Annotated in this window: 43 protein-coding genes (1 of these 43 running past the window's edge); 22 read left to right on the forward strand and 21 right to left on the reverse strand. The window is 51.5% G+C overall.

The window, feature by feature from the left end; translation table 11 throughout:
• The first annotated feature begins 318 nt into the window (after positions 1 to 318).
• Positions 319 to 2,055 carry a S8 family serine peptidase gene (locus C7B82_RS33475; RefSeq protein WP_106254310.1) on the forward strand — a complete coding sequence of 579 codons (1,737 nt, stop codon included), beginning with the start codon at positions 319 to 321 and terminating at the stop codon, positions 2,053 to 2,055.
• A 7-nt stretch (positions 2,056 to 2,062) separates the two neighbouring features.
• Here the strand turns inward: C7B82_RS33475 and C7B82_RS00245 are convergent, their stop codons facing one another.
• The 10 genes from C7B82_RS00245 to rfbF all read right to left on the reverse strand — a co-directional run bounded on the left by C7B82_RS00245 (position 2,063) and on the right by rfbF (position 18,369).
• A complete protein-coding gene (locus C7B82_RS00245) occupies positions 2,063 to 2,950 on the reverse strand; it encodes an SDR family oxidoreductase (protein ID WP_106254311.1) in 888 nt (295 codons plus the stop codon).
• A gap of 188 nt (positions 2,951 to 3,138) precedes the next feature.
• A complete protein-coding gene (xth, locus tag C7B82_RS00250; protein WP_106254312.1) occupies positions 3,139 to 3,969 on the reverse strand; it encodes an exodeoxyribonuclease III in 831 nt (276 codons plus the stop codon).
• Between the two features lie 65 nt (positions 3,970 to 4,034).
• Entirely contained in the window at positions 4,035 to 6,935 is a 2,901-nt protein-coding gene (locus tag C7B82_RS00255; RefSeq protein WP_106254313.1) for a PAS domain S-box protein, read from the reverse strand.
• A 215-nt stretch (positions 6,936 to 7,150) separates the two neighbouring features.
• The gene (locus C7B82_RS00260; protein ID WP_219903850.1) at positions 7,151 to 12,010 is read right to left on the reverse strand and encodes a CHAT domain-containing protein; all 4,860 of its coding nucleotides are present in this window, start codon (positions 12,008 to 12,010) and stop codon (positions 7,151 to 7,153) included.
• Positions 12,011 to 12,312: 302 nt separating this feature from the next.
• Complete coding sequence (locus C7B82_RS00265; protein WP_106254314.1) at positions 12,313 to 13,623, reverse strand: NAD(P)H-dependent oxidoreductase; 1,311 nt, start codon at positions 13,621 to 13,623, stop codon at positions 12,313 to 12,315.
• A 50-nt stretch (positions 13,624 to 13,673) separates the two neighbouring features.
• A complete protein-coding gene (locus C7B82_RS00270; protein WP_106254315.1) occupies positions 13,674 to 14,633 on the reverse strand; it encodes a glycosyltransferase family 2 protein in 960 nt (319 codons plus the stop codon).
• 86 nt (positions 14,634 to 14,719) lie between these two features.
• Entirely contained in the window at positions 14,720 to 15,268 is a 549-nt protein-coding gene (rfbC, locus tag C7B82_RS00275; protein ID WP_106254316.1) for a dTDP-4-dehydrorhamnose 3,5-epimerase, read from the reverse strand.
• The gene (locus C7B82_RS00280) at positions 15,268 to 16,296 is read right to left on the reverse strand and encodes an NAD-dependent epimerase/dehydratase family protein (protein WP_106254317.1); all 1,029 of its coding nucleotides are present in this window, start codon (positions 16,294 to 16,296) and stop codon (positions 15,268 to 15,270) included. Before C7B82_RS00280 ends, rfbC begins: the two co-directional genes overlap by 1 nt.
• A gap of 21 nt (positions 16,297 to 16,317) precedes the next feature.
• Positions 16,318 to 17,532, reverse strand: coding sequence for an L-2-hydroxyglutarate oxidase (lhgO, locus tag C7B82_RS00285; RefSeq protein WP_106254318.1), 1,215 nt, complete (start codon positions 17,530 to 17,532; stop codon positions 16,318 to 16,320).
• A 63-nt stretch (positions 17,533 to 17,595) separates the two neighbouring features.
• Entirely contained in the window at positions 17,596 to 18,369 is a 774-nt protein-coding gene (rfbF, locus tag C7B82_RS00290) for a glucose-1-phosphate cytidylyltransferase (RefSeq protein ID WP_106254319.1), read from the reverse strand.
• 448 nt (positions 18,370 to 18,817) lie between these two features.
• On the opposite strand from rfbF, the gene C7B82_RS00295 reads away from it, so the two are divergent.
• The gene (locus C7B82_RS00295; protein WP_106254320.1) at positions 18,818 to 20,158 is read left to right on the forward strand and encodes a TrkH family potassium uptake protein; all 1,341 of its coding nucleotides are present in this window, start codon (positions 18,818 to 18,820) and stop codon (positions 20,156 to 20,158) included.
• Between the two features lie 80 nt (positions 20,159 to 20,238).
• A complete protein-coding gene (locus C7B82_RS00300) occupies positions 20,239 to 20,937 on the forward strand; it encodes a potassium channel family protein (RefSeq protein ID WP_106254321.1) in 699 nt (232 codons plus the stop codon).
• A gap of 90 nt (positions 20,938 to 21,027) precedes the next feature.
• On the opposite strand, the gene C7B82_RS00305 is transcribed toward C7B82_RS00300, so the two are convergent.
• Positions 21,028 to 22,527 carry a glutamine synthetase family protein gene (locus tag C7B82_RS00305; RefSeq protein WP_245939660.1) on the reverse strand — a complete coding sequence of 500 codons (1,500 nt, stop codon included), beginning with the start codon at positions 22,525 to 22,527 and terminating at the stop codon, positions 21,028 to 21,030.
• A gap of 125 nt (positions 22,528 to 22,652) precedes the next feature.
• Complete coding sequence (locus tag C7B82_RS00310) at positions 22,653 to 23,363, reverse strand: substrate-binding periplasmic protein (protein WP_245939661.1); 711 nt, start codon at positions 23,361 to 23,363, stop codon at positions 22,653 to 22,655.
• A 335-nt stretch (positions 23,364 to 23,698) separates the two neighbouring features.
• Between C7B82_RS00310 and C7B82_RS00315 the strand changes: the two genes are divergently transcribed.
• Complete coding sequence (locus C7B82_RS00315) at positions 23,699 to 24,604, forward strand: phytanoyl-CoA dioxygenase family protein (protein ID WP_106254324.1); 906 nt, start codon at positions 23,699 to 23,701, stop codon at positions 24,602 to 24,604.
• Between the two features lie 53 nt (positions 24,605 to 24,657).
• Here C7B82_RS00315 and C7B82_RS00320 read toward each other — a convergent pair whose 3' ends face one another.
• Positions 24,658 to 25,077 carry a hypothetical protein gene (locus tag C7B82_RS00320; RefSeq protein ID WP_106254325.1) on the reverse strand — a complete coding sequence of 140 codons (420 nt, stop codon included), beginning with the start codon at positions 25,075 to 25,077 and terminating at the stop codon, positions 24,658 to 24,660.
• A gap of 12 nt (positions 25,078 to 25,089) precedes the next feature.
• Complete coding sequence (locus C7B82_RS00325; RefSeq protein ID WP_106254326.1) at positions 25,090 to 26,499, reverse strand: ammonium transporter; 1,410 nt, start codon at positions 26,497 to 26,499, stop codon at positions 25,090 to 25,092.
• Positions 26,500 to 26,604: 105 nt separating this feature from the next.
• On the opposite strand from C7B82_RS00325, the gene C7B82_RS34070 reads away from it, so the two are divergent.
• From C7B82_RS34070 to C7B82_RS31215, 12 genes are all read left to right on the forward strand, one after another.
• The gene (locus tag C7B82_RS34070) at positions 26,605 to 26,736 is read left to right on the forward strand and encodes a hypothetical protein (RefSeq protein ID WP_281258895.1); all 132 of its coding nucleotides are present in this window, start codon (positions 26,605 to 26,607) and stop codon (positions 26,734 to 26,736) included.
• A 363-nt stretch (positions 26,737 to 27,099) separates the two neighbouring features.
• Positions 27,100 to 28,533: an acyl-CoA dehydrogenase family protein gene (locus C7B82_RS00330; RefSeq protein ID WP_106254327.1), complete on the forward strand. Its 1,434-nt coding sequence runs from the start codon at positions 27,100 to 27,102 to the stop codon at positions 28,531 to 28,533.
• A gap of 48 nt (positions 28,534 to 28,581) precedes the next feature.
• On the forward strand, positions 28,582 to 30,084 hold the full coding sequence (locus C7B82_RS00335; protein WP_106254328.1) for an APC family permease: 1,503 nt from the start codon (positions 28,582 to 28,584) through the stop codon (positions 30,082 to 30,084).
• Positions 30,085 to 30,171: 87 nt separating this feature from the next.
• The gene (locus C7B82_RS00340) at positions 30,172 to 30,936 is read left to right on the forward strand and encodes a creatininase family protein (protein WP_106254329.1); all 765 of its coding nucleotides are present in this window, start codon (positions 30,172 to 30,174) and stop codon (positions 30,934 to 30,936) included.
• Between the two features lie 340 nt (positions 30,937 to 31,276).
• Positions 31,277 to 32,635, forward strand: coding sequence for a type III glutamate--ammonia ligase (glnT, locus tag C7B82_RS00345; protein WP_106254330.1), 1,359 nt, complete (start codon positions 31,277 to 31,279; stop codon positions 32,633 to 32,635).
• Between the two features lie 71 nt (positions 32,636 to 32,706).
• Entirely contained in the window at positions 32,707 to 34,068 is a 1,362-nt protein-coding gene (gene glnT / locus C7B82_RS00350) for a type III glutamate--ammonia ligase (protein WP_106254331.1), read from the forward strand.
• A 97-nt stretch (positions 34,069 to 34,165) separates the two neighbouring features.
• On the forward strand, positions 34,166 to 34,969 hold the full coding sequence (locus tag C7B82_RS00355; protein ID WP_106254332.1) for an MOSC domain-containing protein: 804 nt from the start codon (positions 34,166 to 34,168) through the stop codon (positions 34,967 to 34,969).
• A gap of 97 nt (positions 34,970 to 35,066) precedes the next feature.
• Complete coding sequence (locus C7B82_RS00360) at positions 35,067 to 36,920, forward strand: DUF1989 domain-containing protein (protein ID WP_106254333.1); 1,854 nt, start codon at positions 35,067 to 35,069, stop codon at positions 36,918 to 36,920.
• The gene (locus C7B82_RS00365) at positions 36,917 to 37,486 is read left to right on the forward strand and encodes a hypothetical protein (RefSeq protein WP_146141007.1); all 570 of its coding nucleotides are present in this window, start codon (positions 36,917 to 36,919) and stop codon (positions 37,484 to 37,486) included. The genes C7B82_RS00360 and C7B82_RS00365 overlap by 4 nt, the downstream gene beginning before the upstream one ends.
• Before the next feature lie 42 nt (positions 37,487 to 37,528).
• Entirely contained in the window at positions 37,529 to 37,690 is a 162-nt protein-coding gene (locus C7B82_RS31795) for a hypothetical protein (RefSeq protein WP_181357281.1), read from the forward strand.
• A 9-nt stretch (positions 37,691 to 37,699) separates the two neighbouring features.
• Entirely contained in the window at positions 37,700 to 40,492 is a 2,793-nt protein-coding gene (locus C7B82_RS00370) for a COR domain-containing protein (protein ID WP_106254335.1), read from the forward strand.
• A 50-nt stretch (positions 40,493 to 40,542) separates the two neighbouring features.
• On the forward strand, positions 40,543 to 40,737 hold the full coding sequence (locus tag C7B82_RS31215) for a hypothetical protein (protein WP_146141008.1): 195 nt from the start codon (positions 40,543 to 40,545) through the stop codon (positions 40,735 to 40,737).
• Positions 40,738 to 40,816: 79 nt separating this feature from the next.
• On the opposite strand, the gene C7B82_RS00375 is transcribed toward C7B82_RS31215, so the two are convergent.
• Both C7B82_RS00375 and C7B82_RS00380 read right to left on the reverse strand, forming a co-directional pair.
• Positions 40,817 to 42,136: an MFS transporter gene (locus C7B82_RS00375; protein WP_106254336.1), complete on the reverse strand. Its 1,320-nt coding sequence runs from the start codon at positions 42,134 to 42,136 to the stop codon at positions 40,817 to 40,819.
• A gap of 188 nt (positions 42,137 to 42,324) precedes the next feature.
• Complete coding sequence (locus C7B82_RS00380) at positions 42,325 to 42,903, reverse strand: hypothetical protein (RefSeq protein WP_106254337.1); 579 nt, start codon at positions 42,901 to 42,903, stop codon at positions 42,325 to 42,327.
• A gap of 209 nt (positions 42,904 to 43,112) precedes the next feature.
• Here C7B82_RS00380 and C7B82_RS00385 point away from each other — a divergent pair, with 209 nt between their 5' ends.
• Positions 43,113 to 44,318, forward strand: coding sequence for a ferrochelatase (locus C7B82_RS00385; RefSeq protein ID WP_245939662.1), 1,206 nt, complete (start codon positions 43,113 to 43,115; stop codon positions 44,316 to 44,318).
• Positions 44,319 to 44,379: 61 nt separating this feature from the next.
• Here the strand turns inward: C7B82_RS00385 and C7B82_RS00390 are convergent, their stop codons facing one another.
• Positions 44,380 to 44,925, reverse strand: coding sequence for an NADPH-dependent FMN reductase (locus C7B82_RS00390; RefSeq protein WP_106254338.1), 546 nt, complete (start codon positions 44,923 to 44,925; stop codon positions 44,380 to 44,382).
• Between the two features lie 385 nt (positions 44,926 to 45,310).
• On the opposite strand from C7B82_RS00390, the gene ftsH reads away from it, so the two are divergent.
• The 5 genes from ftsH to C7B82_RS00415 all read left to right on the forward strand — a co-directional run bounded on the left by ftsH (position 45,311) and on the right by C7B82_RS00415 (position 52,761).
• A complete protein-coding gene (gene ftsH, locus C7B82_RS00395; protein WP_106254339.1) occupies positions 45,311 to 47,218 on the forward strand; it encodes an ATP-dependent zinc metalloprotease FtsH in 1,908 nt (635 codons plus the stop codon).
• Between the two features lie 397 nt (positions 47,219 to 47,615).
• Complete coding sequence (locus C7B82_RS00400; RefSeq protein ID WP_106254340.1) at positions 47,616 to 48,239, forward strand: DUF3859 domain-containing protein; 624 nt, start codon at positions 47,616 to 47,618, stop codon at positions 48,237 to 48,239.
• A 21-nt stretch (positions 48,240 to 48,260) separates the two neighbouring features.
• Positions 48,261 to 50,078 (forward strand): asparagine synthetase B family protein, encoded by a 1,818-nt coding sequence (locus C7B82_RS00405; RefSeq protein WP_106254341.1) that lies wholly within the window; start codon positions 48,261 to 48,263, stop codon positions 50,076 to 50,078.
• Positions 50,072 to 51,460 (forward strand): diaminopimelate decarboxylase family protein, encoded by a 1,389-nt coding sequence (locus C7B82_RS00410; RefSeq protein WP_106254342.1) that lies wholly within the window; start codon positions 50,072 to 50,074, stop codon positions 51,458 to 51,460. The genes C7B82_RS00405 and C7B82_RS00410 overlap by 7 nt, the downstream gene beginning before the upstream one ends.
• Before the next feature lie 101 nt (positions 51,461 to 51,561).
• On the forward strand, positions 51,562 to 52,761 hold the full coding sequence (locus C7B82_RS00415; RefSeq protein WP_219903852.1) for a toprim domain-containing protein: 1,200 nt from the start codon (positions 51,562 to 51,564) through the stop codon (positions 52,759 to 52,761).
• A 62-nt stretch (positions 52,762 to 52,823) separates the two neighbouring features.
• Here C7B82_RS00415 and C7B82_RS00420 read toward each other — a convergent pair whose 3' ends face one another.
• The 4 genes from C7B82_RS00420 to C7B82_RS00435 all read right to left on the reverse strand — a co-directional run.
• Positions 52,824 to 53,399, reverse strand: a complete 576-nt coding sequence (locus tag C7B82_RS00420; protein ID WP_106254344.1) for a Uma2 family endonuclease — start codon at positions 53,397 to 53,399, stop codon at positions 52,824 to 52,826.
• Complete coding sequence (gene mnmG / locus C7B82_RS00425; RefSeq protein ID WP_281258896.1) at positions 53,396 to 55,345, reverse strand: tRNA uridine-5-carboxymethylaminomethyl(34) synthesis enzyme MnmG; 1,950 nt, start codon at positions 55,343 to 55,345, stop codon at positions 53,396 to 53,398. The genes C7B82_RS00420 and mnmG overlap by 4 nt, the downstream gene beginning before the upstream one ends.
• Before the next feature lie 341 nt (positions 55,346 to 55,686).
• On the reverse strand, positions 55,687 to 56,793 hold the full coding sequence (locus C7B82_RS00430; RefSeq protein WP_106254345.1) for a glycosyltransferase family protein: 1,107 nt from the start codon (positions 56,791 to 56,793) through the stop codon (positions 55,687 to 55,689).
• A gap of 21 nt (positions 56,794 to 56,814) precedes the next feature.
• Positions 56,815 to 57,671 carry the 3' portion of a glycosyltransferase family 2 protein gene (locus C7B82_RS00435; protein WP_106254346.1) on the reverse strand. Its footprint extends 178 nt past the window's final position, so only the last 857 of its 1,035 coding nucleotides appear in the window; the start codon falls outside the window, past its right edge — the gene reads right to left on this strand; the stop codon is at positions 56,815 to 56,817.

Here is a 57,671-nt window from a genome sequence, read left to right on the forward strand (position 1 = left end):
AAAAGGCTGAAAACTACCTCGCCATGCTGACTCTAGCCTCTATCATGATGTGGCTATAGTTTTAAAACAGACCCTAGCATTTGCTTGGATTGGTTTGTTTGCTTTGCTTGAGTCGGTTGCTCTACCTGATAAAATTGAAGACTGCCTACGCTGACCCGATCGCGACCAGCTATACGTCCGACGAGAGTATCGGCAGAACTTCGATGCTCATCGTAAGTGGCGTTTTCAAAATGCCCATACTGATCGAGCTGAGTCCATACTGATCGAACTGAGTTGCTTTCCCTGTCTCTGCACTTTTCAAGTGAGACTGTTTTGGTTATGTTGTCTGATGACTTCGAGACGATACGCTCTTTAGCCAGTGGTTTAGCATTTGATCCGATCGCCACTACAGGCATCATGCCAACCAATGCTTTTGACGACCCGCTTCGCAATCAAGCGACTGCTTTTAGCCGTTCAGGTCAGGGGTACCGAGCTCCTACTAACGACGCTGAGCCCTTTGTTGCCTATGCGTTGACAGCAGCACAGCATGGCTTAGGCGAGAGCCCCGATCGACCACTAGCAGCAACTGATAGCCATTCGCGCGGCTCTGATGAGAGCAATACAGGCTCTGGATGGATGCCTTTGGTACACGCAGCGCTTGAGCGCCGATCGTTGGCTGTAGGCACATATGATGTGCAGGTTGAGGACAACGAAAGCGGTATCAGCTCTACATTGAGCGTTTTACCCACTGCTGTGTCTACGATCGCAACGGGACATACACCCACAGACGCTTTTTCTCTGGGCGTAGTGAGTAGCCCTCAAACGACCAGTGGTTTTGTGGGCAGCATTACGGCTGACAACTATTACCGCTTGACGCTGAGCGCCACCAGCAGTCTTAACGTGGCGTTAAGTAACTTGACTGCGGATGCTGATCTACAGCTCATTCAAGATACCAATCAAAGTGGCATCGTCGATCCTGGCGAAGTGGTTGGCAGTTCATCGAACCCTGGTAGCCAGTCGGAGTCGATCGTAATCGGGCTGGCAGCAGGAACGTACTTTATCAACGTCCACCAGTACAGCGGCGACACCAACTACACCCTGCAAACCCAGGCAACACCCATACCCATACCCGTAGGCTATGACACCTCTTATGGCTATGGGTTAGTGGATGTTGGTCAAGCCATCACAATTCTTACTGGGCAGAACATACCGTCCCCGTCGCTCCCCAGCACCAATGCCTGGGATCTGGACTTAGTGGATGCACCTGCCGTGTGGGCAAAAGGCTATACCGGGCAGGGAATCGTTGTGGCAGTGGTAGATACGGGCGTCGATACGAACCACTCCGACCTCATCGATAATCTTTGGACGAATGCTGGCGAAATTCCTGGCAATGGCATTGATGACGACAAAAATGGCTTTGTAGATGACGTGCACGGCTGGGATTTTGTCGATCGCGACAATATGCCAACCGATAGCAATGGGCACGGTACACATGTTGCCGGAACGATCGCCGCCGAGCAGAATAGCTTCGGTATCACTGGTGTTGCTTACAACGCTAAGATCATGCCTGTTCGTGTGCTAAGAGACAGCGGTGGCAGTGACAAAGATGTGGCGGCTGGCATTCGCTATGCTGTAGACAATCAAGCCAGAATCATTAATCTAAGTCTGGGTGGTAGTGCCTCAAGCGTGATCGCCAGTGCGGTGCAATACGCGAATCAAAAAGGTGCTTTAGTAGTGATGGCAGCCGGAAACGATGGCGGTAACCAACCAACGGCCCCAGCAAACCTGGCGAACCAATGGGGGATTGCGGTGGGTGCGATCGATCGCAATCAAAAGCTCGCAGCCTTCTCCGATCGCGCGGGTGCTGTACCGCTCAACTATGTCGTTGCGCCAGGAGTCAATATTCTTTCCACAGCGCCTAACAACACTTACCAGAGCTTAAGCGGTACATCCATGGCAACGCCCCATGTTTCTGGTGTCGCCGCCTTAGTACTCAGTGCCAATCCCACCCTGAACCCAGCTCAACTCACGAACTTACTCATCGCCAATGCGAGCGTACAAGGTTTGACTGTTTGACCCCTGTCTAGATGCCTAAATAGCGACGTAAGAATGCTTCTAGCGTTTCTAGTTTGAAGTTAAACGTAGACTCTAAACGCTCGGTTTCGGTTGGGGTAGTGAAAAACTCGTTGGCTAGCAGCGTCCTTAGCGTACCTAAACTTGAGCGAAGCTTGGGGTTGAACAGCCCGATCGCGCTGCGTAGCCCATCCACCGCCAACAAAGGAGGGTTGAGCAGAAACGGTTCACGATTAAAGATACGGCTGAAAAGACGAGGAATATCTTCACGCTTGAGAATGTCTGGGCCACCGACCGCGAAAATTTGGTTGCGTGCACCGTCTGTAGAGACAGACTCGATCGCGATACGTGCTAAATCATCGGTACTGACGATCGAGGTACGGCTCAGCGGATCGCCAATCAGCACATACAAACCTGTTTTCCTGAATTGTTCTGCCAGCGGTAAAAGGTTTGAGGCAAAGCCAGAGGGACGCAGAATGGTGTAGTTCAAACCACTCGCCTGCAGATATTTCTCCACTTCTCGTTTTGCTTTAAAGACAGGCGCATCTTCATAGCCACGATCGGTTCCCAGCACCGAAATAAAAACAAAATGCTGTACGCCATTGGCTTTTGACTGATCAATGAGTTCGATATTTGCCTTGTAGTCAATTGTTTCAGCGTCGCCATCCGACGATTCGCCAGAACCGTGTGCGCTGATCACATATTGGACTCCCTGGCAGGCTTTAGAAAGATCGCGCTCTCGGCGCAAATCGCCAATAAAGATTTCGGCACCACGATTTTCTAGTTCAGCATAGCGGGATGTTAAGCGCACCAGCGATCGGACAGGTGTTTCGCGCTCCCGCAACAGTCGCACCACCCGACGACCGAGATCTCCAGTGGCTCCAGTGACTAAGAACATGATCGGTTTTTGGTTGTTAGTGGTTGGTTGTTAGTTGGAATGATTGATGGGATCGCTTTCATGCTGCCTTTATGGATGGTAGCGATGCTGACGTGAATCAGCCTACGACCATACCAGCGGTAGAAAGCCTCTACCCTCCAAACGCTAACCACTCATGTTTAACAACTAAGCTCTTCTTTTGCAACTAGCTACAGTTCGACCCATACAGGAGCATGGTCACTGGGTTGTTCAAGCTTGCGGGGTGCGGCATCGATCGCACAGGCGATCGCTCTTGTATACAAATCGGGTGTGAGATAAATGTGGTCAATGCGCCAGCCCAAATTGCGCCGAAAGGCAGCCGCACGATAGTCCCACCAGCTAAAGTGCTCCCCTGCGGGCGTAAACTTCCGAAACGCATCTGCAAGCCCAAACTCCAGAACTGACCGCAGTGCCTGTCGCTCTAGCTCGGTTGCCATGACCATCTTTTCGCGGCCCGTTGGGTCGTGGATGTCGATGTCTTCGAGTGCGATGTTGAAGTCGCCACAGACCAGAAGGGAGTGGGGAGTGGGGAGTGGGGAGTGGGAAGTGGAATCGGCTGCTGGCTCCTGACTGCTGGCTCCTAATGCCTGCAAGTAGTTTCGTAAAGCTTCGAGCCAGCGCAGTTTGTACAGATATTTTTCACTACCGACAGAGGAACCGTTGGGTACATAAAGGTTAAGAATGCGAACACCATCCAGCACGCCAGTAATCACACGCTTCTGTTCATCTAGATCGATCGCCTGGTCTCCTAACAATGGTGCAAAACCTGTGCTGACTTCGCTTAAAGGTTCGCGACTGAGGAGCGCCACCCCGTTGTAGCTCTTTTGTCCAGAAATGTAGGCGTGGTAGCCCAGCTCGGTAAACGGTTGCTGCGGAAAGCTCTCATCCATCACTTTCGTTTCTTGCAAGCACAGTACGTCTACTGGATTTTCTTGCAGCCAGTTAACCACGTGGTTAAGGCGTGTGCGGACTGAGTTAACGTTCCAGGTAGCAACTTTCATGGATGGGTCAAGGCCAGTAATGAGTCAACGCGATCGCGATCGGCTTCATGAGAATACAGCAATCTTTAACGCAATACACTCGGAAAATGCAGCACAAAGCTGGTGCAACCATTGCCACTTTCAACCCAGACCTCACCGTCTAAGCGTTCCACCAGTTTTTTCACCAGCGCTAACCCCAGACCCGTACCCCCATGCTTCCAGGGATCGTGATGGGGGACGCGGTAGAACTTGTCAAAAATGTGATCGCACTCGGTCGCAGAAATTTCAATGCCAGAGTTGATTACTGAAAGCTTGATCAGGGCGACACGATCGCCAGTGACTTGATCATCTGTTACTAAAGGCTGTCTGGGTAATTCTGATTCAGCCGACGCCACCGTGCAGGCAAGCACTGTAATTGTTTCGCCGCCAGGAGTATATTTGCAGGCGTTCTGTAAAAGCTCGCTGAGAATGCGCTCCAGGTAGGAAAAGTCAGTTGTAACAGGGGGTACATCGGAAGAGACCGCGATCGACAACCGTTGTTGCTGGGTTTGTGTCCTTTGCAGGAATGGTTCCGCTAAGTGAGGCAGCCAGATTTGCAGCGGTAGGGTGGACAGAAAGAGCGGATCTCTGCCCGAATCGAGCCGAGACAGATCGAGCAAGTCATTGATCAACTTAATTTCGCGTTCGCCTTCGTCCTTCAGGATTTGAAAGTAGCGGCTAACCTTTTGAGCAGAGTCGCTAGAAAGATACGTGGCTGCATCAGGCTCTTCGCCCGCTTCGCGATCGAGATCTGTAAACAGGGTGACTTCGAGCATCTGGGTGGCCATTTTGATGCTCGACATCGGCGTTCGCAGCTCATGCGAAACCGTACTAAGAAAATCATCTTTAAGCTGATTGAGCCGCTCTAGCTCAATGACTTGTGCTTGGGCGGCCTGATACAGACGCGCCTGCCGAAGGGCGATCGCACACTGATTGGCCACTTGCTGCACCAGACGAATTTCCATTTCACTGAAGATGGCCTCTCGGCCGCGAAAAAGCCACAAATCGCCGATCATTTCTGGCTGACCATCGCCCTGTTCAGCGTCAGCAGCGACAAAGATCGGGCAAGCCAGGATGGTGTATTTCGTTTGAATCGTCCGGACTTCGCTGGTGAAGGTAGACAGTGGGCAAAATTGGAGATGCTTCCCCTGAAACATTTGATTGTAGATGCCTGTTTCGCTTGTGATCGACAGCTTGCGTCCTAGCTCAGAGGGCAAGTCATGGCAAAGATGCTCATGGGTAAGAGTAAGGATTTGCTGATCGCGGTCATAGAGCCCACCCCTACAACCATTTAGCTTGAGCCCGATCGCAAGTTCGCGTACGGCTGTTTGGAAAATTTGGTTTTCATCTAAACTATCGCGCACACTGTCAGTAATGCGTTTGAGCAGCGCTTCATACGCTAGGGCTTGCTGTAGTTGACCAATAGTTTCCTGAACTTGACCTTCTAAAACCCCATTGAGCTGTTGCACTTGATGGAACAGCTCTGATTGCTGGATGGCGATCGCCAGGTGGGTTGTCAGTTGTGTGAGGAGGTTCACTTCCCACGACTGCCACGCTCGTAGTGCCTCACAGTGATGCACAATGAGTAAACCCCAGGTGGCGTCACCGACGATAATGGGTAGCCTCAAAAAGGCTTTGACCTGATGCTGCTCTAGCAGATTGATGTAATAGTCTGGCAATGCCACACCGTAAATATCATCGACTGCTGTCCATTCGTTGGGGTCAAACTGCCTGAACGCATCGCTCAAAAAACGCGAATCGCGGATCACTTCACCCTGAAGCGCTCGCCATGGGTCGCCGACCGATTCAACCGTAATGAGACCCGTTTGGTCAGGCCGAAACCGATAGATTAAGGCACGATCGGCTTCCAATAAGAGCCGCACTTCCTGCACGGTTGTGTTGAGAATGTCATCTAGGCGCAGTGATTGACGAATGCGTTGCGCGATCGCGCTGACTAAGCGATCGCGTTCTGCCTGTTGTTTGAGAGCGTCTTCTGCCCGTTTGCGTTCACGTAGTGCCGCCTGCTGGGCACTGGTGTCGATGATAAGGGCGTAGTAGCCTTGAATCTGCTGGTGAGCATCAATGTCTGGTACAAGCACGCCGCTAATGTAGCGACGCCCACCTAACCGATAGGGCAATTCCATCTCGTAGGTAGCGGTTTCGCCAGCAAGCGCACGCTCAACATGCTCTCGAACTAACTGGTAAGCCGCTTCACCAATAATCTCGGACAGATGTTTGCCATACATCTCTGCTGCTGGCATCCCAAACCAGGTTTCGTAGGTCTTGTTAGCAAACTGAAAGCACTGGTCGCGATTGATGTAGCCAATGCAGACAGGCAACGCATCTGTAATGAGTTTCAGGCGGGCTTCACTCCGTCGCAGCGCGGCTTCAGTCTGCTTCAGTTCAGTGATATCCAGTACAACGCCGTCTAGACAGAGCCCGTCGCCGTTTTCATTGTAGACACCGTGACCCTGTTCACAGACCCAAATGACCTGACCGTCGGCTCGAATGTTGCGATACTCCACCACAAAGGGCTGTTTCGCCCGGATGGCAGTGCGGATGACACGGTCGACCCGCTGCAGATCGTCGGGATGACAAATTTTGTTGAAGCTTTGTGCTTTGTTATTGATGAAGTCGGCCGCAGGATACCCTGTGAGTTTGGCGATCGCATCGCTGATGAACGCGATCGTCCAATCATCGTCAAAGGCAGCGCGGTAAACGGCACCCGGAACGTTGTTGATGAGTGCTTTAAACTGCTCTTCGCGCTGGCGTAGTGTTGCTTCCGTCTCTCGATGCGCCTGAAGCTCTGCTCGAAGCCGTTCATTCTCTTGCTGTAGCTCAGCTAGACTCGGCGTCGGCTCTGCCAGTGCTTCATCAAATGACTGCAATGGTGCCGTAGTCGTCTTAGCTTCTAATTTTCGCAGTTGTCGGGCATGCCGTTTTGTCATTCGATGGCTCTCCGATTGAGCAGAAATTTCCCGCAATTAATTTGCTCTTGTTGAGACGGGCTCTTGCTTAATTGTTTAAGCGTGAAGCAAGCCGAACAAATGGAAGGAACAGTCACGCCTTGACGCTAAAAAGCAAGCGCACCATCAATTCATACTGTAGAGGGATCACCACACAGTGTAGCGAATGTAGCCGACTACAGCGAATCGCGCTAGCGTCACCACGGGCTACCGATGAGCGTAAACGCAGCCCAGTAGTAGGGATGGGACAACCGATGATTGCCGGTACGCTCTGCGAGGACGATCGGTAGCTGAATGCCGCCACCGCGAGAGCCACGCAGTTGCCCATCTGTGATTTGAACGTCTCCTTTCAGCATGGCGATTTGGGCTTGCCGGAGTGCCTCAGCTTTAATGGGTGCCGTCCGCAGCTGGCGGTAAAACTCGGTCATCAGTCCCAATGTACCTTCATCGCTGACATACCACAGGCTTGCCAAAGCAGACTTAACCCCTGCCTGAACGGCAAAGCCAGCAAAGCCTAGTTCGGCTTCATCACTGCCCAACGCGGTGCGGCAAGCACTTAACACTAAAAGCTCGACAGGCGGACTGTTCCAGCCCAATTGACGGAGCTGACTGAGCTGGAGCTTGGTCTGCCAGAGCTGGATGTAAGAGTTGCTTAAGGCTCCAGGCTGAAACTCGCTGTGGGTAGCCAGATGGATAATTTGAAAGGGTTCCTGCTGGCGCTCCGCTTTCATATTTTCTAGAGTAAATGCTTGGTTAAGAAGCGCAGTGCCAGACCACAACTCTTTAGTAATCACCGACAGTTCTGTTGGGACGGCGGGTAATGGCGGCTGGTCAGTAAAGGTAGAGGCACCCATCGCCAAAACTTTCGCGTTTTTGAGGCTCACGTAGCGCGTATCGGTCAGGCTCAAGCTAGGCATCAACCCAGTGCTGTACTTTTCGACGAGAAAGCGCTGACCGTCGTGCAGTGCGCCCATTGGCAAAAAGCGCAGCCCAGTGTCGGCAATATAAGCCAGGTTGCCAATGCCTTTTGTCTGTAGCTCTTGTTCGATCGGGGCAACAAGCCAGCGATAAAGCTGTTGGGACGGAGCTAAATAACTGGTAGTGCGGTTCTTGCGCGGATCGGTGATTTCATTCAGAAATTGGTGGACGACTTGCAGCACTCGTCCGCGCGTGGCACCGGGAACCAGGCGACGAATCGGCTTGCCATCCGCAGTGACTACAACCAGTTCGAGTTGGTCGTTGCCATTTGCCAACGGTTCTTTTTGCAGTTGGGCGCTGCGTAGAATAGCGCTGTCACGTCGTGCTGCTGCCGTCTCTGCAACCTCGATCGACCCTGGCAAGGCTGACGTAAGGCTTTTAGCGGCTGCCACAGTCTGGTCTGGCTGTTTTGAGCGCGCAACACGAGAGCGTGCCCGATTCGCAGGCAACCCAGTTGCCACATTCGGCGGCACAAAGAAGGCATAGACTAAGGCTGGCTTGACGCCAGAGACATCCCCAATCTGGCTCAGAACGCTCACGGCATCTTGAGCCGTCTTGGGCGTTTCGTCTGGCAGATCGAGATAGGCTTCAAACGCCCCGATCGCCTCTTGTTCCAACGCCGCTTCAGTGGTGGCAGGATCATCAAAGCCAGCCGCTATTGCTTCGGGTACTTCGGGTGGTGGCGGCGTTTCTGGTGCGTCGATCAGGATGTTAGTCGGATCATCCGTGGGCAGTTTTGGGCGATCGGGCTCTTTAGGCGGTAGCGTGGTCACAATTTGAATGGTGCCCTGACTGGCGCTTTGGGAGAATGATTGCGTTGGTGCAAGGCTGTTGGGTGACGCAGCCGAGCCTGCCACGATCGCGCCAGCCGTACCATTCCTTCTCGCATCACCAACGACGAAGGGCACATTCAAGGCTCCACCACCATGCCGGATAGTCACTGAGCCACCGGCGGCGGCGGTAATGGTCGCGGAGGGATTGGTGAGCGTGAAGCCAAGACCCCGCACAAAGCGTCCCGCTGTTATATCAACTGACCCACCGACGCCGCCCGCTTGAGAGGCGCTGCTATCGATCGACGTAAACGTGATGTCTGCGTTATTACTTGACGCCTGCAGCGTTACATCACCACCGTCGGCCAGAGCGTTTGTCACCAGATTGCCTGCGGTAATTGAGCCTGCAGTACTGCTGAGGGCGATCGTACCGCCACTGCCACCTTGCCGACCGAGGGCCGTACCAGCATTCGCGGTGATGTCACCCACTGTTAAATTGCCTTGTGCCGACAGCGTTACGTTACCAGCATTCTGTGCGCCCACTGTAGTAATGCTGTTCACAGTTAGATTGCCACCAGCTGCAACGTTTACAGCGCCGCCAGCGTAGCCAAATCCCATCCCGCCATCAAAACTTGTTGTGTCGATCGTGGCTACCGACAGGTTAGCGGATGCCGCTAGCGTGACTGTCCCAGCGTTAGCAGAGGGAGTCGCGGTTCTGAGGGTTCCCAGGCTGAGGTTTGCCCCAGAAAACGACAGATTTGTGGTACTGCCGCCCGTTAGGCTGGTGGTGATGGTATCACCTGGATTCATCGAGATGGAACCCACCCCGCTGCGATCGGCATCTGCCCGCAACGTCAGTGATGTCGACCGTGGATTAAGAGTAAGTGTGCCGGTAGCCAGCGATTGAATCACAATGTCGTTAGTCGCCTCTAACAGAATGGCACCCACCGTATTTTGGAGGGCATTCTGCGAAATTGTCAGCGTCGTTGCTGCAAAATCAGTGCTAAAAATGGTCGGCAGCAGTGCATCACCTGAGCCGTAGCCATTGCCTGCCACGATCGTGATGTTTTCTGGATCGAACAATACGGTGCCCAAAGTGCCTGCTGCTGCCGTAGTATCAACCAACCCTTGATACGCCAGCTGACCTTTACTAGAAATTTCTACAAAGCCGCCATTGCCTGCTTCCGTACCCCCGCGAGCGTGAATGAGGCCGAAGAATTGAGTGGCAATGTCTGACCAGACGGTAACCCGTCCACCATTGCCATTCAAAAGTCCATCGGCAGTAATTGTAGAACTGAAGTCAACCAGCGTACTAGAGGCATTGGGTACGGTACCTTGTCCCCGATCGCCGCCACCGAGTAAGACCTTGCCGCCACCTGTGTTGCCAGAGGCGCTAATGCTTGCTCCAATAGCAGCCACCTGACTGCCCAACACCTGCACAGTGCCACCCGTTTGAGAGGCTCCTGTCGTCTCGCCTGACGCATTGACACGGCCACTAGCGATCGCAGTGCCTGACGAGACCAGAATGCTTTGTTGAGGCACAGCCAATAGACGAATGCTGCCATCAGCGTTAACCGCAATGCGCGTTGCATTCTGCAAGTCACCACCCGTAAGCAATGCGGGGAGCGAGGCGATCGGTAACGCCCAAGCATTTGGCAGCGATGACTGAGGGGTGCTGGTTGTAGCAGTCTGAGGACTCAGTGGGGCAATCTCAAAGCTCAGCAGGCTGCCCGGTTCGGTGAGTCGTACAAGTGCTTGCCCTGGAATCGCCGCGATCGTGATTTGTCCTCCTGGTGCTGTCAGTGTGCCTGTATTGACCACAGTGCCACCCACCAGTGAAAGTCGCTGTCCTGCAAGCATCGCCAGCGATCCTGCATTCACGATCGACCCTGGCTGGGTGACGGTGAAGGCAAACGCATCCGGATCACCGCTCAGCAGCGCATAGTCATTAGCACCGATCGCGCTAAACCAGCGGTTGTTAAAGCCAATCCCGGTGGCTGTTGTGGCGGTAAAGGCTCCTGGCACATTCAGTCTGGCATTTGCGCCAAACACAATCCCAGCCGGATTGACCAGATACAGGTTAGATGTGCCACCCGTCACTTGAATCAGCCCATTGATAACAGAGGCATCTCCGCCAACCACGCGCCCCAAAATGTTGCGAATTTGAGGTGTAGAAAGGAAGTTAGCAACTTGATTGGTCGTCAAGCCGAACTGCTGAAAGCTATGAAAAAGATTGGCACCATCTTGCGATCGCGTGCCACCACTAATATCCAGACGATTGCTGTTGGGCGTCACGATGGTATTCGTCCCAGCAGCAGGCACGATCGACTGAGCCTGAGCCACTTTTGTAAACAACACGTTCACAGAGGGCAGGCAAGCAAGCGAACCGATTGCTGCCACTCGCGGCAGCAACGCTGAGAGTGGCCGCAGGGTATCAATGGGGCGAGACTTACGGCGTAACCGAAAGCGTCCGGCGGGCATCTGCACCTGTAGCTCAAACTGTCGATCCAGTCCTCGCCGCTGAAGTGCCCGTTGAATAACAGTTTGCGATCGTAAAACCTGTTCTAGCCGCCACTCCTGCGAGGCATTGCGGTCATGATGACGGTAGTAGTAAAGCGGCTGCTGAAGATGGTGCACCGCTGTCACTTCCGAAAGGCGCAAGCAGAGATCGTAGTCCTCAACATAGTCGAGTGAACCATCAATCCCGCCGACGGCATCAAACACCGATCGCCGCAGCAAACGGAAGTGAAAGGTCATGAAATCTAGCAGCCGCCGCTCTTTGCTGTAGGGAATCCGACACCGCTGCCCGTAACTCAACACGCGATCGGCGGCATCCATATCCCAATAGTCGGTGTAGACCATGCCGACGGTTGGCTGTTCGCTCAGTACTGCGATGGTTGCCTCTAACGCATTGGCAGCCAGGCGATCGTCACTATCAACCCAGCCTAAGTAGGCTCCTTGCGCCTGTTTGATGGCTCCTTGTAGCGATCGCACTCGCCCTTGATGCGGTGCTGCAATCACTCGCACTCGCGCATCAAGGCTGGCATAAGCATGGGCAATGTCGAGAGTGCGATCGGTCGAACCATCGTCCCACACCACCAGTTCAAGGTGCGGGTAGGTTTGTGCCAAGACACTTTCAATGGCAGCCCCCAGAAATTGCTCCCGGTTGTAGGCTGTAATGACCAGAGAGACTAATTCCGCAGAGCGATCGTTGCAGCGCTTCATATCAGTTTTGCCATCTTTCTGTGAGCGGGGTTTCTTGATGAGGGTGACCACTGGCTTGCCAGTTCTTAGTTTGGTTCCCTTCATTGCTGCCCAAGTGTTCCCATTCTGCTCACCCCAAAATCTCTCGCTACATCATACTCATTTCAATCGCAAAGACTATAGAGATTTAATGGATCTGCTGCCGATTGATTTAAATCACCTCAACATTCAAGCGGCAGAGAATTTTCTCATTGAAAACTCTCTCCCGCTCGGCGAAACTTAAGAAGATTTCCAAGCAAAAATTTACCGTTGGGTACGGGCAAGTTTTGCCCTCTAGCCGTTCACCTTGTGATCGAACCTGCTCCTACGGGTCTTTTGTTTGCTAGAACGCTCCTAAAGGTTGATGGTTAGACAGCGGCAAGAACGGCTGCTGGAGCGAAATAAGCGTTCTGTTCCGCCCGCAGCTTATCGGAGAGGCGATTGGGTGGCAGTTCGACATCGTCGTAGGTGAGCGCCTGATCTTTGGAAAGATCGCGCTTCAAACGGCAACCTTCTGCCAGGCCCATCGGCAAGAGATTTTCTGCCTGCACAACGGTTGAGTTTTCGCACTGTCCATAGGTCATGTAGTAGCCAATGCCGTCCAGCGTTTCGCCCGCTTTCAAGTCAATTTTGGCAACCGTAATGACATCCACAACGGGACCCGCGATCGGAGCCATCACGGCATCACGGAACAACACGACCCGCGCGACCGATAACGGCACTTCAAAATGGCACAGGTGATACGGCGTGTAGAAGCTATACAGCGGCCCTTCACCGAGTTTGTAGAGATTGAGGTAGTGCTGCTGTTTCGGATCGTCGTGAGTCGCGAAGACGAAGACACCGGGACCCGGCTTGGAACCCACCACGTAATCCACAATGCCGCCCAGCTCTTTGAGTTGATCCACATCGTACAAGCCAGTCATTTCATCCACATGTCCCTTGAAGTCGTAACCCAACATGCCCCGTTTGGCGACTTTCATGCCAGTCGCATTGGCTACGATCGCCTGCTCAAAGGAGATTTTGCTACCATCGGCAAAGCTTGTAACCATGTGCGCTTGCTGTCCCCACTTCTTCGCAAAGCCCTCTTGGGTGGTGGGATTGCGGTAGGGGTCTTGCAAACCTTTGATATTGCCGCACAGCAATGGAGTCAATCCAATGCTCTTGACGAAGCGATAGAGGTTCATCTCTACACCCGGCTGATCACCATCGCAGGCAGAAAGAATCACGCCAGCCCGATCGGCATAAACCTTAAGAATGGGTCCAATGGTGCCGTCTAGCTCCGCGTTCATCAAGACGATATGCTTCTTGTGCGCGATCGCTTCCAGAACCACTTCGGCACCAAATTCGATCGTGCCTGTCACCTCAATGAGCGCATCAATGCCTTCTGCCCGACACAGCAACATGGCATCATCGGTGACCGCATAGTTGCCTTGAGCGACAGACGCTTCTAGCTCAGCAACCGTTTTGACCACCTGAAAGGTTTCGATGCCCGCTTCTGTATAGGCGCGCTTTGCTCCATCCAAGTTGCGATTGAAAATCGCAACCAACTCCATCCCTGGAACCGAGTTTGCAATTTGGTTTGCAATGCCACGACCCATAAAGCCAGCACCAATCATGCCAACCTTGACGGGTTTTCCCGCTTCTGCACGAGCTTTTAAGGCGGTATCAACGATAAACATGAGAACTCCTAGTAAAAATCTTGTTCAAACCAAATGGTTTTTGTTGGTAATCAATTCACCCTCGCCTTAACCCGGCTTAATGAGGGATCTGGTTCCTGATCTGGATAGCCCTGAAGCGCGTACTTGCTCAAACCTTGAATTTCCCCAATGCAATACCCCAGGCCCCACGACCACCAGGCAAAACCGCCACGACCACGGCGAATATTGAATACCGACATGATGAATAGTCTGGGTCCATGAATTAAATTCGAGCTCAGCCCTTTCAGGCGATTCAAGATGACAAATTTGCCTAGGGGCATTTCATAGCGCTTGCAAAGCAAGGGTAAATCTTTGCCGCACTTCAACCCTTGCTTGTAAAGATCGCCTGGTGTCTGACGCAGACGATAATGAATCAGGGCATCCGGCACAAAATGGAGCTTAAAGCCTGTAAGCTGAGCTCTCCAGCAATAATCTTTGTCGTAACAGTAGGGAAAGGATGTATCTAATGGCCCCACTGCTTCGTAAAGCCTGCGTGTCATGCCGAGATTGCAACCACTAGCATCAGAGAGATAAGGAGGACTGTCTACACAACTCTCGATTAACCCTGTCTGCTGAGGCTGGTGACCACCAGCAACAGTCAACCAATCGGGGTTCAGCTTACGGTACTCCAGTCGACCGGCAACAAAATCAAACTGCGAGAGCGCCTCACCCATCGCTGCAACCCAGCCAGGGGCAATCTCATCATCGGATTCACAAAAGGCAAAGGCGTCGCCGCTTGCCACCTGCATACCGACGTTGTAAGAGTGAGCAACGGGTTGTCGGGGTTTCGGTGGTTCATACGCATTGACAATGCGAAGGTTAGGGAGACGATCGCGATAACGCTCCACAATTGCCATCGAATCATCTGTAGAACCATTGTTAGAAACAATGACTTCCCAGGTGCCTGACCACTGTTGTGCTGCCAGTGCCTCAAGTTGGATTGCGATCGTTGCAGCACTGTTGAAACAAGGCAAAATCACACTTAGTTTCATAAAGCACACCTAATTTCGGTAGGACACCCCATCATTTACTTTAAATGCAGATGGCAATTGCTTCCACTGACCTCATCGTCACTGTGCTAACCGACCGCCAGGGGAACCGCTTCAAAGGGTGCCCAGCTTGCATCTTTTTCAGAGATAACCGTCACGGGAACTGGCCAGACGATCGCAAAGGCAGGATCGTCATAGCGCAACCCACGCTCGTAGCCTGGGGTATAAAATTCACCGACCTGATACGTCACTTCAGCGTCATCGGTGAGTGCTTGATAACCGTGGGCAAACAGTTCTGGCACATAGAGCGCCCGTCGATTGTCTGCCGTTAATTCCACACCAATATGCTGCTTGTAGGTGGGAGAGTCTGGTCGCATATCGATGATGACATCATAGATAGCGCCCTTTGTGCAGCGCACCAGCTTGGTTTCGCAGGCGGGTGCAACCTGATAATGCATGCCTCTTAATGTACCTGCCTTGTAGTTAAAGGACAGATTGCATTGTGCAACGGTTGGCTTCAACCCATGCTCTTCAAACTCTTTGGCACAAAAGGTGCGGGCAAAGCCACCACGATCGTCATGGCGCAATTCCAGATCAATGATAAACGCGCCTTTTAGCTTAGTTTCGGTGAATTTCATTACTTGCTCCAAAAGAAATCTTTGTCAATTTGCTGGGTGCGAATCAGGTACTCCAACTGCTTCAAGCGAGTAAACCCACGTGACTCAAACACCTCTTTTGTCATGTCGATACGGTTGAACAGGTCAAAAAGCTGCTGTGCGCCACGCTGGGCGTTCCAGTCACACTTAAAGCCCGGTAACTGAGTATTGATCTTCTCAAACGAAACGCGATAACTACGGTTATCGGAGCCACTCTCACCAAAGCTCAGTTGGCAACCCTCAAACACGCTGGCAATGATTTCGGCAATCTCTTTGACTCGGTAGTTATTTGCCGTATCGCCAACGTTATACACCTGGTTGTGCACGATATCGCGGGGTGCTTCTAAGGCACAAGCGATCGACTTGGCAATGTCCAGCGCGTGAACCAGTGGACGCCAGGGCGTACCGTCGCTGATCATTTTGATCTCTTTCGTTGTCCAGGCGAGCCCTGACAAGTTGTTCAGCACAATGTCAAAGCGCATGCGAGGCGATGCCCCAAAAGCCGTGGCGTTCCGCATGAACGTTGGTGAGAAGTTGTCATCGGCGAGAGGGCTCACATCCCGCTCTACCAGCGTTTTGCATTCAGCATACGCAGTCTGAGGATTGACGGGCGTTTCCTCGGTGGTAAAACCGTCGCCGCTGGCAACACCATAGACGCTGCACGAAGACATATAAACAAAGCGACGGACGCCAGCGGCTTTTGCCAGTTCAGCCAACCGCACCGAACCTTTGTGGTTGATGTCGTAGGTAATGGTCGGTGACAGTTGCCCCGTAGGGTCGTTGGACAATTCGGCCATGTGGACGATCGCTTCAATGCCCTTCAAGTCTTCCGCCGTAATGTGGCGAATATCTTTGTTAAGGGTCTTAGCCGTCAGATCTGTGCCGTTGTAAAGCCAGCCGACCTTGTAGTAGCCCGTATCAACAGCGGTGATTTCGTGCCCACGCTCCATCAAGAGGGGAGCCACTAAGGAACCCAGATAACCTTCTGTTCCGGTAACCAGTACTTTCATTGTTTCTTCCTAATAAGCGTGCTAAACGTTGACGGCTGTACGCAAGTGTTGTGGTGCAGGGATTTGGGCGACGACGGCTTTACCAATTTCAATGGACGAGGTCGCCGCAGGCGAAGGCGCATTGCAAACGTGAACGGAATTCTGACCCTTGATAATCAGAAAATCGTCAACTAACTTGCCATCGTTCATCAGTGCCTGTGCCCGCACACCCGCATGAGTGGGCACGACATCCGCCGCCTGTACTTCTGGAATCAGACGCTGCAAGCTGTGGACAAACGCCGCTTTACTGAAGGAACGGACAATCTCTTTGATCCCTTCGTCGGCATGCTTGGCAGCCAACTTCCAGAAGGCAGGATAGGTCATGACCTCAGCAAAGTCCCGCAGGTCAAAGTCGGTCTTTTTGTACCCTTCACGCTTGAGGCTGAGTACTGCATTGGGGCCAGCATGGACGGTGCCGTCAATCATGCGGGTAAAGTGGACACCCAAGAAGGGGAAGTCAGGATTGGGGACGGGATAGATTAACCCTTTGACCAGATAACGCTTTTCGGGAGTGAGTTCGTAGTATTCCCCTCGAAAGGGCACAATTTTTGCCTGAGGATCGACGTTGCCCAGTTTGGCAACACGATCGCTGTGTAAGCCTGCACAGTTAATCACAAACCGCGTTTCAAAGGTGCCTTGATTCGTCTCAAGTACTTGTCCTGTCGTTGTTTCAACAATCTTGAGGACTTTAGTGTTGAGGCGCAGATCGCCGCCACTTAGCTGGACGAGTTCAGCGTACTTCTGGCAAACCTTCTTATAGTCGGCGATGCCTGTGGAAAAAACCTGCACTCCCGCAATGCAGTTGACGTGCGGTTCGATCTCCCGGACTGCTTCTGCGGTGAGCCGTTTGACTTTGATATCGTTCTGCAAGCCCCGCTGATAGAGATTCTCCAGGAGTGGCAGTTCTTTCTCCTCAGTGGCAACAATCACTTTGCCACAGACTTCGTGGGGGATGTCATGTTCCTGACAGAAGGCAACCATTGATTGGGCACCCGCACGGCAAAAGGTTGCCTTGAAGCTGCCCGGTTTGTAATAAAGCCCAGAGTGGATGACGCCGCTGTTGTTGCCAGTTTGGTGAAAGGCCCAGCGGCTTTCTTTCTCAAGTACCAGAATCTTTGCGTCAGGATAACGCTGGCTCAGGGCAACGCCCGTAGAAAGACCGACGATGCCACCACCGACGATCGCAAAATCGTACATAGTTTTTGCCCTTGATAATGAACTGAAATCTAATGGGATCGCCTGGGGTCAAAGGGGTTGGATCTACCAAACTTTCCAGGGTGCTTTCCCTTTCTGCCACAAATCTTCCAGATAGTTTTTGTCCTTGAGCGTATCCATTGGTTGCCAGAAACCATCATGCTTGAAGGCAGTCAGTTTCTCATCGTGAGCTAGCTTTTTCAACGGTTCGTGTTCCCACATCACTGTGTCGTCAGCAATGTAGTCAATGACTTCAGGTTCTAGAACAAAGTAGCCACCGTTAATCCAGGCCCCATCACCTTCTGGCTTTTCATGGAATTGCGTGATTTTGGTCTGTTCTTTAGTGAGGGAGATTGCGCCAAAACGTCCAGGCGGTTGTACTGCAGTCAGCGTGGCGGATACCCCTTCAGCCTTGTGGAAGTCGATGAGTTTGGCAATGTTAATATTGCTCACACCATCACCGTAGGTGAAGCAAAAAGTTTCATTGCCGATATGCTCCCGCACACGCTTGAGGCGTCCACCCGTCATCGTTTCTTCACCAGTATCAACCAGTGTGACCCGCCAGGGTTCAGCCTTCCCGGCGTGAATGTTCATCTGATTGAAGCGCATGTCAAAGGTGACATCTGACATGCGTAGGAAGTAATTGGCAAAGAACTCTTTGATGACATAACCTTTGTAGCCACAACAGATAATGAAATCATTCACTCCATGGGCTGAGTAGGTCTTCATAATGTGCCAGAGAATCGGCTGACCACCCACCTCAACCATTGGTTTGGGCTTGATTGCCGTCTCCTCACTCAGTCGCGTACCTAATCCGCCAGCCAATATCACTGCCTTCATGCAACACCTCTTAGGAATCTGCGGCAAACAAAAGTTACGCTCACTATACTAAGCGCCTCACGTAGGTATGTCAGTAAAGGTATGGTGAGCCAGCCAACTGGTTTGTGAAAAGACAAAGAAGATCTGCTGGAATATACTGAATGCTCATAGGCGCATACCTGTATCGCTACTTTAAAAACTTTTTATACAGGCCATTCCTTGGGTATGAGCGGTGGTCGGTAACTCTTTGCACCCATCATCCCTAGATGCAGCGCCGCCGCTTTAAACTAGCTGACAACGGCTGTGGAAGAAGTACGATAGGAAGCGGTAAGATGGCGTACAGTTCAAAAGGAACGTTGAGACTGCCTCTTGCTCAGAATCCCTTGCTCAGAAGGCTGTATGCCTGCTGCATACCAAGCAGGTTTGGCTTTTCTATGTGAATTCATCATCGTCTAACCACCTATCTTAAATGACCGTCTCTCGAACGATTTGCCTGGGCTTTCTCACTGTGATTGTGATCGGAACCCTGCTGCTGACGCTACCGTTTTCAATCAGTGAGGGCGGTTGGAGTTGGGATCATCTACTGGTAGCCTTGTTCACAGCAACATCCGCTGTTTGTGTCACGGGACACGTGGTCGTTGACACGGGGGCCTATTTCTCCCCCATCGGGCAATTTTTTATTGTGGCGCTGATCCAGATTGGGGGGCTGGGATACATGACAGCCACAACGTTTCTGCTACTGCTTATCGGGCGCAGATTTGGGCTGCGAGACAAAATTGCCGTACAGCAAGCCCTCGATCGCAGCGAGATGCAAGGGACAGCACAGGTGATCCGCTCCATCATTGCCACAACCCTGATCTTTGAGATCACGGGTATTTTTTTGCTGCTAGTGGTCTTTACACCCGCTCATGGGCCGGGGCGTGCGCTGTGGCTGGCAACGTTTCATAGTGTGAGCGCCTGGAACAATGCTGGCTTCAGCTTGTTTCCAGATAACCTGGTGGGCTATCAAGCGTCGCCCTTGTTGAACCTGGTCATCTCCGGGTTGATTATTTTTGGCGGCATTGGGTACGAGGCTATTTTTGAAATGTATTTGTGGTTGCGCGATCGTCTCCTGAAGCGATCGGGGCGGCTTGTGCTTTCTCTCAACTTCAAGGTTGCCGTCAGTACCACCGTAATTTTACTGGTGGCTGGTGCGATCGCCTTTTTCTTTGTTGAGGTGCGAAACCCCAAGACACTGGGCTCTATGCCCTTGAGTACTCAGATCATTACCGCCTGGTTTCAATCGGTAACGCCCAGAACTGCTGGCTTTAACACGATCGATATCAGCCAAATGACCACCGCTGGTCTGTTTATGACGATCGCCTTAATGTTGATTGGCGGCAGTCCCGGCGGTACAGCGGGTGGGATTAAAACCACAACGCTACGGGTGCTCACAAGCTGTACAAAAGCCATCTTACAGGGGAAAGAAGAGGTTGCCCTGTATGAACGTCAGATTCCGCTGTCACTGATTCTCAAAGCGGTTGGCGTGGCAGTCGGGTCACTTGCAACCGTGCTGGTCATGACCACGCTGGTTTCCCTTTCCGATCCAGAGCTCGACTTTATTCGCATCTTATTTGAGGTCGTCTCTGCCTTTGCTACAGTGGGGCTTTCGACCGGCATTACAGCCGGACTTTCGACCTTTGCCAAGCTGGTGTTGATCGCCACGATGTACATTGGGCGAGTCGGAGTTTTACTGCTGATGGGTGCGCTGCTCGGCGATCCAAGCCCCAGTGCAGTGCGTTACCCAGAAGAAAATTTGCTAGTAGGCTAAGTTGTTGTTAGGACAGAGTCGTTGCTTTACGAGTCTCTCTGGTCATCGCTTTTTTGCATCGCCTTTTGTGGAGTTAACCGGTGAATCTGACCTTCTTGAATTTTTTTCGTGGCTTACAGCCTGATCACAACAAGCATTATGCCGTCATCGGCCTGGGACGCTTTGGACGGGCCGTCTGCAATACCCTGCATCAGTTAGGCTACGAGGTGATGGGCGTCGATTTTGATGAAAAGCGAGTGGCCCAGGCACTCGCTGATCGCATTGCGGTGCGAGCCGTGCAGATCGATTCTACCGATCCGGCGGCCCTTCAGGAGGCTGGCATCTGTGAAATTGATACAGTGATTGTGGCGATCGGCAACTATGTCGAAGAAAGCGTGATCACTACGCTGAATCTCAAAGAAGCCGGAGTGGCTCATGTGGTTGCGAAAGCCTCCTCTCAAATCCACGAAAAGCTACTCAAAAAAGTCGGGGCAGACCATGTGGTTTTTCCAGAACATGAGATGGGCTGTGCTTTAGCACGTGCGCTCACTCGACCCAGCATTTTAGAACGCTTTGAACTTGACCCAGATAATAGTATCGTCGAGATTTTGGTGCCCGAAGAGTTTGATGGTAAGACGATCGCAGAACTCAAGCTCCGTTCTCACTATGGCTTGAATTTGCTGGCAGTGAGCGAGGGCGGCAAATTTGAGATTAATCCCAACCCCAATACAACGCTACGCAAAGGAGCAGCAATGGTTGTCATTGGCTGCAACAAGAATATCGATCGCCTGCCCATTTAATTGGGTGTTGTGTAAGGGCGCAAAGCCTTACGCCCCCTACAGAGGCAGGTTCTAGGTGGCGATCGCAGCGGGTCGAAGGTCGATTGAACGTTACGGTAAACAATCCATATAGGTTTCCATATCCCAACTGCTGGTGGTGGCGAGGAAGCGTTCCCATTCGTCGCGCTTATACCAGTGATAGAGCGGATACATCTCTCCTGGCATCGCTGATTTGATGACCTCATCATCGGCGAGGCGATCGAGGGCTTCCCCTAGTGACATTGGCAGCTTCTTCACCTGCTTGCCTGCTTCCATTGCCTCATACAGGTTGCGCTGCTCTGGCTCACCCGGATCAAGGTTACGCTTTAAGCCATCATCAAAGGCTTTGAGCAAGGCACCTGCCATGAGATAGGGGTTCACCATCGAATCCACGGCGCGGTATTCAAAGCGACCGGGTGCCGACACGCGCAAACCACAGGTACGATTCTGATAGCCCCAGTCGGAGTAGACGGGTGCCCACAGTCCCGTATCCCACAGGCGACGGTAGGAATTGACGGTCGAACAGCCGATCGCGGTCAAGGCACCCAGATGTTCAATCACACCACCAATACAGTTAAGACCAATGGGTCCAGGCTTCCGGCGGGAGGCTTCGGGTACAGGCATGAAGGTGTTTTCACCCCCTTTGGTGTAGGCAAAGTTTTCGTTCAGTCCCGGCAACTGTTCGAGCCCAAACGTGCTCATCGTTTCTTCACCGCCACGCCACAGCGAAAGGTTATGGTGACAGCCCGACGCTGAAACGCCCATAAACGGCTTGGTCATGAAGCAGGCAATCAGGTTAAATTCGCGGGCAACCTGGGCACAAATCTGGCGGTAGGTGGTGAGGCGATCGCACGTCCGCAGCGCATCGTCATACATAAAATTCAGCTCTAGCTGTCCGGGAGCATCTTCATGATCACCCTGGATCATGTCCAATCCCATCGCTTTGCTGTATTCAATCACGCGCAAGAAAACGGGACGCAATTCTTCAAATTGATCAATCTGGTAGCAGTTGGGTTTGGTGACACCGCCATTGGGCTGCCCATCCGCCCCTTTCTTCAGCCACATCATTTCGGGTTCGCAACCGTGACGTAGTTGCAAGCCGTGCTCTTCCCGAAACTGAGCGTGAATCCGTTTCAAATTACCCCGGCAGTCAGACGTGAGAAACGCGCCCGGGTTTTCTTCTTCTTCGCGGTTGCGGAAGCAGGTGCAATAGACGCGCGCCACACGCTTATCCCATGGCAACTGACAGAAGGTCTCTGGATCAGGAATGGCAACCAGTTCTGCCGCTTCAGGCCCGTAGCCGATGTAATTGCGGTAGCGATCGAGAAACAAATTTGCCGTTGCACCATACACCAGTTGAATGCCGCGATCGGCGATCGTTTCCCAATGGTCAGCGGGTACCCCTTTACCCACAATCCGCCCCGTAATTGAGATGAACTGGTAATAGATGTATTGAATGCCCAGCTCGTTAATTTTAGCGCGTACCTGCTTGACTAATTCAGCCCGACCGTCTGCTGCTACGTAGGCTTCCACATCGGTCATGGCTCCGGCTTTGACGAGAACTCCAGTCACTGTTAGTCCTCCAGTTTGATGGCGATTCTAGATGGCGTTGCTAAAAACTCGTTTCGTTAAGTAAATCCAACTTGTTATAACAGCTTTGTATCATTGACTACGAATCGGGCTTTTTCAGGGCACTTTCAAGACACTTTCAATGGAAATGGTTTCCAGGGAATCCATTCTGACCACAGTTTTGCCACCGTGCCATCCGCAATCAAGTCATCCAGCGTTTGGTTTAAGGCGTTCAAGCAGTCTGGGTGTGCTTTCGGGACACCAATGCTAAAGGGCACCTGTGTTAGTACGCTAAACGCGAGGCGAAGGTCAGGATCGTCTTCAGCGGCAACCACCAAGACGAATTCGTCATCAATCAGGGCGTCGATTTGGCCCGATCGCAACGCTTCTAGCATCTCTGGCAGTACTTTGTCGCTACCGGGATACGGCACTGTTTCAACACCTGGAAAGGTCGCAGCCAGCACAATATTCGTGCTGTCGGCGAGACCACCGACGCGCAAGCCAGCCAGGTCTTCGGGGGAATGGATGGGGCGATCGGCTCTCACCAACACGGCTTCATCAAAGAGCCCATAGGGTTGGGTAAAGTCCACCCATTGCTGCCGTTCTGGCGTAATGGCTTGATTGAACCAGATGACATCGTATTGTCCCGTTTGTAGGCTCGTGTAGAAGTCAGCCATCGGCACATTATGCCAAATCGGTTCTAAGTTCAAGCGCTGACAAACGGCTCTCGCCAGCTCTGGTTCGTAGCCAGTGCGCACGTCTTTGACCACGCTCATCGGACGCGCATCAAAATCGCTGGCAATAATGTGTAAATAGCCGGGTTGAATGGTGGATAACACGTTGGACTCCATAAAAAATGAGAAAAATTCTTTTAGCTATTAGCTATTAGCTATTAGCGGTCAGCGGTCAGCGGTCAGCTATCAACTCTGTATTGATGTTCGATCGCCCACTTAGAGGCAATTCGATCAATCGACCTGTGATCACGTTTTGCTGACCGCTGACTGGTAACTGCTGACCGCTGACTGCTAACCACTCACGCCAATTTCAACATTTCAAGCAAGAACTGCTGAAAAACCTTGTGGAGCGTAGCTGAAACTACACTTTTTCGGTGCGATGAACTTATTATGACAAGTTAATAGTTACTATACATTTCGCGACTTAGCAAGGGTGGACGATGGGATACCAACCAATTCAACTCACCGATGTACAAAGACAACGGTTTCAGGATGATGGGTTTTTAATTCTGGAAAACTTTTTGCCGATCGACTTAACGCAACGCCTGGTGGAACGGATGGAACCGCTGTTTCACGGGAAGTTTGAGACGGGCATTTATCCCGATGAATGGCATTGGCGACCGGGATTGAGCTTGCCTGATGTCACGCGCGAAATGTGTAACGGCTGGAAAAGTGATTTGACGATCGCCAGTGTGGTGCTGTCGGCTGAAATTGGCCGCCTGTCTGCCACCTTGGCAGGATGGGATGGTGCGCGGATTGGACAAGATAGCCTTTGGGTGAAGCCGCCCCATGCCAGCGCGATCGCGCTGCATCAAGATGGTGCCTACATCGACTACCTCGAACCGGCAGCAATGATGACTTGCTGGATTGCGCTGAATGATGCCAGCGCTGCCGATGGCACCTTGGTCTACGCGAAAGGCTCTCACAAGTGGGATTTAATTGACGTTGAAGGGGAGTTTCACGCACCGTCAAAAGATTACCGTTGGGCTATGCTACAAGCGGCTGAGCAAGCAGGCGTAACCGAACCAGAATTGGTGGTGGTGGAAGTGCCTGCGGGTGGCTGTGCATTCCATCATGGGCGCACCTGGCATGGCTTGTGCAAAACGACTCGCACTGAAGGAGTGTTTAACAGTATGGGATTGCATACCATTCCATCAAAGGCTCAGTTCCATCCGACCAACCCACAAGGCTATATTTATGGACGCTACAAGCGTGTGGGTGATACCACAATGGATGAAAGTTTCTTTCCGATTCTTTGGACAAAGGATGGCTATCGCTCACCGCATCTAGCCACCTTCTGCGAGGATGCGTTGCTGTCTCGCAAGGCTACTTATTCCACTGTTTAGCCTTTAAAGCCTGTAGGGACGTTATCTGTAACGTCCCTACACAAAAAGCAGATCTAACGATCGATCACCCGACGAGCCCGTTTTCTGCGCGACGATCGCCGCTTACCCTTCAAACCCAACAGAGAACTGCCAAAGCCTGTTAAACCCAGCATTGCCAGTGGCTGCCAGTGCTTTAGCTCCTGCTGCTGGGTGGATTGGGAACGTTGGCTAGCTTCGGGCTGTCGAGTTGGTTGGGCGTGAAACACCGACCCTAATAGCGATGCCGCACCCGCTACCAGCAGAAGGCTCAACGCGATCGGGCTTTTGGACTGCTCATCCCCCTGCTTTAAGTCAAAGGACGCATAGATAAAGTAGACTGTCATACCCAAACAGATGAGCAGCAGCAGTGCGATGATCGTTGGGTTGTTGGCAAACGTATAAATGGGACCTTTAGCCTCTGAAAAGTCCTTGAAAGTAGCAAAGGGGCTAGTCATGGTTATTTTCTCCTATTCCGCTGCTAATTTTGATGCGCCGACTGCCGTTGGTGCTGTACCGCCGTTTGTTGTGACGTGGGTGACAAACGCTGGCGTCGCGTATTCCGGGTAGCCCTCAACGCCCAGATCGGATAGATCTAAGCCAGCAATCTCTTCTTCCCGCGAAACACGCAACAGGTTGAACTTCTTCAGCAACCAGCTTGTGACATAGCCTGGAATGAAACCCAGGAGTACTGTGCAGATCAGCGTTCCCACAATTTGCCCGATCGGGTTGATCGATGGAATGCCGTCACCTTGGGGATATCCCATCGCTGCAAAGCCAACGATCGCTGAACCCAGGAAGCCACAAAACCCATGTACACCAACGGCACCAACCGCATCATCAATGCCAGCTTTTTCAACCGCCATAATGACTTTGGGCATTAAGAAGGCACCAATAAACGCCAGGATGATCACCAATGCCGGATGATACAGATCCATGCCACCACCAACAGTAATAATACCCGCCAAGCCACCGGAAATCGTAAAGAACGGGTCACCCTTGGAAGACAGGTAAGCCCCCACCAAGCCAGCTGCAAGCGCCAGCGTGGTGCTGACCCCGACCGACGCTAGAGTCATTGGTGTGGCATAAATGGTGGTTTCTTTGGCGGCACCGGGCAAGAAGATCAGGCAGGCTGCCAGAAAGGCATAGAAACCCACAAAAATGAGCATGAGCCCCACCATAGTTAACGGTAGGTTGTGAGGCAGAATGGGTCTGGGTTTGCCATTCTGATCATATTTGCCAATCCGAGGTCCCAGATTGAGCAACACGCCCAGAGTGAAAAAGCCAGAAACACCGTGCACCACCCCTGCACAGCCAAAATCATGGTAGCCCAGTTTGGTGAACATCCAGCCAAACGCATTCCACCCCCAAGCAGCCGCAACCACCCAGGTAAAAGAGCCGAGGACGATCGACATCACCAGATACGCACCAATCTTCACGCGCTCAATCAACGCTCCTGAAAGAATCGATGCAGTCGTCATGGCAAAAAGCGCAAAGGCAAAGAAAAAGACCCCGGTGATGTGGTCGCTCGTATTCGGCCCCAGTGCAGGTGACCAGGGATAAGACGCATCGACATAGACCATCGCGGTTTTAATCATCTCGCTTTCAGCTGGATTCGTCCATGGCCCCAGAATGCCACCCGTCAGTGGAAAGAAGGGGAACGCATTGTAAACCCACCAGCCAAAAAAGAAGAACGCTAGACCGACACTTGCCAGGGTTAAAAGGTTTTTAACCATTGTGGCAAGCACATTCTTGGTGCGAGAGGCTCCGCCTTCGTAGGCAAGAAACCCCGCATGGATCAGCAACATAAACACGGACGCCCAATAGTAAAAGGACTCCGAGACAAACGTGCCAAGGAATTGTTGTGCTTCAGGTGACATAGCTTATCGCAGGTGAATGAACATTCGAGCAAACACAGGGTGAATCGTGACATCAACCATTGGTTAAGCCGCATTGACATCAGCTAGAGCTTGCAAGCCAGATCGTTGAGTACTCGAATTGAGAGACATTGCAACGGTATCCTTGGCTGCTTGAATCTAGGACTCAAGCCAAGATCGGCAAAGATTGAAGTCCTTGCCGCGATCGTCGCCAACGTGCTCGATCGCGATCGAACATGAAAAGCTCATAACTAGTCTCAAGGAGATTTTAAGGATGACTTGTTATAACAAATGTAGTCAAATTGACCGTATCGAATGGTTGGTCGGTTTAACGTGGTCTTTCAAGCGGTTGCTTTAGAACGCTTCACCTGTAATGCCTTATCTGTGGTATCTCAATCCTAAAGTTGACTTGAGAGGTTTAGTTCAGCCAGTGCCTTTGATTAATCAATGTAATTAATAAGGTTGTTTAATGTCCGTTTTCGTCGTTCACACTGATTCCGAACGTTGAGATTGAAGTGAGTTTTTTGAGTGGAAGAGACATTGCGTGATGGCTTGTTGCTTGAAAATACGAAAACTGATTAGTAGCACCGTACAACGAACGTTATGACTGCCACAAAAACTTGGAATCGAGAAGAATTCTGGGGCTTGGGCTATGACTTTGATCCCCAATGGTTGCTCACACCTGCACAACAGAAGCTACAGGCCGCTTTAATTAATGTTTGTGCGTCTGTACTGCGTCCCAATGCGGTTGAATCCGATCGCGAGTTAATCTATCCGCGCAAAAACTTTGAAGCGTTGGCCTCTCTAGGGTTGCTGAGCTTATTTGTGCCCAAAGAATGGGGTGGGTTGGGCGAAAATCATACTTTTGCCGCGATGGTGGTGGAGACGATCGCGCGCTACGGATGTCCCAGTACGGCGATGTGCTACACGATGCATTTGGGTGCAGTGGCAGCCGCGTTGTTTCGCTGTCATGACAATCCAGAACTACAGCAACTCTTGAAGCGACTCGATCAGGATGTTTTGATCGGTACGCTATCCTACTCCGATCCAGAAACCGGATCACATTTCTGGTATCCCGTTTCATCCAAAGCTGAACGGGTGGCTAGCGGTTGGCAAGTTTCCAAAAAAGCCTCCTGGACGACCTCAGCAGGCTTTGCCGATTGGTATATTGTGCAAACCACTAGTCCTGAATTTGACGGCAATTATGCTGATTTATCTTGCTTTCTCATTTACAGCGATGAGATTAAAGCCGAACCTCACAAATGGGATGCGTTAGGGCTGCGCGGCAATCAATCGGGCACCCTGCATGTAGATGGTGTCACGGTACCCTTTGAGCGCATGGTCGGACCGAAAGGTGATGGCACTGCCTCAAACGACGAAATTGTTGATCCGTTTTTCTTGCTCTGTTCCTCTGCCTGCTGGAACGGCATTGCGATGGGCGCGATCGATATTGCCAAACGCCATGTGACCCGCAAGAAGCATGTGGATGTGGGAATGCGGGTGGCCGATTATCCCACCATTCAAGACTATTTTGGTGAAGCGATTATTGATACCAACGCCTGTCGATCGTTCACGTTCTCAATGGGTAAACTGATGGATGAATTAACCGATCACTGCGATTGGTCAATTCACAAAGACCTGGCAGCGTTGCCCCGTTCTGCTTACTTGCCCTGGTACTGGCAGATTAAGTTTGCGGCGGCAAAAAACGTGGCGCATGTGTGCGACAAGATGCTCCATGCCTGCGGTGGCTCTGGCTTTAAAAAGGATATGGAAATTGAACGCTATTTGCGGGATGGCAAGGCGGGTTGGGTAATGGGTCCGACCAACGAAGTGTTGCGGCAGTTTGTGGGTAAATATGCGCTGTTGGGCATGGAGTCGTTGGATTATTGGAATCAGAGTGTGAATGAGCGCGTACTGCATAACGAAGTGAAGAAATTGGATGCGGATGGTAAGCGCAAGCTGGCAGAAAGTTTGCTGGCGCAAGCGGCTGAAGAGGAGGCAAAACCTGCCAAAACGTTAGTTAGTAGTTCGGTATAGAGTCATGAGTAACCCTTACACGTATCTTATGAGGCTTGGTGTAGAACAATGACGATCAATGAAGTAGTGACTCCGATCGCCGAAGTGAGTCAGCCTGGGCTACGACGCACGATCGGATGGAAAGATGCCTTTTGGATTTCGAGTGGTGCGTCGACGATCGTCCTACTGTCGATCGGGTCGATGGCAGCCACACTGGGAACACCCTCCTGGCTGGTGTGGACAATTTCATCCATCATCGGCTTTGTCCAGCTTTTTATCTATGCTGAAATCGCTGGGCTGTTTCCCAACAAGTCGGGCGGCGCATCGGTGTATGGTTCAGTCGCGTGGATTCGCTACAACAAGCTGTTTGCACCCATTAACGTCTGGGCATACTGGTTAGCCTGGTCGCCTGTGCTAGCGCTCTCCTCCGCGCTGGCTGGCAGCTACATCGTGACCGCCTTTTTTGCGGATACCGCCTTCGGCAGTTTTTCCATGACGCTGTTGGATTTATCCGCGATCTTGCCGGGAATTAAACTATCGCTCAGTACACCCATTTTGATCGGCATTGTCATTTTGCTTGCCAGTTTCTACATTCAGCATTCGGGCGTGATGCGAACTGCCAGAACGCAATTTGTGCTGGCACTGTTGTCGTTGATTCCCATCGCGCTGCTGGGCATTGTGCCACTGCTGTTAGGCAAGGTGAATTTTGCGAACTTCTCACCGTTTTTGCTTCAGGGTACAACGAGTTGGTTCAGCAAAGAGTCGTTTACGCTGATCATGGGTGGGATGTTTATTGCTGCCTGGACGACCTATGCGGCTGAGACCGCTGTTTGCTACACCAGCGAATTCAAAGATCCATCCAAAGACAACGTGCGGGCGATCGGGTCGTCTGGTATTCTCGCTTTCCTTTGCTACACGATTTTGCCCTTTTCCTTCCTGGGCGTACTGGGTATGGCGAATCTCACCGATCCAGCGTTTGTGGCTGGTGATCCACAGGCGGCGATCGTAAAATTAGCTGAAATTACTTTTGGAAGCGGATCAGGTAAACTCATCACGCTGATGCTGATTTTTGCCCTGGTCTTATCGATTAGTACAGCTATGGCAGGTGGCTCTCGCACGTTGTATCAAGGCTCGGTAGATGGATTGCTGCCACGTTATCTAAGTAGTGTGAATAGCCACGGTGTACCGACAAAAGCCATGTGGACAGATCTGGCATTCAACATTTTCTTGTTGACTCTGGGTAGTCCGATTTTTGTGCTGGCAGCCTCCAGCGTTGCTTACGTGCTTTGTATCGCGATGGATATGAATGCGGGTTGGATGCATCGACTCCAGCGTCCTAATGTCTATCGCCCCTACCGCGCGCCGGATTGGTTGATCTTTGTGGGTGGCCCTGTACTTTCCTTATTGAACCTGGCATTCATCTTCTTTGGTGCCAATGTGTTTGCACCGAATGCGCTGTGGTATGGTTTGGCCGCGATCGCGATCGTGCTTCCCATCTTTTACTACCGTCACTATGTGGTGGATAAAGGTATTTGGCCCGAAGCAGCTCGACGGGATCTGGGCATTGAGTAGCGATCGCTGGATTCAAAGATGTTGTTTTCATGTGTAGGGATGTTAATGTAACGTCCCTACAGTGAGGTTTTTGAGCAATGGTTCATAATGTCTAAACCCGTCTTGTGGGAAGAGTTGACCTGGGAGCAAATTACTGAGTTGCGCGATCGCGGCATGAACACAGTGATTTTGCCGATTGGCGCAACGGAGCAACACGCCTTACATTTGCCTGTTGGTGTGGATACTCTCTCAGCGACAGCGGTTGCTTACGGAGTTTCAGCCGCAACGGGAATTCCAGTTTTGCCTGCGTTGCCCTACGGGTGTTCGCTCGGTCACTCTAAGAAATGGGCAGGCACGATTTCATTACGACCAGAGACACTGTCAGCGCTGATTCTCGAAATTGCGGAATGGGTGGTGAGTGCAGGCTTCACGCGGCTGGTATTGCTCAACGGTCATGTGACGAATTGGGCACCGTTGCGGTGTGGGTTGGAGAATGTGAGACATCAATATCCCGATCTCCGCATTGCGCTGCGATCTCTGTGGGAAATTTCGTCTACAATTCATGAGTTTTATCACCATGATGCAGCAAACTTTCATGCTAACTGTGCCGAAACATCAGTGATGCTGGCACTACGTCCCGATCTGGTGCAGATTGAGAAGGCAATGGATGAACCCGATCGGTCTGCCCATTGCTTTTTTGCCTACACGGTGGATCAGGAAAGTGTTCACGGTGGAGTGGGTACGCCCAGTAAAGCCGATGAGGGTTTTGGGCAAACCATTCTCGACGCCTGTATCACCGAATTAAGTGCCCAGTTGCAGCAGGCAATGGTGGAAAAAACACCGCTGGAGACACTGCCGCCGTTGTTGCCGTAAGGGTTAAGCGGTCAGCTATCAGCGGGCAGCGGTCAGCGGTCAGCGGTCAGCGGTCAACAGCTAAAATCGATGTCAATGACCAACAGCAGGAACTAATACCAATTCTTTTTGAAGATGCATAGAATAACGAATTCTAGGTTGGGTTGAACAGCATGAAACCCCTAGCGCAGCCATACCAAAGGCTTTACGCCAGTATTAGTACTGTTGGGTTTCGTTAGACTCAACCTAACCTACAGTTCTGATTCAAAACCAAGCGTTAGAAATTAGTAGCCAATCCTGTGCTGAACGCTGAACGCTGATAGCTGACCGCTGTTTAAATAAATGATGGGATACGAGTGATATGGATGAAGTATTAACTGACTTTCAGGCATTGAAGACAACGCTCAAAGAGAAAGGGGTGAAATACGCGATCGCCAGCTTTGTGGATTTGCATGGGATGTGCAAAGCCAAGATGGTGCCGCTGACGCACTTTGAGCAGATGATGCAAGGGTCAGAACTGTTCACTGGAGCGGCGTTGAATGGCGTACCGCAGGAAATCAATGACGAAGAAGTGGCAACGATGCCCGATCCTGCGAGTGCGACTGTTTTACCCTGGAACTCAGAAATTGCCTGGTTTGCAAGCGATCTGTATGTGGGTGGCAAACCGTTTGAAGCGTGCTGTCGTAGTATCTTGAAAAACGCTCTGAAGCAAGCAGCAGATATGGGGTTTCAGTTCAATCTGGGCATTGAAACCGAGTTTTTTATCTTTAAAGACACCGCGGATGGTGGGTTTAGACCTGTGAGCGATCGCGACACGATCGCCAAAGCGGCATACGCGGTGCCAACGCTGCTGGACAATTACAACATTCTGGATACGATCGTCAGTGCGATGAACCAGTTGGGTTGGGGCGTATACTCCTTCGACCACGAAGATGCACAAGGGCAATTTGAAACGGATTTTGGGTATTGTGATGCGCTGACGATGAGCGATCGGCTCACTTTTTTCCGCTTGATGGTGAAAGAGCTTGCCCGACAGCACGGTTATTTTGCCAGCTTCATGCCCAAACCCTACTCCAATCAAACGGGCAGCGGCGCACACTACAACATGTCGCTGTCAGACATCAAGACGGGTGAAAATCTCTTTCTGAGCAACGACGATCCGCGCGGCTGTAAGCTATCCACACTGGGCTATCAATTTATTGCCGGTATTCTCAAACATGCGCCTGCGATCTGTGCGGTGATTGCGCCGACGGTCAACAGCTACAAACGGCTCGTGGCGCAGGGCAGTATGTCGGGCTTTACGTGGGCACCCGTTTACATTTGCTACGGCAACAATAATCGTACCAACATGCTGCGGATTCCGCTAGCGGGTGGACGTGTGGAATGCCGTGCTGCGGATATTTCGACCAATCTTTACCTCGGTGCTGCCATGATTCTCACGGCTGGGTTGGAGGGTATCCGCGAGGGACTCGATCCCGGTGAGCCGCATACCGAGAATATGTACAAATACACAGCTCAAGAACGCATGGCAAAAGGTATTCAAAGCTTGCCGCGTACCTTGGGTGAGGCGATCGAGTCCTTTGCTGCCGATCCATTGGGTGAAACGGTGATGGGGGCACTCATGTATCAGACCTATATCGACTTCAAAACTCAGGAATGGCTGGAGTATCATAACCATATTTCCGATTGGGAACGGCAGCGCTACCTGAAATTCTTTTAAAGATTCAAACTTCAAGGCTGCTCATCCTCTATGCTTGCTTCTAGCCGTATCTTTAGCCATTGGGAGACTCTATGGGTGGACTGTTCTCGTCTGATTTACAAGAACTGAAGCTAGCGCTCAAAGAGAAAGGGGTGAAATACGCGATCGCCAGCTTTGTAGACATTCATGGCATGTGCAAAGCCAAAATGGTGCCGCTGACGCACTTTGAGCAGATGATGCAAGGGTCAGAACTGTTCACTGGAGCGGCGTTGGATGGCGTACCGCAGGAAATCAACGATGAAGAAGTGGCCACGATGCCCGATCCTGCTAGTGCCACTGTTCTGCCCTGGAACTCAGAAATGGCTTGGTTTGCCAGCGATCTGTATGTAGGTGGTAAGCCCTTTGAAGCATGCTGTCGCAGCATTTTGAAAAATGCCCTCAAGCAGGCAGCAGATATGGGCTTTCAGTTCAACCTGGGGATTGAAACAGAGTTTTTCATCCTTAAAGAAGGTGAGGACGGCAAAGCTGCCCCAGTGAGCGATCGCGATATCCTGGCTAAACCCTGCTACGACCTGCAAGGGCTACTCGACAACTACGCCTGGGTGGATGAAATTGTGCAGGCGATGAACCATCTAGGTTGGGATGTTTATTCCTTTGATCATGAAGATGGGAACGGTCAGTTTGAAACCGATTTCACCTACTGCGATGCGCTGACGATGGCCGATCGTCTCACCTTCTTTCGGTTGATGGTCAAAGAAATCGCCCGTAAACATGGCTACTTTGCCAGCTTTATGCCCAAGCCCTTTGCTGATCGCACAGGCAGTGGCGCTCATTACAATATGTCGCTGGCAGACCTCAAGACGGGTCAGAATGTCTTTGTCAATGAGTCTGATCCGCGTGGCTGCAAGCTGTCCACACTGGGTTATCAGTTCATTGCAGGCATTCTCAAACATGCGCCAGCCATTTGTGCGGTGATTGCACCCACAGTCAACAGCTACAAGCGGCTGGTCGCGCAGGGCAGTATGTCGGGCTTTACGTGGGCACCCGTTTACATCTGTTACGGCAACAATAATCGCACCAACATGCTACGGATTCCCCTGGCAGGTGGACGTGTGGAATGCCGTGCTGCAGACATTTCTAGCAATCTCTATCTGGGTGCGGCGATGATTCTCACCGCTGGACTAGAAGGTATCCGAGAGGGACTTGATCCAGGTGAACCTCACGCTGAGAACATGTACAAGTACTCGAAAGCAGAGCTGAAAACAATGGGCATTCAAACCTTGCCCCGCACGTTGGGAGACGCGATCGAGTCTTTTGCTGCCGATCCATTGGGCGAGCAGGTGATGGGTTCATTGATGTATCAGACGTATATTGATTTCAAGTCGCAAGAATGGCAGGAGTATCACACGCATGTTTCGGACTGGGAAATCCAACGCTATCTGAAGTTTTTCTAAAACCAAGAAACGCAAGCTAAGAAACCCGGTTTCTTAACGCAAAGCTTGTAACCAACCTGACCATCAGAAACCCGGCTTCTATTGAAAAGGAGTTTTTATGCCAAGTGCATCTGCTACCGTTGGGACGATCGCCACTCTATGGCGCTATCCAGTGAAATCCATGATGGGTGAGGAGTTGAATGCCACGCAGATATTGGAGCGAGGCTTGCTGGGCGATCGCGCCTATGCCCTCATTGATGTCGCCACAGGGAAAACCATCAGCGCCAAATCACCCCGTCGATGGGGCAAACTGTTTGACTGTCGGGCAGCAATGCAGACGCTATCGCAGGTAAAAATGACGCTGCCGGATGGGACAATCGTGTTTAGCGATGCGGCAACTGTAGAGCAAACGCTGTCGAATGCCTTTGGGCGTGCGGTGAAGCTGGAAACAACCGCACCAACCGCTCCCAGCATTGAGATGTATACCCCCGACATCGATGAACTCCCGGATCACGACCAGATGTCGGATGCTGACATTCGCCCCGGCACTTTTTTCGATGCAGCCACGATCCATTTGCTGACGACCGCGACGATGAATCAATTGCAGTCGATCGCGCCCACATCACGCTTTGAAACCCGTCGTTTTCGTCCCAATTTGGTGATTCAGCCTGCCAATGGTGCAACAGGTTTTGTGGAGAATGAATGGGTCGGCAGGACTCTGGCGATCGGTGATGAAGTCAAGCTCACTATCGATATGCCCTGTCCCCGTTGTGTGATGACCACCATGCCGCAAGGGGAACTGCCCAACGATTTGGAAATTTTACGAACGGCTGTGAAACACAATGAGGGCAATATTGGAGTATATGCCAGCGTGCTTCACAGTGGCACTGTGAGACGAGGTGATGTGGTTCGTTTAGAGTAGTCAGCGTTTAGCTTTGCGTGGATTGTTTGCGTTTTGAGTTGCTGCTGACCGCTGATCGCTGACTCCAATCAGTTCCATCAAGTAAACAGGCTGCACTATGCGTCTTGATACTAAACCACCTGAAATATACTTAGGTCTGCCACAACCGTTAGGAACGATCGTGGCAGAGTATCGCATTGAACCATCAACCGCGATCGCCTATTCCGTGCGGGCAGGTCAATATATTCAAATTATCGATGTGGAGGGTTCGCAATGTTCGGACTTTCTGTCGTTTGCTGGGGCTGGGTATCGTGAGGAATTGGATGGTACGGTCACGCGGACGCTCAATGGGTTAGCAGTGCCGCAAGCAGGGCTATTGGGCAAATACTTCTCACAAATGATGCAGCCGCTATTTGAAGTCATTCAAGACACCTGCGGACGACACGATAGTTTTCTCCTTGCCTGTACCGATCGCTATTACGAAGATGCAGGCTATCCAGGGCATCCAAGCTGTAGCGAGAATTTCAATCAGGTGTTGGAGCCACATGGCATGGCACGGCGATCGGGCTGGGCAGCGATCAATTTCTTTTTCAATACTGAGGTGGATCATACCGGGACGATCGCAGCGGGTGAATCCTGGTCGCGTCCGGGTGACTATGTGCTTTTGCAGGCAAAGCGGGATTTGCTCTGCGCCAGCTCTGCGTGTCCAGATGATATTGATCCGGCAAATGGGTGGCAGCCCACTTCGATCCATCTACGCATTTATGATGCCAGTGAAACCTTTGCGAAGGCGATCGGGCGACGGGCGATCGCGACTGCACCTATCCGTTTGACGCAGCCGAGTGGCTTTACCAGTCGCATTCAAGCGCTAACGGATGACCTTACCGAATATAACGGCTTTTGGGTGCCCAATCGTTTTGCCAATTACGGTATTCAGGCGGAATATTGGGCACTCCGAGAGAGCGCCGTTGTGATGGATTTATCGGCGCTACGAAAATTTGAAATTACGGGGACTGATGCCTTTTCACTTTTGCAACAGGCGTTTTCGCGGGATGTCAGCAAGCTGGCGATCGGGCAGTCGGCGTATGGCTGCTTGCTGAACCAGCATGGCGGCATTGTGGATGATGGCATTGTGTTTCGGCTGACGGACACTGCGTATCGTTACGTTGGCAACTGCGATAGTGACGAGCAGTGGTTGCAACGTGTGGCGCAACAGGCTGGCTTTCAAGTGACCATTCAGCCCTCCAGTCATCAGTGCCATAACCTTGCCCTTCAAGGCCCCCTTGCTCGTGAGCTTCTGCGTCCTTTGGTCACGTTTGATCCCTTTTATCATGTGGAAACGCTGGATGAGCTTGCCTACTTCCGTTTTGCCACAGGCACTGTGGCTGGCATCCCTGCTCTCGTTTCGCGCACGGGCTACACCGGTGAACTGGGTTATGAACTGTTTGTCCAACCCGATCGCGGTGCAGCACTGTGGGATGCGCTCATGCAGGCAGGTGCGCCGATGGGATTAACGCCAATGGGTATGCTGGCGCTCGATCGCGCCCGCATTGAAGCGGGATTGCTCGCAGCCGGACGCGAATTTGATGACCTCATCTCGCCCTATCAGGCAGGTATCGGCTGGGCGGTGGCGTTGAAGAAGCCTAACTTCATTGGCAAAGCCGCGTTGGAGCAGATCAAACCCCATCCGCCACGCCTTGCCGTTGGGCTGATTCTGGAGGGGAATGAGGTCGCGGCCTATGGACAGTGTCTTCATCCTCCTGGCGATCGGGGACGGGTTGGGATGATTACCAGCGCGACGTTTTCGCCCTTGTTGAATCAAAGCATTGCAATGGCGCAGGTGGTACCGGAATACGCGACTCCGGGCACGGAGCTAGAGGTTGGCTTGATGGATGGCATGAAGCGCCGTGTCAGGGCGATCGTCGGTACACTAGCCGCTTATGACCCTACCAAGAGCCGAGTGAAAGTATGATGCAACTGCCCGCACCCATCAGCGCAACAGCGTTCATCAGCCTCGCCGACTCTCAACTATGGGATTTTGCTGGCGTTGATGGCTTGCCACTGGCAAAGGCATTGGTTGGTGCTCGTGCCGATCGCCTCGCGCCGTTTCAATCGCTGGAAACCACGATCGACGGTCAGCCTTGCTCGCTGCTGCGTCTCTGTGAAGGCAACTTTCGTGTGCGCGTCTGGGGAGAGGAGGAGGCGTTTGCAGCAACGCTTCAGTCGCTTCAATTCGGGCTGCGCGTTTGGGTAAAGCAGTGTGAGTGGATGGAAGCGATCGCGCTACCGGAATCTGTTGGCCTGATGCATCTATCCAATGTTGCCATCCCCAAACCACCCCATCGGTTAGAAGGTATGGTGGGCGATCGGGCGTTGCCTGCGCGTATCGATGGTTTTTCGGTGTTGCTGTGGCGACATGTGGTTGGTGGACAACCCGCGTTTGAGTTGCAGACAGCGACGAAACATTTGGCAACCATCCAGGCAACTTTCACTTCTTGCTGTAGCGATTCAAACAGTTTATTTAGCGCTTCTAAATAAGTCTGGTTGGATCATGGCTTCTTATCCAACTGATTTTTCAGTTTGAGTCCGCACGCACGCACGCGATCACGTAAGTCTCCCCAGAAACCGGGTTTCTTCAAGAAACCTGGTTTCTCTCAGGGTGCAACGGTTAAAGTGTTGATTGACGTGGATGGCTGCATTGCGATCGCCCCTCACGCCAGTGCGCGATCACTCAACCCGTGAGGTTTGCCCATGACAGACGAAGAACTGCTGCAAATCATCAAACAAGCGGCTAGAGAAGGAAGGACGAGACTTGATCTTTCTGACAAGAACCTGAAAGCGCTACCACCAGAGATCGGTCAGCTTACCAATATCAACACGCTTCTTCTCGGCGATAATCTACTAACATTGCTGCCGCCTGAGATCGGTCAACTCACTAGTCTCAGCACACTTGAACTTCAACACAATCGACTGGAAACGCTGCCACCTGAAATTGGGCAACTCACCAGTATCAGTCAGCTTTTTCTCATCGGTAATCAACTAACAACGTTACCACCTGAAATTGGGCAACTTACTACTATCAGTCAGCTTTTTCTCGGCGGTAATCAGCTAACAACGTTGCCGCTCGAGATCGGTCAACTCACCAATCTCCGCACACTTGACCTGAGCATCAATAAATTTACGACCTTGCCACCAGAGATTGGACGACTCACAAAACTAACTGAGCTTGAACTCAGCAAAAATCAGCTAACGACATTACTACCAGAGATTGCTCAACTCGCCAACCTTAGTGGGCTTTATCTCTACATTAATCGACTGACGACACTGCCATCAGAGATCGGTCAACTCACCAATCTCCAAACACTTGACCTCGGCGGCAATCAATTGACGACGCTGCCACTAGAAGTTGGGCAACTCACACAGCTCAGTACGCTTGACCTCAGTTACAACCAGTTGACTATGCTGCCGCAACAACTGTTACAGCTTAAGCAACTACAAACGATAGATTTGCGGGGGAATGCACTGCCCATTCCACCAGAGGTGTTAGGTGTCGAATGGGGTTCGTTGGGTGCTCCTGCTACTATCCTCCACTATTACTTTCAGCTTCAGCAGGAGCAAAAGCGATCGCTCAACGAGGCAAAATTGTTAGTGGTTGGGCAAAGCAACGTCGGCAAAACGTCTTTAGTAAAGCGTTTAATCGAGGGAGTCTTTAACCAACACGAATGTAAAACTGAGGGCATCCAGATTCAGCGGTGGCAGCTTCCGGTCAAAGAGCAGACTATTCGCCTCAACGTGTGGGATTTCGGTGGGCAGGAGATCATGCACGCCACCCATCAGTTTTTTCTCACCAAGCGCAGTCTCTACCTGCTGGTGCTCAATGCTCGTCAGGATGAAGACGAGAACCGACTGGAATACTGGCTCAAGATCATTCAAAGCTTTGGTGGCACGTCGCCCATCATCATTGTGGGCAATCAGGTCGATCAACAGCCGCTGGATATTGACAGACGTGGCTTGCAGACCAAGTACCCGCAGATACAGGCAATTGTCGAAACCTCCTGCGAGACGGGTCAGGGCATCGACAAGCTGCGATCGCTCATTACGCAAAAAGTGGATGCCCTGGAACACATCTACGACCCGCTGCCCCTCTCCTGGTTTATGCTCAAGCAACAGCTCGAAGCGATCGAGCACGATTACATCCCCTACACCGAGTACCAGCAGCTCTGCAACACGCAGGGCATCACAGACGACCTGAGCCAGACCACCCTCGTCGGCTTCCTCCACGACCTTGGCATCGTGCTCAACTTTTACGGTGACGATCGTTTAGAAGATACTAACGTCCTCAATCCGCAGTGGGTCACCAACGGCGTGTATCGCATCCTCAACGACAATCAATTAATTACCGAATACCGGGGCATTCTGGAACGCAGCCACCTCACTCGCATCCTCGATGCCAGCCGCTATCCTCGCAGCAAGCATCTGTTCATCATCGACATGATGCGGAAGTTTGAACTCTGCTTCGACCTCGAAGGCTTCCACGACCAGAAGTTTTTGCTGCCCGACCTGTTGACCAAAGAAGAACCGTTTACCGGAGACTGGCACGACGCATTGCCCTTTCAGTATCACTACAAGGTATTGCCCACCAGCATCCTGTCTCGTTTCATCGTCCGCATGAACGACAAGATCCATCAGCACACCTACTGGCGCAACGGCGTCGTGCTGGCATACGAAGGCAACATCGCGTTGATTAAAGCCGATCGCGAAGACAAGAAAATCTTCATCCGCGTCACAGGCACTGAACACGGTCGTCGTCGCTTTCTCACTGTCATTCGCGCCCAGTTCGCCGCCATCCATCAAACCATCCCCGGTCTGGACGTTGACGAAAAAATTCCTCTCCCCAATCATTCAGAGATTGAACCGATCGATTATCTGCATTTGCTCACTCTGGAAGAACTGGGCGAAACCAGCTTCATTCCCACTGGACTCAAAGAACGGGTGAGCGTCCAATCATTGCTTGATGGGATTGAGTCTGTACAAGAACGGAGAGGTAAACGCGATCGCCCTGATGGAACGGTTAATGTGCGACCGCGCCCATCCATCTCAGAACCACGCGACCAAATCTTCGTCAGTTACAGCCATCAAGACAAAGAATGGCTCGGCAAACTTCAGATCCATCTCAAACCGCTGATCCGCAAGCATCAGCTTGCAGTCTGGGATGATACTAAAATTGCTGCAGGCGCAGAATGGTACAAAGAAATTGAAACTGCTCTGGCCACAGCCAAAGTCGCTGTTTTACTGGTCAGCCCAAACTTTCTTGCCTCAGATTTTATCCATGACGAAGAACTGCCTTCGTTACTGGATGCCGCCGCAACCGATGGACTCACCGTTATTTGGATTCACTTAAGTCATAGTGCATACAGAGATACTGACATCAGTAAGTATCAAGCTGCTCATGAACCCTCACAGCCATTAAACAGTCTCACCTCGGCAGAGCAAGATCGAGTCTTAGTCAGCATTTGTCAGACAATCAAGGCTGCAATGACTTAGGAAAACAAACCACGATCGTTACTGGTAAACGCTCTAAAAGGCAAGACCCTATGACTCATCAGCCTGACAATCACTCCCTTGAATTTAAGGACGAGATGCTACCAGAGTATGACCTGATTAAATTTCGCGGTACTCATGGTAAACACACCGAGGCAATGCGTCAAGGATATTCCGTCACCATTCATCACGAGGATGGGGCGTCTACAACGAGCGATATATCGCCTAGCAATCCTGTAGTTATCTAAGACAGCAGCCAAAATCGGGTTTAAGCTGACCAAGAGCTTAAAGCACTGCTTAAAGGGTTCCTGGACGCAAAATAAGCATTCAAATCACGTCTTGCAGTACGCGGCGAGTGCTGCGCCATGCCCAGAGCCCAACCAGACTGACGATCGTGCCCATACTCAACATCACCACTCTCAGCCCTACTGCATCGGTAAGGGGGCCTGCGATCGCCAGCGGGACGCTCAGGGCAATATTCACCACATTGTTTTGAAAGCCAAATACCTTACCGCGCATCGACTCTGGCGTTTGGCGTTGAATTAACGTTTGCATGGGAATGCCCACCATCGATGCCCCGACCCCCAACAGCGCACTCAGGCTCAAGCCCAGCCACAGATTGTTGGTGAAGGTAAACACCGTTAAGCCGCCTGCCATGATGAGGAACCCGATCAGCGGGAGCGGCTTGTGATGAAAGCGATCGCCCCAGTGCCCCAGTGCCGCCCCACCAAAGACCATGCCAATCCCTGCTGCTGCTAGCAAGAAACCAAACTGGGTCGATTTCAGACCAATCTCTTCCACCAGATCGATCGCCAGCACCGTCAGGGCAGCAAAGACCGAATACAGAATCATCAACTGCACCATCGCGCTACTCACCAGACGATCTTTTTTCAGGTAAGTCAGCCCAGCCTTAAAATCATGCCAGGGGTGAGCCTGCACAATTTGAGGGTCAGCGCCACTTTTGCGAAGCGGCAAGCAGTATAAAATGGCAGCGCCGACAAGGTAGAGCCCACCCACTAAAAGCGCCTGCCCAAACAGTTCTCCCGTTTTGACCAGGTTTAGCAACGGTTCACCGATCGCAAAACCCACCGTGAGCGACCCGATTAACGCCGTGGTGATCGTTTTTGCCAGAGTCAGCAGCGGTTCGCCGATCGCAAAACCGACGATCAACGACCCCATCAGCGTCGTCGTAAACAACGCATTGGCGCTCATCAAGCCCTGCGGCGGCACCAACAGCGGAATCGCAGCCTGTTCTGCTGGCGCAAAAAACTGGGTTAAAACAGACTCCGAGAAGCCAACGATGAGCAGTATCGCAAATTCTCTGGGCAGCAGCGGCATAGCGAGAATGAGCAGCCCGCGCAAGAGATTACAGCCCACCAGAATTTGCCGTTTGTCGAAGCGATCGACAAAAATTCCGGCTGCCGAACCAAAAAGAATAGCAGGCAGCGTGATCGCAAACATCAGCGCTGAACGAGCCGAATTTTCCAGACCTGGCGGGGGCTGATAGTTGACCAGTAGCGCAATGAGAAACACAAAAAAGATTTTATCGGCTACCTGCGACAAAACCTGCGCCGTCCACAGCGCTAGAAAGGGTCGATTTTTGAGCAGTGTACCGAACCCACCATCAGAAGAGCTGGTTGGAAGCATAGCGTTTTGTCTGGAAAAGCGTTTGGGAACCAGTTAGATATCCTCCGCTAGTTTGCGCAGGTGTGGTGATGTGTGATCAACCACTTGCCGCTTCAAGTTAGCGTGGCATAAATCTCAACGCTGTAAGCTGAGCCATTCTAGTGTTCCCAGTTGGGAACAAAGAAAGTTTTTTCTTAGTCTAAATTCGCTCATCGCAGTTCCCCGTAGCGGCGCAACAGAGCAGTTACAAAACTGGCTGCTGATATCGCTACAGGCGGCTGTGACCGATCGGGTGCAAGCCACCAACCATCGGCAGCTTGCGGCGATCGCCAAAATTCAAGGTGTTCGACTCCAGGGTCAGCGTAGAAACTGTCCTTTCCTGCACCCAACAACGCCGCACTCCAGTGTGTGAATGGGTCGTGACTGAGGCGATGCATGGGGAAGTTGCCCACTAGCGGCACTCCCCAACCATCGATCGCCAACAGTGCTTTGACGGTTCCACCCAGTGTCTGCCACGCGGAGGCTGCACTTACGGCACCAACGACTCCGGCACTGAACCCAATGAATACTATCGGTGTGCTGCGCGCCAAATCCGGATTAGAGCGGCAGCACTGCTGATGGAGAAAGCGCAGAATGTGCAGCCCTGAATAGGCTGGATACTGTTCGGCAGGAAAGACCAGCAGCGCTTCTGGACGCAAATCTGTTTGATCGGCAGCTTCCAGCAGCCCCTGTACAAATTGCTGAGTCAGTGCCGGATCGTGAATGCCGGGACAGATCACAATCGTCATCTTGCGTTTCCTTTCTCCTCGCCCCAAATCCGTACTGATCGTTGGTCAATCCTTATAGTCTCTCGTTTGTGCTAGGCCTTAGGAAAGAACTTAATGCCAGTTTTAGCTTATCCCCCTGGAGAGGATGTTAGGCTAGTTCCAGTCAGTTAGGCTTCTCGGTGATGTCTTGCTGCCAAAACAGCACAGTCGCATTTGCCGTTTGAGCGATCGTGACTACAAATTTGTACAACAACGTTGAGGCAGTATCAGTGGTCGCTACTCCTGAAAAACTCCAGCCATTAGCTGATGTTTCTGCGCCCCAAGAGCGGGTTGCAGTTTTGTTAATGGGCTATGGCGAGGTCGAAAGCTATGAAGACTTTGCCAACTATAATGAGCAGGCGCTAAATCTACTGACAGCAAAGTTTGCTCCCGTCCCGACGTGGGTTTACCCGCCGCTAGCCAAGCTGCTAGCCGCCTTTGACTTGCATGAGTGGAGTCATCAACACGACCACTTCATTTCACCCCATAACGCCATTTTTGAGCGCCAGCGTGCGGGTGTTGAGCAGCATCTCCAAGAGCGTTGGGGCGATCGCATCAAGGTCTTCAAAGCCTTTAACTTCTGTGCTCCGTTTCTTCCAGAGCAGGTGCTGGCTGACGTCAAGGCACAAGGGTTTGACAAGCTGCTAATCTATCCTCTTCTGGTCGTCGACTCCATTTTTACAAGCGGTATTGCGGTTGAGCAGGTCAACAAAGCGCTAACGCTGTTGGCAGACGGCAATGAGCATTGGGTGAAAGGCACTCGCTATATCCCGTCTTTTTACAATGAGCCTGAGTACATCGATCTAATGGCCGGACTCGTTGAAGACAAAATCAAAACAGATCTGGTAGTAGCGCACCTTCCATCTCAGATTGGGATTGTGCTGATGAACCACGGCTGCCCTCACAAAGCGAAAGGCTTTACGTCAGGCATTGATGAGAGTCAAGCACTGTACGATCGCGTCCGCGAAAAGCTGATCTACCGCTATCCCCTCACATCGGTGGGCTGGCTCAACCACCAGACGCCATTGATCGAATGGACGCAGCCCAATGCCGACCTTGCCGCCAAGAACTTGATCGATCTGGGTGCTACGGCGCTGGTCTTCATGCCGATCGGCTTTGCGACCGAGAACCATGAAACGCTACTAGATGTAGACCACATCATCCATGGACTGCGCCGCAAGCATCCTGAAGTGACCTATGTACAGATGGAGTGCGTGAACGATCACCCCGAATTCCTCAAGATGGTGGCCGACTGGGCAGATCCCCAAATTGAGGCATTATTAGCAGAACAAGCACTTGCGGTAAAGCCAAGCCTCGCTCATAGCCATGATTATCCTGATCACGGGCATCACGATCATGGGCACCAACATGGCAACGGACATCATCACCATCATTAAAGACCACCCTAACGGTCTAGGGTCAGTAGGGACGTTACTTGTAACGTCCCTACTGACCTATTTAGGTGACATTTCGTAGTTTTTGCGTATTCTCGATCAGGCTCTGAGCAAACTCATCAAAGCGTTCTGACAATTTTGCGTCCTGCAGTTTACCATCGGCACCAAAGGCTTTCCACGCTTGGGCGATCGCAATTTGCTCAGGAATGACCCAGGCGTGCACCCAGCGTAAAATAACGCGCAGATCGTTCAGTGCGTTGCTATTCGGCTGTCCACCCAAAACGCTAATGAGCCCGCCTACCTTACCCGATAGCTGGTCAAAGCTCATTAAATCCAGCGCGTTTTTAATCACACCGCTGACACTCCCGTGATACTCCGGGGTCACCAGAATCATGCCATCGGCTTGATGAAAGGCCTGACGCAGCCGATCGACATCGGGATAGTCTGGATAGTCCTTGCCACCATCACAAAACGGTAGATTGAGTGTCCGGAGGTCAAGTCTTTCGACTTCGGCACCCAGAGCCTCCAACCGTTGCGTGGCAATCACTAACGCCTGCTGGCTGTAAGAATCAGCTCGCAGACTGCCCGCAATCCCTACGAATCTAACCATGGTCAGAAGTCCTTTTGCATGAAGTTGGATAACGTAAATCGAATGTGTGCCAAAGCTGTTATTGCTTGCGTCTGTTCCTTCCCGAACCGTTGCCTGGAACAGTTTGAGTATTAAAATGAACTCATAACGACTATGAGTAAATCATAGCGATTTATTTTTAAGGCTGTCAATTTTTTGGTGTGTTGGCATGGTTCAGTTTCTCCTCTGGCAAGGACGTCTCTGGCTAGAAACACTTCATTCGCTAGGATGAAGATGGTTGAGTTAAACTTGGGTGAAGTGCTGTTGGTTTTGTGCGTGCGCTGAAATCGGCGATCGTGCATCATCGCCAAGCGGGCACATCATCGGCAAGGTCAATCGGCAACGTAACAGGTAGAAGGCGCTACGTATGAAAGGTTCCTGGACAAATGCTCTGGTAAAACGACTGCCAAGACGAGGCTCTACTGCAATGGGCGTTGCCACCGCTTTTTGGGTCATTGCCCACGGGATGACGCTAAGCCTACCAGCCGCAGCGCAAAGTACTCGTGACCCTCTGAGCTATAGTGCGTTGCTGACCAAGATCGACTCTGGCGAGGTCAATCGAATTGAAATTGATCCGACGCAGCGGGTGGCACGGGTGACGCTGGAAGGGCAGAAGAAGGGTGATCCACCGCGCGAAGTGCCCTTGTTTGACAATTATGGTGAAATCACGAAGAAGGCTCTGGCGAACAAAGTTGATATCACCGTACAGCCAACCCAAGACAACGGTGCTGTCATGGGCATTCTGGCAAATCTGCTGCTATTTTTCTTGCTGATTGGCGGTTTGTTGATGATTTTGCGTCGCTCCAGCAATGCCCCCGGCGGCCCTGGACAGGCCATGAGCTTTGGCAAGTCGCGCGCCCGCTTTCAGATGGAAGCTAAGACGGGCGTGATGTTTGATGACGTCGCTGGCATTGAGGAAGCGAAAGAAGAACTGCAAGAAGTCGTCACCTTCCTGAAAAAGCCCGAACGCTTTACGGCCGTTGGCGCACGCATTCCCAAAGGGGTGTTGCTGATTGGGCCTCCTGGCACCGGGAAAACCCTGCTGGCAAAGGCGATCGCGGGTGAGGCAGGCGTACCGTTCTTCAGCATCTCCGGTTCCGAATTCGTGGAAATGTTTGTGGGCGTGGGTGCCTCGCGCGTCCGTGACCTCTTTAAGAAGGCGAAAGAGAACGCCCCATGCATCATCTTTATTGATGAAATTGACGCGGTTGGGCGGCAACGGGGTGCTGGCATTGGTGGTGGCAACGACGAGCGGGAGCAGACCCTCAATCAGTTGCTGACCGAGATGGATGGCTTTGAGGGCAATACAGGTATTATCATCATCGCGGCCACCAACCGTCCCGATGTGTTGGATTCGGCGCTGCTGCGTCCCGGTCGCTTCGATCGTCAGGTGATGGTAGATTTGCCCAGCTACAAGGGGCGACTCGGCATCCTGGAAGTCCATGCTCGTAACAAAAAGCTCGCTCCAGACATTTCTTTGGAGACGATCGCTCGTCGGACACCTGGTTTTTCGGGTGCAGAACTGGCGAACTTGCTCAATGAAGCGGCCATCCTGACTGCTCGTCGCCGCAAAGATGCCGTCACAATGCTGGAAATTGACGATGCGATCGATCGCGTCACCATTGGTCTGACTCTGACACCCCTGCTGGACAGCAAGAAAAAGCGGCTCATTGCGTACCACGAGATTGGTCATGCGCTGCTGATGACCTTGCTGAAAAACTCTGATCCACTTAACAAAGTGACCATCATTCCGCGATCGGGCGGCATTGGGGGCTTTGCGCAGCAGGCGTTCAACGAGGAAATGATTGACAGCGGTCTTTATACCCGTGCCTGGTTGACTGACCGCATTACGATCGCCTTGGGTGGTCGGGCTGCTGAAGTAGAGGTGTTTGGTGATGCTGAAGTGACGGCAGGTGCCAGCAGCGATATTAAAGCAGTTGCCGACCTGGCGCGAGAAATGGTCACGCGTTACGGCATGTCTGATCTGGGGCTGGTCGCGCTTGAAAGTGCAGGCAGCGAGGTTTTTCTGGGTCGTGGTTTGTCGCCCCGCACTGAATACTCAGAAGACGTGTCGACCCAGATCGACCAGCAAGTACGCGGCATTGCCGTCAAATGCTACGAGGAAGCGCGTAAGGTCATTCGGGAAAATCGAACTCTTGTGGATCGCCTGGTCGATCAACTGCTGGAGGAAGAAACGATCGAAGGCGAAGATTTTCGTCGCATCGTGACTGAGGTAACTGGTCAGCAAGTAGCCGTGAGCGCACCAGTTTTGTAGTGACCTGACCAATTTTTGTCCACCTTTAGAAAAGAGAACGCCTCAGAACCTCATTGGCTCTGGGGCGTTCTTAATTGGCTTTCATAGAAATTCCCAAGCCGTTCGTGACCCGGTGCAGTACAGAACAGGTAACCCTCGGACTCGATGTTAGGCTAATGATTGAAACAAACGTGTTAGTCGATCGATGTTTCAAATGTGTGAGCGGTATTTCGCAGGGACTCGTAGGGACGTTATATGTATAGCTATAGCCATGCTGGTTAGGACGGGGTGCAGGGGTGGAACCCCTGGCTGGGGGCACACCCCCACTCCCCCTTTGATCCCAATGTCCTAAGCTTTGTGACAACAGCTATAACGTTCCTACGAGACGAAAATTCATTCACCCAAAAGAGGTCGATCAATGGAAAACCGATTAACGCAGGCACAGTTAACGAAGCTGGTTGGCGAAGTCGAACGACTCTCTCAACGACAGCAAGACGAACTCGATCGCGGGCAGGTGCAAGACATTCTGCGGGAACTCAACCTGTCGCCCGATCTGCTGGATGAAGCCATGATCCAGCTTCAGCGCAAAGAGGCGCTGGTGGTGCAGCAACGACGTCAACGTTGGATTCTTGGTGGCGCGATCGCCAGCGTGGTGGTAGTGATCGCGGGGATCACTGTTTTCATGCAGCAGCAAAATCAGAGCCTTGCTCGCGTTTCAACACAGCAAAGTTGTGTGGCTTTAGCGCAGGATGGTTGCGATGAACGCGCCTCATTGTCTCGTCAAACTAGCCCAGACGTATTCTACAACGTGACGTTGAGGGATGCGCCTGTCCGTAAAAAGCTCTCCCTCACCTGCGACTGGGTTGCTCCTGGTGGACAGGTTGTCAAGCAAAACCGCTATGAGACGCGTCCGATCGAGACAGCCGTTTGGGCAACGCACTGCCGTTATAAACTTGACGCCGCTGCAGCAATGGGCACCTGGCAAGTGCGCATGAAGTTGGACGATCGTCCACTCAGCGAGACCAAATTTGATGTGAAGTAGTTTGGACGAACGTCGCCGGCTATGGGTAAGGCAATTCTGACTGCAATCAAGCCTCATCATGCGGTTGGCTATTGGGGTTATGGCAGTCAAGCCGACCTGGAACAAAGGCTAACGCGGGTGGTTGGCACCATTCATAACGATCAATTCACGCGTCAGTTGGGTCAATCGTCCTGTAAGGCTATGCAGGCATGTGTTTGGGGCGTTGCTTACCTGGGTTTACACCCATCTGACTGTTTACAGTTGCCTGCGGGGACGATCGCAGCTTTAACGGCCTCTGGTCAATGTCAGATCATTGATGGGACTGCTTCGCCTGACGCGTGGGCAACCGTGGAGGGCGATCGCTTCACCTTAGGACGGGAACCTTTTGGTCGGATGCCATTGTACTGGACTCAAGTGGGACAAGTGCTCTGGTTCGCCTCACGCCTGAGTCTATTGCTGCCTGTGATCGAAACACCAGATATCAGCATTCCGGCGCTCTATGGCTACAGCTACTTCTCCTACGTGCCAACGCCGCTGACGCCGGTGGCACAGATTCAATCTGTGTCAGCTGGAACAGAGCAAACCTGGGTTGCGGATCAGGGTTCGTTGTCACGATTAAAGGAGACTCGATCGTTCGAATGGCAGGAAGCATCAGACCCAATTGAGGATGAAGCGATCGCGGTTGAAGCGCTGCGATCGTTGCTCAAGGAGGCAGTGGCGCGTCAAGTTGCTGACCTGCACGATGAACCAGTGGGTGTTTTGCTATCGGGTGGGCTGGATTCGTCGATCGTGGCGGCACTGTTGGTCGAAGCCGGTATCAAAGTTCGTGCGTATACTCTCGATTTTGGTGCAGACAGCCTTTCAGAATCTCCCTATGCTGAGCAGGTAGCCGCATTTTTAAATATCCCACTGATCAAAGTGGATGCCAGTCCTAGACGTGTGCGAGATGCCCTCATACCAACTGTGCAAGCGCTGGATGTACCCTTTGGTGATGGCGTGACGGTGCCGCTCTTTCTCTTGATGCAGGCTGCCAGCCAGGATGTGCGGATCATCTTCAACGGTGAAGGGGGCGACCAACTATTTGCGGGTTGGACAAATAAACCCTTGATTGCAGCCGGACTTTATCAATCGGTGCAGACTGCCGACGAGCAGTTTGAGCAGCAATACCTCCGCACGTTTCATCGCTTATGGGGCTACGAAGCGCAAATTTTTCAGCCAGCGGTTCTGGCTCAACTCTCATCGCTAACACCGCAAGCGTGGCTGCACGAGGCGTTGAACCCAAGCTTTTCGCGCACGTTACTGCATCGTCTCCGTCGCGCTACCTTGATGCTAAAAGGCGCGCAGAATATTCATCCCCGTGCAACCAATCTGGGCTTGGCTCATGGGTTGCAGGTGCGATCGCCCTTCTGCGATTTGGCCCTGGCGCAATGGTCTTTTCAGCTTTCAGGCGCACTCCATCTACAGGCTGCCTGCGAAAAGTATATTCTGAAGCGAGCCGTCGAACCCTGGCTACCACCGGAAATTGTCTGGCGGCAAAAGCGTGGCATGGGTGTTCCCTTAACCGCCTGGTGCTTGAATGGTCTATGGCATGAACTGGGGCTCTGGCTAAATCCTGGTTGTTTGCGCCACGAAGGTATCTGGCAGGCTCATGTGGCGACTCAGATTGCGGCTGGCAAGCTTGGCACAATTCAAGGTCGTCGTATCGGTGAGAGCCTTTGGTTGCTTATGATGTGGCAAGTGTGGCAACACGCCGTTCTCGGCACGACGCGCTCATCTGCCTCGTTAGATCATCCCTTCTGGTTACCGGCTGTGCTAGGCCAACATTATCTTCGACTGCAACGAGAGACTCGATCATGGTAGCAACCTCACCCCCCACCCCCCACGCCACACACCCCTTCTCCCTTCACCAGGCAGAATCACTGCTCGACACCTACGGCTCACCACTATATGTCTATGATGGCGATCGCCTGCGTCAAACCATTCAACACATCACGCAATCCATCCCGTATCCTCGCACTCGCTTCCACTTCGCCAGTGTGACCAACGGCAACCTTGCCCTCCTGCAAATTTTCCGTAAGGCAAGTTGGGGACTCCACGCCAACACTCCCGGTGACATTTACCTCGGACTACAGGCAGGCTTTCATCCCAGCCAGATCATCTATAGCGGTAGCAACCTGAACCGCGCTGAAATGGAGCAGCTTTTCCGTTGGGACGTGACTACATTGAACCTAGACAGTCTCGCGCAGCTAGAGCTTTCCTGTGAAACCTGGCGCTTCCTACAGGATACGGAGACTGAAACAAGCCTCTCCGCCTCTACCCTCACACCCCACACCCCATACCCCACACCCCATCTCGGACTCCGCCTCAACCTCCCTGCACTCACTGGAGACAGCCGTATTGGTATTCGCCTAGAGGAATTTCCCGCTGCGGTTAGCATGGCGCAACAAGCTGGACTCCAAATCAACGGACTCCATTTCTATCGTGGAACGGGTACGAACGCCACGACTGCTTTCACTGAGGCGATCGACACCGTGCTCACCACTGCCAAACAATTACCTGATTGGACTTACCTCGATTTTGGTGGCGGTTTTGGCTATCCCTATCATCACGATGGCGCGGCGTTTAACTGGAACCAATTTGGTGCTGCCTTGAGCGATCGCCTCGCGCAGCTCGATCGTCCCATCGATCTCGTCATTGAACCGGGACGTGCGGCGATCGCGGGCTGTGCGACCTTGCTCACCCAGGTTGTCTCTGTCAAATGGCAAGACGACAAGCAAATTGTTGGCGTTGATACGACGGTTGCCAATCTTTCTGTACCATCTGTCCACGGTGGCTATCGAGAAATTGTGACTTGGGAAGGGGAGAAGGAGGCAGAGGGCAGAAGGCAGGGGGCAGAAGGGTGTGGGGTGTCGTGGGGTATAGGGTGTGGGGAAGATAACCAAACTCAAAGCTCAGAACTCAAAACTCAAAACTTTCCTACAGACGTTTGTGGTAACACGACCTATTCTCGTGATTACCTGGGTAAAAACTGTCAACTTCCAGCCCTGAAAATGGGTGACATGCTCGCCATTTTGGATGTCGGTGCGTATGGTTATGCGATGTCGTCTCACTTCTTGCATCGTCTTCGACCTGCTGAAGTTCTACTCGAAAAAGGCACTCATCGCCTGATTCGGAAGCGAGAAACCTACAGCATACTGATGGAAAATCAGCTCTTTGAAAGGCATTCACCGGAGGTTTTATGAAATGTTTTCGCTGTAGTACTGACAACACGCTTAAAGACCGAACGGACAATCAAGGTCGCTGTAAAAATTGCCAGCATCCCTTTGCTTTCGAGCCCACAGCAATGGGTAAAGTTAAGGTGACCGATCCGATGTTTGCGAAGGCGATCGCTGATCTTTCAGCCAACAACACGCTCTTTTTCACGTCCCGACAGTTCCTCTACTTCCTTGACAGACGCTTTAAAAAGAAGGGGATGCTATCACCAGTTGGTTGTCTGGCTCTCTACCTGGTCGTGACAGCGATAGCAACGATTACGATTGGTGGCATTCTGTTGGAGGGAACAAAGAGTGTTTTAGCTCTATTTTTACCCGCGATCGCGATTAGTCTCCTGGTCGGAATCATCCTCTTTCAAATGAGTGGTTCTACTAAGTCCAACCCTAGAGTTCGTCAGAATAGTGCCAAAACGTTACAGCTCATTGGTGGCATCATTCTGATCGTAGGGATCATCGCCAGTCTTGCAGGGAACTCGTTTGTGCTCTTTGTCATTAGTGTGTTTTTAGGCGTTGGAGCAATCTACTTGGGCGCTCGACAGCGCCGACAAATACTCAAGCATCAGGAATTTACGATTGACCTGGCCCAGTTTCAAGGGTGGCTCGATCGCTGGCAGCAAGTGAATGGTTCTGCCACTAATCTGCTGCCGCCTGCACGTGAAGACCGAACACCGACTACAGTGAATCCGGATGTGGCGGCCTATAGCTTCGATCGTCTGGTGGTTTGTAGCAGTTCTACGATCGCGCAACTTTTGATTACCAACAACTTTCACTTCGAAAATAACTGCGCCATTCTGAGCATTACAGGCTATCCGCAGAGTATTTTTGATACCACAATGGCAATGCTACGCCGTAATCCTGAGTTGAAAGTTTATGCGTTTCATGATTGCAGCCCAAAAGGCATTAGCTTGATTCATCAAATTAAAACTAGCCCTCAATGGTTCCAAAACAGCAACGTCGAAATCTTTGATGTTGGCTTGTTGCCACGACAAGTGTTTCCAAGTAAATCAATCTTTATTCAACATGCAGCCGATGCTGTTCAAGTAGCAAAACAGATGCCCATTGAGGTGCGATCGAGCCTCTCAAAAGAAGAGATTGAGTGGTTGGAAGCAGGCAATGTGGTTGAGTTAGAATCATTCACGCCTCAGCAACTGATCCAAATTCTTAATCGGGGTATTGCGGGCAGCCGAGAACCAGGCAGCGATGACAGCAGTCTGATTTTTGTTGATAGTGGCTATGGCAATTCTTACTACGTTGTTGAGAGCTTTGGTTAGTAGCAAAAAATCCTGTTTCAATGCGTAAGATTGCGATTTCACTGCATACAGTTAACTATTAATTACCAGATCGATTGGACATTTAGAACAAATCCTGGTAAGACATCTTCATCGGAAAGTGTTGCTGGAGATTTCAGGACTTCTACTGGTTGATTGGGACGATAAATTTCAGCACTGTGATCTTTACGGTTAAGCAGCCAGCCAAGCTTTACATCATTTGCGATGTATTCTTGCATCTTTGCCTGTGCATCGCTAAGGTAATCACTGGGAGACATGAGTTCCAGCACAAAATCAGGCGCGATCGGTGGAAACTTTTGTTTTTGCTCTAGTGCTAGTTCATTCCAGCGCTCGTTTTTAATCCAGGCAACATCAGGAGAGCGGAGTGCTTCATTAGGAAGTTTGAAACAGGTTGATGAATCAAAAACGATCCCCAGTTTCGTTTGGCGATTCCAAATTACAAAGTCTGCATTCAATTCGGAATTGTAGCTGCCTGTTTCGCCTCCCGTTGGTGCCACGATGACCAATTCTCCTTTTGTGGTGCGTTCAAATTTGACATCGGGATTGGCTCGACAAAGCTGTGCAAAATGCTCGTCGGTGATTTGAACGATCGCGTCAAAGTTGATGGTGAAGGCAGTCATACAACCCCTACTTCTGTCTGCTGACGGGCTTGAATTTCCAGGTAAACCAATAGGGCATTCACATCGGCTGGGTTGACACCCCCAATCCGCGCGGCTTGCCCGATCGTCAATGGTTGAACTTTTGCCAGTTTCTCGCGGGATTCTTTAGAGAGTGTAGCGATCGCGCTGTAATCTAAATCGGGGGGTAAGGGGCGATGTTCTTGACGGACGATCGCGTCAATTTGATGCTGTTGCCGTTGAATATAACCGGCGTATTTAATATCAATTTCGGCACCTTCTTTTTCAGCGCGATCGCACTCCACATTACCCAAACCAAACTGTTCTAAATTGGCGTAGTGGAACCCTGGCTTCCGCAGCAAATCGGCTAGTGTCACCGAACCTTTGATGGCTTGTTGGGTATGGGCAGCAATTTGCTTTCCTAAATCATCATGCTCTTTCACGCGGGTTTCGTGCAGGCGTTCTTTCTCAGCAACAATGCGTTCCTGTTTGTGCGTAAACAACTGCCAGCGACGATCGTCAATCAGCCCAATGTCTCTTCCCAATGGCGTGAGGCGCTGATCGGCGTTGTCCGATCGCAGCAGCAGGCGATATTCAGAACGAGAGGTGAGCACGCGATACGGTTCGCGCAAATCTTTCGTGCAAAGGTCATCAATCAGCGTACCAATGTAGCTTTGCTCACGCGGAAAAATCACCATTTCTTGGTGCTGCACCAACCGAGCAGCGTTGATGCCTGCCACGATGCCCTGTGCTGCGGCTTCTTCGTAGCCTGTCGTGCCGTTAATTTGCCCCGCGCAGAAAAGCCCCTGCACCTTTTTCGTCATCAGCGTGGGATAACACTGGGTGGCAGGAAGGTAGTCATATTCCACCGCATAGGCAGGACGCAGCATCGCGCATTGTTCTAAACCCGGGAGCGATCGCAGCATTTGGAGTTGAATCGCCTCTGGCAAGCCTGTCGAAAAGCCCTGGATGTAGAGCTCTGGGGTATCGCGGCCTTCTGGCTCAATGAAGATCTGATGGCTTTCTTTATCGGCAAAGCGCACAATTTTGTCTTCAATGCTGGGGCAGTAACGGGGCCCTTTCGCATCGACCCAACCACCGTAAACGGGTGACAGATGCAGATTCTCACGAATAATGCGATGGGTTTCAGCCGTGGTGCGCGTCAGATGGCAGGGCATTTGTTCGTGCTCGACCCATGCCTCTGGATCGAAGCTGAACCAGCGAACATCCGCATCACCGGGTTGGGGTTCCAGATGGGTGAAAGCTACAGAACGCCGATCGACTCTGGCAGGTGTACCCGTTTTCAGGCGTCCCGTTTCAAAGCCCAGTCGATTGAGCGTTTCGGTCATCCCAACCGCAGCAAATTCTCCTGCACGTCCGGCTGCCATTGACTTGTTACCGACCCAAATTTTGCCGCCCAGAAATGTTCCTGTGGTCAGCACCACCGCTTTGCACTGAAACGCAACGCCGAAGTAGGTCTCTACCCCAATGATTTCATCGTGATCACCCAAGACCAGATCCGTTGCCATGCCTTCGCGGATCGTCAGGTTTGCCTGGTTCTCCACGATCGTTTTCATGACAGTCGCATATTCGCGCTTGTCTGTTTGTGCCCGTAATGCCCACACAGCAGGGCCTCTCGACGCATTGAGTACACGCTTTTGCAGGTAAGTGCGATCGGCCATTTTGCCAATCTCACCGCCTAAGGCATCCACTTCATGCACCAGCTGCGACTTGGCAGGGCCGCCGACAGCAGGATTACACGGCTGCCACGCAATTTTGTCTAATGTAAGGGTCAGCAAGAGCGTGCGACAACCTAAGCGTGCGGTTGCCAATGCCGCTTCACAGCCAGCGTGTCCGGCTCCGACGACAATGACATCAAAGGCATCCAAAAATTCAACAGACGATCGCACGGTCATGGCGGACTTTACGGCTTGGGACTCTCGCTCCATTTTAGCGGTTATGGTTGACGCGCTCTACTCCATAACCTTCTTTAGTCCTTCTGAATAGGGAGTATTTAGAATAGCGGGACGTTTTTCGGGGCTCAATCGCCTATGCCAGTTTGTAGAGTAGAGGCGATCGACCCAGCATTTGAGTTGTCGATGTTACTGCCAACTGTTTGAGGCGCTATTGCCAGAGGTACGAAGCGATGAGGCCTTTAAGCACCCATTAACGATTCCTGTCCACTCTTCATCACAAGTGCACTCAACATCTCTGCTGAAACAGCAAAGCGTTTGGAAGCATCTGCTCAACCTCCGCTTGATCATCCAATCGTTGATTGTTTTAGCAATTGTTAAACCAATGAATGAGTGACGTTAGAGGTGAGAGTGAGTTTTTTAAGGCAATTGATAAACCGGGTTTCAGCGTCTGCCGGACGTTCTAAAATCGATGGCGTATCCAAAGTTCTGCTCATTTGAGCGACTAACTCATCCCTACTGTCATAGCAATAGACACCTGGGTAGCTAAAAGCACTTCTACAGGCGTTGGCATTAGCAATTACAGGCACGCCAGCAATGAGCATTTCAGGTATCCGGGTTAACGCTCCCACACCTGCTTTTTGATGAGCCAGGACAGCTTTAGCATTAAGCAGTAGATGATTTAACTTGCCAGAATCAACTGTTCCATGCAATGTGAAGCGTGGATCACAACAGTAATCTTTAAGTGTTTCTGTCCCATAGCCAATAATATCAATAGTAAAATTTACACCCTGACTAATTTCGCTGAGCCACTGAATCTGCTCGATCATGCCGATTCTTGTTGGGGGGTTAATCGCTGTGCCTAAGATTAAAAAGCGATGGGGCGCTGTATCTTGTCTCAGTTGTCTCAGTTCCAGCAAATTCGATAGAATTGGCTGCGGCGGATAATACGGTAGATAATCAGCGTCAATACCGTATAGCTTTAACAACCATTGCTCTTCACGCGCAATGCAGAATACGGCATTTGCTTTAGCTAACTGCTTGGCTTCATTGGCAAAGCTGTCTGGTAACGGTTGGTAGGTAAATGGATCACGCTGGTCAGGGACGAGCGATTCGAGGTTATGAGGTAGGGCAAGAATATTGAAGTCAAAGTCTTTCGCTACATAAGGAGCAATATAGTTTTCGGTATCTTCCCAGAGCAGCAGTTTTGAACCCTTGTGTTGGTTTAAATTATCGTAATAGATCTTAGATTGCTTACCGCACAAACTAATAACACGGTGAGATGGATAAGCATTGAATTTGTGTTTTGCTAAAAAAATTAGGCCACCAACATACCGATCAATTCGATTAGTTGAGTAGAGATTGATATCACACGCCTCTAGCCCCGCTTGAATGACTAGTTCCTGAATTTGAGCACTCCGACGCTGCCCACCATTTCCGTTTGGATCAGTTTTAAATTTAGAACTACGTAAAATTGCAGTCATGCTTTTATCTTGAGACTAAGGTTAATTACTTGCTTTCAACTGTCTTAGAAACCATCTTGAAGTAGCCCATTGCAGAAGTTGGAGTGTTTTTATTTTGACCTTGAAGGATGAACTACATTTCATAGCTGCTTGAATTTGCGAGAATGCTGTTTCCCAATCACTAATTGCAACCATTTGGCGTGCGGTATTCAGTGCATAAAGCGCATAATGTTCTTTTGCATTATTGGATAACTTTTCGACCGTTGATTCAGGCAAATAGGTTTTAGAAATCTCTATTGCTAAATATGTGTGAGCAATATTATCACCAGATTTAATTAGACGAGAAGATTCCGATGCCGAATGTAAGCGGAAACAGGCTAAAGGTTTTGGTTCATACCAAATTGCATAATGTGCAGCAATGCGTTTCCACATTTCCCAATCGGATGCAGAATAAGCTTGAGGACAAAATCCACCTAACTGTTCATAGGTACTACGCTTGACCACGATTGAAGGAAATTGAATACGTTGGATTACCGCAATAGTTTCTAACCAATTTTCTAAAACGCCAGCGGTCTTCTGCTCAATCGATGATAGCCCCTGCCAATGACCTTCTTCATCCATGTAGATATGGCGGCAAAAGGCGGCTCCAATAGAAGCATCTGTTGTTGTAGCTGCTTGGAGTTGACGATAAAATCCAGGCAAAACAACATCATCTTGATGTAAAATCTGAATCCAATGGCCTTGAGCACGCTGAATGCAGGTGTTCCAGTTTTTAATTTGACCCATGTTGTGAGGCTGACGGAAGAAGGCGACCCTGCCCTGGCCGATTTCTTTTACAAGTGCTTCTGGGTCATCATCTGTTGAACAATCATCAATGACCTCAATTTGCATTCGGTCAA

The organism is Stenomitos frigidus ULC18, assembly GCF_003003795.1.
Lineage (GTDB): Bacteria > Cyanobacteriota > Cyanobacteriia > Leptolyngbyales > Leptolyngbyaceae > Stenomitos > Stenomitos frigidus_A.

Coding starts and splice junctions, on each gene's coding strand:
- C7B82_RS33475 (WP_106254310.1), top strand. CDS start 319: ATGTTGTCTGATGACTTCGAGACGATACGCTCTTTAGCCAGTGGTTTA.
- C7B82_RS00245 (WP_106254311.1), bottom strand. CDS start 2,950: ATGTTCTTAGTCACTGGAGCCACTGGAGATCTCGGTCGTCGGGTGGTG.
- xth (WP_106254312.1), bottom strand. CDS start 3,969: ATGAAAGTTGCTACCTGGAACGTTAACTCAGTCCGCACACGCCTTAAC.
- C7B82_RS00255 (WP_106254313.1), bottom strand. CDS start 6,935: ATGACAAAACGGCATGCCCGACAACTGCGAAAATTAGAAGCTAAGACG.
- C7B82_RS00260 (WP_219903850.1), bottom strand. CDS start 12,010: ATGAAGGGAACCAAACTAAGAACTGGCAAGCCAGTGGTCACCCTCATC.
- C7B82_RS00265 (WP_106254314.1), bottom strand. CDS start 13,623: ATGTTTATCGTTGATACCGCCTTAAAAGCTCGTGCAGAAGCGGGAAAA.
- C7B82_RS00270 (WP_106254315.1), bottom strand. CDS start 14,633: ATGAAACTAAGTGTGATTTTGCCTTGTTTCAACAGTGCTGCAACGATC.
- rfbC (WP_106254316.1), bottom strand. CDS start 15,268: ATGAAATTCACCGAAACTAAGCTAAAAGGCGCGTTTATCATTGATCTG.
- C7B82_RS00280 (WP_106254317.1), bottom strand. CDS start 16,296: ATGAAAGTACTGGTTACCGGAACAGAAGGTTATCTGGGTTCCTTAGTG.
- lhgO (WP_106254318.1), bottom strand. CDS start 17,532: ATGTACGATTTTGCGATCGTCGGTGGTGGCATCGTCGGTCTTTCTACG.
- rfbF (WP_106254319.1), bottom strand. CDS start 18,369: ATGAAGGCAGTGATATTGGCTGGCGGATTAGGTACGCGACTGAGTGAG.
- C7B82_RS00295 (WP_106254320.1), top strand. CDS start 18,818: ATGACCGTCTCTCGAACGATTTGCCTGGGCTTTCTCACTGTGATTGTG.
- C7B82_RS00315 (WP_106254324.1), top strand. CDS start 23,699: ATGGGATACCAACCAATTCAACTCACCGATGTACAAAGACAACGGTTT.
- C7B82_RS00320 (WP_106254325.1), bottom strand. CDS start 25,077: ATGACTAGCCCCTTTGCTACTTTCAAGGACTTTTCAGAGGCTAAAGGT.
- C7B82_RS00325 (WP_106254326.1), bottom strand. CDS start 26,499: ATGTCACCTGAAGCACAACAATTCCTTGGCACGTTTGTCTCGGAGTCC.
- C7B82_RS00330 (WP_106254327.1), top strand. CDS start 27,100: ATGACTGCCACAAAAACTTGGAATCGAGAAGAATTCTGGGGCTTGGGC.
- C7B82_RS00335 (WP_106254328.1), top strand. CDS start 28,582: ATGACGATCAATGAAGTAGTGACTCCGATCGCCGAAGTGAGTCAGCCT.
- C7B82_RS00340 (WP_106254329.1), top strand. CDS start 30,172: ATGTCTAAACCCGTCTTGTGGGAAGAGTTGACCTGGGAGCAAATTACT.
- glnT (WP_106254330.1), top strand. CDS start 31,277: ATGGATGAAGTATTAACTGACTTTCAGGCATTGAAGACAACGCTCAAA.
- glnT (WP_106254331.1), top strand. CDS start 32,707: ATGGGTGGACTGTTCTCGTCTGATTTACAAGAACTGAAGCTAGCGCTC.
- C7B82_RS00355 (WP_106254332.1), top strand. CDS start 34,166: ATGCCAAGTGCATCTGCTACCGTTGGGACGATCGCCACTCTATGGCGC.
- C7B82_RS00360 (WP_106254333.1), top strand. CDS start 35,067: ATGCGTCTTGATACTAAACCACCTGAAATATACTTAGGTCTGCCACAA.
- C7B82_RS00365 (WP_146141007.1), top strand. CDS start 36,917: ATGATGCAACTGCCCGCACCCATCAGCGCAACAGCGTTCATCAGCCTC.
- C7B82_RS00370 (WP_106254335.1), top strand. CDS start 37,700: ATGACAGACGAAGAACTGCTGCAAATCATCAAACAAGCGGCTAGAGAA.
- C7B82_RS31215 (WP_146141008.1), top strand. CDS start 40,543: ATGACTCATCAGCCTGACAATCACTCCCTTGAATTTAAGGACGAGATG.
- C7B82_RS00375 (WP_106254336.1), bottom strand. CDS start 42,136: ATGCTTCCAACCAGCTCTTCTGATGGTGGGTTCGGTACACTGCTCAAA.
- C7B82_RS00380 (WP_106254337.1), bottom strand. CDS start 42,903: ATGACGATTGTGATCTGTCCCGGCATTCACGATCCGGCACTGACTCAG.
- C7B82_RS00390 (WP_106254338.1), bottom strand. CDS start 44,925: ATGGTTAGATTCGTAGGGATTGCGGGCAGTCTGCGAGCTGATTCTTAC.
- ftsH (WP_106254339.1), top strand. CDS start 45,311: ATGAAAGGTTCCTGGACAAATGCTCTGGTAAAACGACTGCCAAGACGA.
- C7B82_RS00400 (WP_106254340.1), top strand. CDS start 47,616: ATGGAAAACCGATTAACGCAGGCACAGTTAACGAAGCTGGTTGGCGAA.
- C7B82_RS00405 (WP_106254341.1), top strand. CDS start 48,261: ATGGGTAAGGCAATTCTGACTGCAATCAAGCCTCATCATGCGGTTGGC.
- C7B82_RS00410 (WP_106254342.1), top strand. CDS start 50,072: ATGGTAGCAACCTCACCCCCCACCCCCCACGCCACACACCCCTTCTCC.
- C7B82_RS00415 (WP_219903852.1), top strand. CDS start 51,562: ATGGGTAAAGTTAAGGTGACCGATCCGATGTTTGCGAAGGCGATCGCT.
- C7B82_RS00420 (WP_106254344.1), bottom strand. CDS start 53,399: ATGACTGCCTTCACCATCAACTTTGACGCGATCGTTCAAATCACCGAC.
- mnmG (WP_281258896.1), bottom strand. CDS start 55,345: ATGGAGCGAGAGTCCCAAGCCGTAAAGTCCGCCATGACCGTGCGATCG.
- C7B82_RS00430 (WP_106254345.1), bottom strand. CDS start 56,793: ATGACTGCAATTTTACGTAGTTCTAAATTTAAAACTGATCCAAACGGA.